Below are 54,906 nucleotides of genomic sequence, written 5' to 3' on the forward strand. Positions count from 1 at the left end.
AGCGCGCGAGCATGTCGCCGACGTTGAGCACGTAGGTGTCCGAGATCGGCGGCGCCTCGATCCAGTCGCCGCCGCGCGGGCGCACCTGAAGGCCGCCCGCGTCGTCCTGCGCCAGCAGCGTGATGACGCCATAGTCGGTGTGCGGGGCCGAACCGATCTGCTCGTCTTCCTGCGGCGGTTGCGGCGGGTAGTGCAAGAGGCGCAGGAAGGTGGTGGGATGGTCGAAGTGATGGTCGAGCGCATGCGCCGGCAGGCCGAGGCTCATCGCGATCAGCTGCACGATGTAGCGCGAGAGCGCATCGACCTCGGCGATGTAGCGCTCGATGCGCGGCTGCAAGTCCGGCACCCAGTCGGGCCACTGGTTGGGGCCCTGCAGCGGCAGGCCGGCGAGCAGCCGCGGGTCGTCCGGCGGCAGCTCGTGCATCAGCATCAGCGACTCGCTCATGTTCGGCCGCGTGACCTTGGCCACCGAGGAGGTGACGATGGTGGAGGTGGCCATGCCCATGTAACCGCGATGAAAGCCGTTGATCGCGATCGACTGCTTGCGTTCGAGCGGCGAGGCATGGAACTCGCGCGAGGCCTCGAAGGCCGCGTCGCGCGAGGCGGGCGCGACGTTGTGGCCCGCGATGTAGGCGAAGCCGATGGTGCTGAGCGCCTCGTACAGACGCGCCGCCGATTCGCGGGCCAGCGGCACCTCCGGGTCGATGTTGCCGTGCAGATCGATGAGGGGAATGGATGTCATTGGATAGCCTTCGCGCTGCGCGCTACGGTATTCGCCTTGGGAACGGCCCGGCGGCTCATGGATGAACTTCGAAGGAAAAGTACTGCTGCCAATGCGCCAGCAGATCCGCGGCCTCGACCACCAGCCCGAGGTGCAGCGACACCATGCTGAGTGCCGCGGCCTCGAGGTGCGCGTCGGTGCCGCGCACCAGGTCGCGCAGCACGATCACGCGGTAGTTGTGGTTGTTGGCGTCGAAGGCGGTGTTGAGCACGCAGCAGTCGGTGAAGCCGCCGTTGAGCACCACGGTGCGGATGCCCTGATTGCGCAGCAGGAAGTCGAGGTCGGTCGGGTAGAAGGCCGAGAGCCGGCGCTTGTTTTCCACGCGCAAATCGCCGGGCTCGACGCGCGTGACCCACTCGGTCCAGCGGCTGCCCTCGATCGCGTGCGCAGCGGCGTTCGGAATCTCGCCCACATGCAGCGGGAAGGTGCGCCGCCATGCGGCTGGAATGCCGCGCAGGTCGTCGGCGCCATCGGGTCTGAGCACCGATTTGACGTGCACGATGGGCACGCCCAGCGCACGGGCCTGGTCGTGGAAGGCGTCGATCGGCGCCACCAGCTCGCGGGCGCGCGGCGCCGGGCAAGGGCAGTCGGGGCCTTCGTCGAGATGGCCGCGGTGCATGTCGATCGAAATCACGGCGGTGGCGGCCGGGTCGAGGTAGTCGTCGAAGCCTGCGCCCAACTCGCGCGGCTGTTCGTAGACGTAGGCCTTCATCGCCTTTCCTCCCGCACATAGGGCACGCCCAGGGCGCCGGGCTCGCCGTCGCCGCCGCGCCGGGCCAGCGCCACCCAGACCATCACGCCCAGCGTCACCGCATAGGGCGTCATCAGCACGAAGTACTGCGGCAGCTGCACGCCGGCCGCGGCCAGCTGCGGGATCAGCGCCTCGATGCAGCCGAAGAGCATCGCGCCGACGAGCGCCTTCCACGGCGACCAGCGCGCGAAGATCACGAGGCCGACGGCGATCCAGCCGCGCCCGCCGGTCATGCCGGCGATCCACAGCTTGGTGCTGACCACCGAGATGTAGGCGCCGGCCAGGCCGACCAGCGCAGAGCCGGCCAGCACCGCCGCGAAGCGCCAGGCCGAAACCGAGAGGCCGGCCGCATCGGCGGCCTGCGGGTTCTCGCCCACGGCGCGCAGCCTGAGGCCCGCATCGGTGCGCAGCAGGAACCAGGTGACGGCGGCGAAGACCGGCAGCGTGAGCCAGACCATCGCGTTCTGCTGGACCAAGCGCCCGACGACGGGCAGCGAGGAGAAGGGCCACAGCGCCATCGTGCCGATGCCGGGCGTGGCCTGGTTGGTCCATTGGGCCAGCGTGCCGACCAGTGCCGTGAGCCCCTGGCAAAAGAACACGAGCGCGAGACCCGCGATCACCTGGTTGACGCGCAGCCAGATCACCATCACCGCGAACAGCAGCGAGACGACGGTAGCCGCGAGCATGGCCAGCAGCAGCGACACCGCCGGCTCGCCGAAGGCCAGCTGCGCGCCGATGCCGGCCAGCGCGCCGACCAGCATCAGCCCTTCGGCGCCGAGGGAAAGCACGCCCGCGCGCTCGCAGACGATCAGGCCCAGCGCGGCCAGCGCATAGGGCACTGCGAAATCCGGCGTGTTGGCGAGCCAGTTGAGGACGATGTCCATCACGCTGCTCCGGTGCCCACGCGGCGCAGGCGATGCCTGATGAAGAAGTCGCTCGACGCCACGCACACCACGATCACGGCCTGGATCAGCTGCACCATCGAGAAGGGCACCTGGTAGAACACCTGCAGGCTGCGCCCGGTCACGAACAGCGCCGCGACCATCAGCGCCACCACGCTGGCGGCCAGCGGGTTGTTGCGCGCGAGGAAGGCGATCAGGATGCCGGAGAAGCCATAGCCCTGGTAGAAGGCCTGCGTGAGCCGGCCCTCCTGGCCCGCAGCGACGGCGAAGCCCGCGAGGCCGGCCATCGCGCCCGAGAGCAGCACCGCGCCGTAGACGACGCGCGCCACCGGCACGCCGGCTGCATGCGCCATGCGCGGGTTGGCGTCGACGAAGCGCAGGTACAGCCCGGCGCGGCTCACGCCGACCAGCCACCATCCCAGCAACGCGACGATGGCGGCCAGCAGGATCGCGCTGTTCACGCCCGAGAAGAGATCGGGCAAGCGCTCGAAGGCGCGGAACTGCGGCGAATAGGGAAAGTTGTCCTTCGGGTCCTTCCAGCTGCCGTACACCAGGTGCAGCAGGAAGTTGGCCGCCATGTAGTTGAGCATCAAGGTCGAGATGATCTCGTTGACGCCCAGCCTGAGCTTGAGCAGCGCCGGGCCCAGCACCCACAGCAATCCGGCGGCCAGCGCGGCGACGAACATCAGCGGCAGGCGCAAGGAAGGCGGGCCGATCTCGAAGAAGGAAACGGCCGTGGCGCCGATCGCACCCCAGATCATCTGGCCCTCGAGGCCGAGGTTCCAGAAGCGTGCGCGAAAGGCCATCGCACCGGCCAGCCCGACCAGGATCATCGGCGCCGCCTGGAACAGCACGGCGCGGAAGTTCTGGCCATCGAGGAAAGTCTGGACGATGAACTCGTTCGCCAGCTCGCCGGCCGGCACGCCCGCGGCCACCAGGATGGCGGCCGAGAGCAGGAGCCCCACGCCGATGGCGGCGGCGAGGATCAGCGCCTGCCAATGCCAGGCCATGTGCTGGCGGATCTCGAGCGCATAGCGGCGCGCGGCCCAGGGTTGGCGCGCGGATGCCGCCGCCGGTGTGTCCGCGAGGTGCGTAATGGGCATCGCGAGCGAAGGCTCAGCCATGGTCCACCATCGCCTGGCCGATGGCCTGCCGGTCCGCCGGCTGCGCGAACTCGGCCACGATGCGGCCGCGCGTCATCACGCCCACGCGGTCGGCCAGTGCGAGCACCTCGTCGAGGTCCTCGCTGATCAGGAGCACGGCCGCGCCGGCATCGCGCGCGGCGCGCAGCCGTGCATGCACTTCGGCGCCGGCGCGCACGTCCAGCCCGCGGCTCGGGCTGTGGGCCAGCACCAGCGGCGGCGACTTGCCGAACTCGCGCGCCAGCACCAGCTTCTGCGCATTGCCGCCCGACAGCAGCGCAGCCTTCTGCGCGATCGAGCGCACGCCCTGCACGTCGAAGGCGGCGACGGCGGCTTGCGCGTCCTGGTCCATCTCGCGGCGCTTCAGGCGCCAGGCCGAGCCGTAGCGCCCGCTGTGGACCTGTCCGATGCCGTAGTTCTCGGAAACCGAGAGGCCGCCTGCGAGCGCGAGGCCGTAGCGGTCGGCGGGAATGGTCGCCAGCCCCAGTGCACGGCGCGCCGTCGTCGGCGTCGCCTTGAGATCGCCATGGCGATCGAGCGCGATCTCGCCTTCGGTCCGGCCCGGCAGGCCCATGATCGCGCCCGCCAGTTCCCCCTGGCCGTTGCCGCCGACGCCGGCCAGCCCGTAGATCTCGCCCGCGCGCAGGTCGAGGTCGATGCCGTCGAGCACGCGGCGGCCTTGCACTTCGGGCGAACGCAATCCGCGCACCGTGAGCCGCACCGGGCCCGGCCTCGCGCGCGTCGACCCGGCGGCGGGCGCGGTGATCGATTCGCCGACCGTGAGCCGGACCAGCTCGCCCACCGGCATCTGCTGCGGGTCGACCGTCGCGACCGTGCGGCCGCCGCGCATCACGGTCACGCGGTCGGCATGGCGCTTGACGTCGGCCATCTTGTGCGTGACCAGCACCACCGCCGCGCCGCGGCGCGCGAGCCCATGCACGGTCGAGAGCAGGCGCTCGGCCTCCTGGTCGGTCAGCACGGCGGTGGGCTCGTCGAGGATCAGGATGCGCGTGCCGGCCAAGAGCACCTTGAGGATCTCGACGCGCTGCTGCTCGGCCACCGACAGCCGGTCCACGCGCTGCGCCGGGTCGATGTCGAAGCCGAGTTCTCGCGCCTTGTCGTGGATCGCCTCTTCGACGCGGCGCAGGCGCTTGCCATGGCTTTCGAAGCGCTCGGACCGCGGCGCGGTCAGGAGGATGTTCTGCGCCACCGTGAAGGGCTGCACCAGCCGGAAGTGCTGGTGGACCATGCCGATGCGCGCCTTCGCCGCATCGCGCGGCCCGCTGAAGCGCACCGGGTTGTCGTCGACCGACATCGTGCCGGCCTCGGCCGCATAAAGGCCGGCCGCGATGTTCATCAGCGAGGACTTGCCCGCGCCGTTCTCGCCCAAGAGCGCATGCACCTCGCCCCAGCGCGCCGAGAAGTGCGCGTCGGTCAGCGCCGCAAATCCGTCGAAGGACTTGTGGATGCCCTGGAGCTGCAGCGCCGTGGTCATTTCTGCGTGACGACGCCCTTGACGAACCAGTCCATCTTCCAGAGATCGGCATCGGACAGCACGGCGCCCTTGGCGACGCGTTCCTTGCCGTCGCGGTCGGCCAGCGGGCCGGCATAGATCTGCTTGCCCTTGAGCAGCGCGTCGCGTTCTGCTGTGATCGCGGCGGCCTTGTCCTTCGGCACCCCGGGGCCGAAGCCCGCGATGTCGGTGCCGCCCGCGCTCATCGGAATGAAGGCTCCGTATTGCGCCGGCTTCCAGTTGCCGGCCATGATCTTCTTCAGCTCCGGCGTGAGGAACTTGTCCCACACCCAGACCGAGGAGCACAGCGTGGCCTTGGGCGCGAACTGCCGCAGGTCGCGGTGATGGCCGGTGCCGTAGACGCCGCGCTCCTGCGCCACGATCTGCGGCGTCGGGCTGTCGACGTGCTGGCCGATCACGTCGGCGCCCTGGTCGATCAGCGCGGCCGCGGCGGCGCGTTCCTTGACCGGGTCGTTCCACGAGCCGGTGTAGATCACGTTCACCGTGGCATTCGGGTTCATCTTCTGCGCGCCGAGCGCGAAGGCGTTGATGGTCCAGTTGACGACGCCGAAGGGGTTGGCCGCGACGAAGCCGAGCTTGCCGGTCTTCGAGGCTGCGCCTGCAGCCATGCCGCAGAGGTACTGGCTCTCGTAGGTGCGGCCGTAGAAGGATTCGAGGTTGGCGCCGTTGCTGGTGCCCGAGCCGTTGAGGAAGGCCACCTCGGGGTACTTGGCCGCGAGCTCCTTGAAGCTGTCGGAATAGCCGAAGGCGGTGCCGATGATGATGTTGGCGCCGCGCTGGATGAACTTCTCGGCTGCGGGCTTGATGGCGGATGCGTCTTCCGGCACGTTCTCGACGAACTGGATCTTCTCGCCCGTTTCCTTCTCGACCTTGATGCGCGCCTCGTCGAAGGCCTGCGTCCAGCCGCCGTCGTTCTTGGGGCCGAAGTACAGCATCGCGATCTTCGGCTTGCCCTTCAGGGTGAAGCCGTCGGCGGCCACCGCCGGGCCGATCAGCGCGGCGCCCGCGACAAGCGCGGCGACCGCGCAAGGAATCGATTTACGCAACATCACTCGGACCTTTCATCATGAAATTGATACGGAACACATTGCCCTCGGGGTCGAGCAGCACCGACTGGTACCAGTGGTAGTAGGTGACGTAGGGCGCCTTGACGAGCGTGGCGCCGGCGGCGACGGCGACCGGCACCATGCGGTCGACTTCCTCCTGCGAATCGACATCGATGTTCAGCAGGAACTTGACCCCGCGCGTGTCGGAGAACTCGGCCAGCTGCAAGAGCTCGTACGCATCGAAGGCGTTGAAGCCCAGCTTGGCCTTGCCCGCGTCGAGGCCGCGGAAGATCGGCGAGCGGATGGCCTCGATCTCGGGGAAGCCGAACACGCGCTGGTAGAAGCCGCTGAGCGCGACGACGTCTTTCGAGAAGACGTTGACGTAGGAAAGATGAGGCATGTTCAGGCTGTCACTTTGGTGCCACCGAAGGTCGTCTGTTTCAGGAACTTCGACTTCAAGTGGTCGCCGGAAGAGATCGGCGCGTACTTGGGCGCTTCGCCCGGCGCGAGGCAGCTCGGCAGGCACTCGACCATCGCGTCGTAGTTGGGCTGGTGGAAGAACACCAGCGACTGCCGGCGGTTGGTGGCGGCCGCATCCGGCGGCGGGTTGACCACGCGGTGCAAGGTCGAGACCCACAGGTCGTTGGTCCACTGCATCATGAGGTCGGCGATGTTCACCGCCAGGCCGCCTTCGACCATCGGCACGTCGACCCATTGGCCGGCCTTGTTGAAGACCTGCAGCCCCTTGTCGTCAGGCAGCACGACGGTGAGGCTGCCGTAGTCGCTGTGCGCGCCGGCGCGCAGCTGGCCGGGCAATGCAGCCTCGGTCTGCGGCGGGTAGCTCAGCACGCGGAACATGCTGATGTGCTTGTCGATCTTGTCGTCGAAGAAGGTCTCGGGAAGTTCCAGCGCGAGCGCGAAGATGCGCATCAGCGAACGCGAGAGATCGCTCATCGCCTCGAAGTACTCGTCGAAGGCCGGCTGGAAGCCCGGCAGATCGGGCCAGACATTGGGCTCGAAGTGCGGGCCGGCCGCAACGCCCCGGTGGTAGTCGTCGGCCGGCACATTGGAGGGACCGATGGAGAAGGACTCCTTCAGGTCGCCCGGCGCCGCTTCTTCGAGGCTGTACGACAACCCTTCCTCGCCCACCGCGCTGTAGCCGCGCACCGCGTCGTCGCGCGGGCGATCGACCTTGCGCTTGTCGGCCAGCGGCAAGGCGAAGAATCCACGCGAGACCGCGGAGACGCGCGCGATGAGTTCGGGGGCGATGCCGTGGTTGGTGATGACCAGGAAGCCGATGCTGCGGCAGGCCTCGTCGACCTTGCGCGCCACCTCGGCCTTGCCTTCGGGCGTTCCGGAAAAGAAGGGCGCCAGATCGATGATCGGTACGGACAGCAGGGTCATGCTTTCAATCCTTCGGTGTGACGGTGGCGGCGCTTCGACATGCAACGTCCATGCCAGTTGGACCAAATGGACAAATGCGCTTTGCTGCATCGGCGTGGTGCGCGGGCAGCGGTGCGGCACGGCGAATGCGTGCGCCGGGTGTTGCCATGGTGCGTACCATGGGCGGTATGGCTCGTGCATGCGGGCTGCATCGCAGACAACGAGAATCCCGGGTGGAGAAAGAAGCAAAGCAACACATGCCGAAAACTCGCAGCAGCATCAAGCCGCCGTCCGTGCTGGCCGTCGAAGCGCCGCCATCCAAGCGCGTGCATCCGAAGCGCGCGCCCGTGGCGCGCAGCGTCACGTCGGTGAACCGGCGGCTGCGCCAGATCGAGGACAAGCGCGCGGCGATCCTGCGCGCGGCGCTCGGGCTCTTCTCGCGCTTCGGCCTGCACGGCACCAGCGTCGACCAGGTCGCAGCGCGTGCGGATGTCTCGAAAAGCAACCTGCTCTACTACTTCGCCAACAAGGAGGAGCTCTACGTCTCGGTGCTGCGCGAGTTGCTCGCCGTGTGGCTGGAGCCGCTGCGCGGCTTCAGCGCCGAGCAGGACCCGCGGCAGGCGATTGGCGACTACATCCGGCGCAAGCTGGTGATCTCGCGCGACCAGCCCGATGCCTCGCGCCTGTTCTGCCTCGAGATGATCCAGGGCGCGCCGCTCTTGCGCGACGAGCTCGATCGCGAGCTGCGCGACCTGGTGACGCGCAAATCCGAAGTGATCCGCGCCTGGGTGGCCGCCGGCAAGCTCGCGCCGGTCGATCCGCATCACCTGATCTTCGCCTTGTGGGCCACCACGCAGCACTACGCCGACTTCGGCGTGCAGGTGCAGGCCATCACGGGCCGCACGCTGGACGACCCGGAGTTCTTCGAAGAGACGGTGGACAACGTGCAGCGCATCGTCTTGGGCGGCATCACCACGCGCTGAGCGCGCCGCGCGCTCAGTGCGGCGCGGCGACGATGTCGTGGTAGCGGCGGTCGAAGTAGATCAGGCCGTGCGCGGTGCCGCCGATCGAGATCGCAACGGCCTCGCAGAACAGCACGTCGTGGGTGCCCACCCGCGTCACCTGCGACACGCGGCAGTCGAAGGACACGGCCGCGTCCTCGAGCACCGGCGCACCGGTGCGCTTGCGGCTCCAGCGGCCCGCGGCGAAGCGCTCGTCCATCGGCGTCTTGCCGCCGAACAGGCCCGACAGCGCCTGCTGCCCCGCGGCCAGCGCATTCACGCAGAGCACGCCGTTGGCCTGGAAGGCCGGGTAGACCGAGGCCGAGCGATTGAGGCAGACCAGCAGCGTCGGCGGCTCGTCGGTCACGCTGCACACGGCCGATGCGGTGAAGCCGGCGCGGCCGCCGGGGCCGTCGGTGGTGATGACATGCACGGCCGCGCCGAGGCGGGCCATCGCATCGCGGTAGTCGCTCTTGGGCAAGGCGTTCATGGCGGCGGTGCTTTCCTCAGGCGAGCGCGCAGGCTTCTGCGAAGTCCAGGCGCGGCAGGCGGCCGAACAGCTTCGAAGGGTCGCCGTGGCCCAGGTTGATCAGGAAGTTGGTGGTCCAGGGCGTGCCGGTGAAGAAGGCGGCGTCGATCTTCGCCCTGTCGAAGCCGGACAGCGGCCCCGCATCCAGCCCCAGCGCGCGCGCGGCGAGCAGCAGGTAGGCGGCTTGCAGCGTGGCATTGCGAAAGGCGGTTTCGCGGGCGGCCTCGACGCTGCCGGTGAACCAGCTTCTGGCGTCGGCATGCGGGAACAGCGTGGGCAGCTTGTCGTAGAAGGCGCTGTCCCAGGCCGCGATCACGGTGACCGGCGCGCTCATCGTCTTCGCCAGATTGCCCTTCGACAAGGCCGGCGCCAGGCGCGCCTTGCCCTCGGGCGTGCGCACGAAGACGAAGCGGCCCGGTGAACAGTTGGCCGAGGTCGGCCCGGTGCGCGCCAGCGCGTAGACCTGTTCGAGCAAGGCGTCGGAGACCGGCTCGGAGCGCCAGCCGTTGTGCGAGCGGGCCTCGGTGAAAAGAAGTGCCAGGGCGGCGTCGTCCAGGGAGGGTTTCATGCGGGGACTCCAGGTGCGCCCACGCGCGCCAGGAAGGCGAGCAGGCTGCGGTTGAAGAGCTCGGCCTCGGTCACGCTGTGTGCATGGCCGCCATGGGGCACGCACTCGAGGCTCCCGTGAGGCAGGCCCTCGGCGAGGCGCTGCGAGCAGGTCCAGGGGACCAGCACGTCGTCGGTGGCGGCTGCCACCAGCGCGGGCGCAGCGATCTCGGCCAGCCGCGCGTCGACATCGAAGGCGCGCAGCGCGCCGATGCGCGCGCGCATGTTGGCCTCGCCGGGGAAATGCGCGAGCGCATGCTCGACTTCGTCGGCCACGCGCTGCGCGTGGGCGGCGCACCAGGCGGCGGGGTAGAGAAAGATGGGCTGCGCCTCGACATAGGCGCGTGGGCCGCAGGCGCCGAGCAGCGCCAGCCGCGCGTCGAAGCAGCGGGCCGAATGCGGATTGGGCTTCGACCACGCGTTGACGAGCACGAGGCTGGCCACGCGCGAGGGTGCGTCGAGCGCGAGCTGCAGGCCGACCAGGCCGCCGAGCGCGTGGCCCATCAGGTGGCAGCGTGGCGTCGAGGTGGCGTCGAGGATCTCGATCAGGTCGCGCGCCATGTCGGCGATCGCATAGTCGGCCTGCAGGTCGGCAGGGCTGCGGCCGGTGCCGCGCTGGTCGTAGGCGATCACGCGGTGGCCGGCCCCGATCAATGCAGCGAGCTGCGGCTGCCAGAAGCCCGCCGAGCCGCCGAGGCCCGAGGACAGCAGCACGGCCTCGCCCTCGGCCGGCCCGTGCACCTCGTAGTGCAGCGGCATGCTCAGGCCTTCTTGCCCACGTGCGCGATCGAGGCGATCTCGATCAAGGCGTCGGGCTTCACCAGGCCGCACTGGATGCAGTAGCGCGCCGGCTTGGTGCCGGGGAAGAACTCGGCATAGACCGCATTGATCTTCGCGTAGTCGGCCCAGTCCTTGATCATGATCATGTTGAAGGTCACATCGTCCATGCTGCCGCCGGCGGCCTCGACCACGCCCTGGATGGTGGTGAGCACATGGCGCGCCTGCGCGCTCGCGTCGCCGACATGGACCACGTTGTTGTCCTTGTCGAAGGGCAGGGTGCCCGACACGTAGAGCACGCCGTCGGCGAGCGTGCCGGGAACGTAGGGTGCGAGCGGCACGCCGGTGCCGGGCGGGATGATGGCTTGCTTGGGCATGGTTCGTTGCTCCTTTCGGGAAAGTGAAATCAGGCAGTAGCCGCTTCGGCCGCTGCAGGTTGGGTGGCGGCCTCGGGCGCGAAGGTGCTGCAGAAATCGTCGACCTTCGAGACCCAGCCGAAGAAGGTCTCGACGTTGTAGACCGCGGCCCGCTGGATAGCGGGCCCGCCGAGCTCGTGCGTTGCGTCTTCGAGCATCACGGCGAAGTACTCGAGGTGGAAGGCGTCGCGCAGCGTGGACTCCACGCACACGTTGGTGGCAATGCCGGTGAAGACCAGGTTGCGGATGCCGCGCGCGCGCAAGCTGCTGTCGAGCGTGCTGTTGAAGAAGCCGCTGTAGCGGGTCTTGGGGATGACGATGTCGCCGGCTTGCGGCCGGAGCGAATCGACCAGCGCGTAGTCCCAGCCGCCCTTGGCGAGGAACTTGCCTTGCAGCTCGGGCTTCTTGCGCATGGTCTTGAGCGCGTTGGACTTGTACCAGTTGGGCGAGCCGGGGCCGCCGGCTTCCACGTAATCGGGGTCCCAGCCGTTCTGCAGGAACACGACCAGCATGCCGGCCGCGCGCGCGGCGGCGATGGTGCGCGCGATGTTGGCGATCACGCCCTGCGCGCCCGAGATGTCGAAGCCGGCGGTATCCACATAGCCGCCAATCGAGGCGTAGGCGTTCTGCATGTCGACGACGATCAGCGCCGAGTTGGCGGCATGCAGCGCCAGCGGTTCGGGCCGGGCGGGCAGCACCAGCGGCGCGGGCGCGCCCGGTGCGTTCGGCACGCCCGCCGGCGTGCTGGAGGCGATGGTGGTGTTCTTCATGGCGGGGTCACTTCGAATCAGGCGGCCAGGCGCTCGACGGCGACGCGCGAAGGCACGGGGCTCGCGATGTGCGTGCGGCTTTTCATCAGCGGCTGGATGTGCTCGCCGAAAGCCTCCACGCCGAGCACGAAGTCGTCGAAGGTCAGCAGCACGCCTTCGGTGCCGGGCACCTCGGCGACTTCGTCGAGCAGGCGCGCCACCGTCGCATAGGAGCCGACCAGGGTGCCCATGTTGATATTGACCGCCGAGGTCGGGTCGGCCATCTGGCGCACGTTGGTGTCGGCGCCCGACTTGGTGTCGGCCGCGCTCTGCTGCGTGAGCCAGGCCAGCGCTTCCTGGTCGGCGCCGGCCTTGTAATGCGCCCACTTGGCGCGCGCGGCTTCGTCGGTGGCATCGGCGATCACCATGAAGAGCACGTAGGAGGTCACGTGGCGGCCGGTCTTCTTCGTCGCCTCGATGAGCTTCTCGGCCGCCGGCGCAAAGGCCTTGGGCGTGTTGACGCCCTTGCCGAAGCAGAAGTTGTAGTCGGCGTACTTCGCGGAGAAGTCCATGCCGGCGTCGCTCTGGCCGGCGCAGATCACCTTCATGTCGGCCTGCGGCTTCGGGCTCACGCGGCAGTCGTCCATCTTGAAGTGCTCGCCCTTGAAGTCGGACTGCCCGGTGGTCCACAGCTCGCGCAGCACCTGCACGTATTCCGACAGGTACCGGTAGCGGGTCGCAAAGAATTCGTCGCCGGGCCACATGCCCATCTGCGAGTACTCGGGCTTCTGCCAGCCGGTGATGAGGTTGAGCCCGAAGCGGCCGTTGGAGATCGAGTCGATGGTGGAGGTCATGCGCGCCACGATGGCCGGCGGCATGACCAGCGAGGCCGCCGTGGCGAAGAGCTTGATCTTCGAGGTGACGGCGGCCAGCCCGGCCATCAGCGTGAAGCTTTCTAGGTTGTGATCCCAAAACTCGGTCTTGCCACCGAAGCCGCGCAGCTTGATCATCGAGAGCGCGAAGTCCACGCCGTAGTGCTCGGCCTTCTGCGTGATCTGCTTGTTGAGTTCGAAGCTCGGCTTGTACTGGGGGGCGTTCTCCGAGATCAGCCAGCCGTTGTTGCCGATGGGGATGAAGATGCCGACGTTCATGCGTTGCGCTCCTGGACCGAAGGTGAGGGATGGGCTGTGGGCGCAACGCCGAAGGACGCGCGCCGACGGTCTTATGCATAGGCCGTGCCATTTGGCTAAGTCTTTTAAAATCAACCACTTACAGGTTTCCGTCGATCGAAATTGGACCAAATGGTCCAAAATGGAGCGTTTGGTCTGTGCGGTCGTGGCCGGCTTTGGTGCAAGGTCCCCGCACAATCACCGTCAGTTGCCTGTTTCCTCTGCCATGCCCAAGACCAAACTCCGCGCCGCTGCCGCCGGCGGCACCGCCGACGACGTCGAGGCCGCCTTCTACGAAGCGCTGCAGCGCGGCGATATCGATGCATTGATGGTCTGCTGGGCCGACGAGGACGAGGTGTTCTGCGTCCATCCCGGCGGCCCGCGGCTGGTGGGCACCGAGGCGATCCGCGCCGCCTTCGAGCACATGTTCGCCAATGGCGCGATCCACGCCACGCCGGCACGCGTGCGCCGGGTCGAATCGCTCGCGAGCGCGGTGCACAACGTGCTGGAGCGCATCGAGGTGCTTACCGCCGAGGGGCCGCGCCATGCCTTCGTGCTGGCCACCAACGTCTATCACAAGACCGCCCAGGGCTGGCGCATGGTGGCGCACCATGCAAGCCCGGGCAGCGTGCACGCGCCCGAAGACGAGGACGACGCTGCCCCCCAGACGCTTCACTGACATGCAATACGTCGCGCCCCTCTGGCTGCCCGGCGGCAACCTCCAAACCATCTGGCCCGCGCTCTATGCACGGCGCGTGGAGGCCCCTTTGCCGGCCTATCGGCGCGAGCGCTGGGGCACGCCGGACGGCGACTTCATCGACGTGGACTTTCTCGATGCGGCCGGTTCCGGGGCGAAGCCGCTGCTGATCCTGTTCCACGGCCTCGAGGGCTCGTCGAAGAGCCACTACGCCGAGGCTTTCGCGGCCTTTGCGATGGTCCGCGGATGGGACTATGCGGTGCCGCATTTCCGCGGCTGCAGCGGCGAACTCAATCTCGCGCCGCGCGCCTACCACTCGGGCGACTATGAGGAGGTCGGCTGGATCCTCGGGCGCTTGCACGCGCAGCATGGCGGGCCGATGCTGGCGGCAGGTGTCTCGCTTGGCGGCAATGCGCTCTTGCGCTGGACCGAAGAGGCGGGTGACGAGGCCTCGAAGCTGGTCAGCGCCGTGGCCTCGATCTCGGCGCCGCTCGACCTGGCCGCCGGCGGCTCGGCGATCGGCCGCGGCTTCAACCGGCTGGTCTACACGCGCATGTTCCTGTCGACCATGAAGCCCAAGGCGCTGGCCAAGCTGGCCCAGCATCCGGGCCTGTTCGACCGCGACAAGCTCCTCGCGGCGCAGGATCTCTACGCCTTCGACAACGTGTTCACCGCGCCGCTGCACGGCTTTCGCGACACCGACGACTACTGGACGCGGGGCTCGGCCAAGCCCCATCTGCACGCGATCCGCATTCCCGCGCTGGCGGTGAATGCCACCAACGACCCCTTCGTGCCGGCGGCCAGCCTGCCGCGCCAGGACGAGGTCGGCCGCCACGTCACGTTGTGGCAGCCGGCCCATGGCGGCCATGTGGGCTTTCCGCTGGGCGCGCCGCCCGGCCATGTGCGCGGCATGCCGGAGCGCGTCGGCGGCTGGCTTGCACAGCATTTGAGCGCTTGAACTACAGCCGCGCGGCCCGATCCGCGCCAGAATGAGCGCCATGGACGACATCGTCAAACAGGCGCTCGCCAAGTGGCCCAACGTGCCGCACTGCTACGGCTGGCTCGGCCTGGACGCGCGCGGCAACTGGTACATGCGTGACGACCGCACCCAGGCCATGGGGCCTTTTCCGGTGGCCAAGGGCTCGCTGCTCAAGCACGACAAGCTGATCGATTTCATCCAGCGCAACTACGAACACGACGAGCGCGGCCAGTGGTTCTTCCAGAACGGCCCGCAGCGCGTGTACGTCGAGCTCGAAGCCGCGCCGTGGATCTGGCGCGTGGCCGAGGACTTCTCGGTGCGTTCGCACAGCGGCTTGGGCGTAGAGCCCTCGGCCTGCCTGCTCGACGAGGAGGGCAAGCTCTACCTGGTGGCGCCGCTCGGCCTCGGGCTGGTCCATACGCAGGACGTGGGCGTGGCGGCCGAGGCGGTCGAAGCGGGGCGCTGGGCGCCGGAGAACGTGCGCGCCGCGGAACTGCCTGCGCGCTTCGGCCATGTCATGAGCCCGGCCGCGGGCCAGCCGGTCAAGCCGCCGGCGCCCTGAATCCATCTCGCGCGCCAATGAAAAAGAGCCCGCATGCGGGCTCTTTGTTCGAGGGGGTGCAGGCCTTCTTACTTGGCCGCTGTTGCAGCCGCCGGCGCGGCAGCGGCATTGGACGCCGCGCCCTCGGGTGCCGCCGCCGCGGGACGGTCCGGCACCGGGAACTTGGCGCCGCCCGAATTGGCCAGGTAGACCACCGCACGGCCGATCTCCACATCCTCGAAGTCGCCGCCGCCCTGCGGGGGCATGGCGCCCTTGCCCTTGAGCGCATGCTCGAGCAGCGTGGCGTAGCCCTGGCCGATGCGCGGGCCCCAGGCCGCGGCATCGTTGAGGTGCGGAGCGGTCGGGATGCCGGGCGCGCCGTGGCAGGCCACGCATTGCGCCTTGAACACGGCTTCGCCGGCGGCGAGCGGCCGGTTGGCATCGCGGATCTCGATCGAGCCGACCTTCTTGAGGCGTTCGGCAATCTCGCGATCGCGCGCTTCCTTCGACACGCCGTAGAGAGACATGTTGTCGCCTTGCGCATCGCCCGAGGGATGGGTGCCGGAGACCACGTAGGAGACGAGGCCCGCGATGATCAGGATGGGAGCGATGAACGAGAAGAAGACCGCGAGGAGCAGCTGTTTCGGGTTCTTGATCGGGCCGGTGTGGGCGTCTTCTGTGGCCTGGTAGTGCGGGTCGTCGCTCATTGGCGTCCTCAATATCGGGGGCTCTTCGGGGGCGTTTTCGAAATCAACCGGCGATTATAGAGAGGCGCCCCGGGGGCGCCTCTCTGACCCTCTCATCGTGTAGCCCAGCCGCCGCCCAGTGTCTTGTAGAGCGCAACCTGGCTCTGCAACTGCAGCAGCCGGGTCTGCACCGCCGCCTGCTGCACGCTGTAGAGCGAGCGCTGCGAATCGAGCAGGTCGAGTGCGCTCGCGATGCCGTTGCGGTAGCGCAAATCGGAGAGCTTGAAGCGGACCTCCTCGGCGTTCGATTGCGCGCGCAGGGCCCGCAGCTGCTCGCCGAGCGTGGCGCGGCCGGCCAGCGCGTCGGCGACCTCGCGGAAGGCCGTCTGGATCGACTTCTCGTACTGCGCCACCGCGATCTCGCGGCCGGCCCGTGCCGAATCCAGCCCGGCCTGGTTGCGGCCCGCATCGAAGATCGGCAACGTGATCTGCGGTGCGAAGGACCACGCCTTGGAGCCCTTGTCGAAGAGGCCCGAGAACTCGCTGCTCGCGGTGCCGATCGACGAGGTCAGCGTGACGCGCGGGAAGAAGGCCGCGCGCGCCGCGCCGATGTTGGCATTGGCCGCGATCAGCTGCTGCTCGGCGGCGCGGATGTCGGGCCGCTCGCCCAGCAGGTCGGAGGGCAGGCCGGCCGGCAGGTCCGGCATCGGCGCGATCGCATCGAGACCGCGGCCGCCTTCGGTGGCCGCGGCCGGCACCGGCGCGCCGAGCAGCAGGGCCAGCGCGTTCTCGTCCTGCATGCGCAGGCGCTGCTGCTCGGCGTAGGACGCACGCGCGGACTCGGCCAGCGTGTCGGCAAGGCGGAGGTCGATCTCCGAGACCACGCCGCTGTCGAAGCGCATGCGCGTGAGCTTCTGCGACTCCTCGCGCGTTGCCAGGGTCTGGCGCGTGAGCTCGAGCAGCTGGTCATCCGCGATCAGCGTGAGCCAGCCGCTGGCGACCGCGCCGATCAGGCTGATCTGCGCCGCCTTGCGCGATTCCTCGGTGGCGAGGTACTGCGCCAGCGCCTGCTCCTTGAGGCTGGCGACGCGGCCGAAGAAGTCGAGTTCCCAGGCGGTGATGCCTAGGTTGACCGAATAGCTCGATGCCACGCTGCCGCCCACGCCTATCGCCTGGAGCGCGTTCGGGCTCGAACGCGAGCCGCTGGCCGTGAGATCGAGCGCGGGAAACTGGGCCGCGCGCTGGATCTGGAACTGCGCGCGCGCCTGCTCGATGTTGAGCACGGACACGCGCAGGTCGCGGTTGTTGGCCAGCGCGGTCTCGATCAGCTTGGCGAGGCGCGCGTCGGTGAAGAAGTCCTGCCAGGCGAGCGTGGAGGCGGGCGATTGCGCGCTGCTGGCGGGCTGCGCACCCGGGTAGACGGCCGGCACGGGCGCGGCAGGGCGCTCGTACGCCGGGATGAGCGAGCAGCCGGCCAGCACCATGGCTGCGGCGCCGGCCAGCGCGGTGGAGACGAATTTCTTTTTAGTCATGGGCTGGGGCCTCCTCGATGCCTGCGGCTTGCGCGTGGCGCTTGTCGACCTCGTGCTGGCGCTCGCTGCCCTTGAACAGGCTGCGCACGACCACGAAGAACACCGGCACGAAAATCACCGCGAGCGCGGTGCCGGTCACCATGCCGCCGATCACGCCGGTGCCGATCGCGCGCTGGCTCGCCGAGCCCGCGCCCGTGGCCAGCACCAGCGGCAGCACGCCGAGGCCGAAGGCCAGCGAGGTCATGATGATCGGGCGGAACCGCAGATGGGCGGCGGCCAGCGCCGACTCGACCACGCCCTTGCCCTGCGCCTGCAGGTCCTTGGCGAATTCGATGATCAGAATCGCGTTCTTCGCCGACAGGCCGATGATGGTGATCAGGCCGACCTGGAAGTACACGTCGTTCGAATAGGCGCGCAGCAAGGTCGCGAGCAGCACGCCCAGCACGCCCAGCGGCACCACCATGATCACGGACAGCGGAATCGTCCAGCTCTCGTAGAGCGCGGCCAGGCACAGGAACACGGCCAGGATCGAGAAGGCGTAGAGGATGATCGCCTGCGCGCCGGCGAGCTTCTCTTCGCGCGACTGGCCGGTCCATTCGTAGCCGAAGCCCGGCGGCAGCTGCGCGGCGAGCTTTTCGATCTCGGCCATCGCCGCGCCCGAGCTGGAGCCCGGCGCGGCCGAGCCCGAGATGCGCACCGCGGGGTAGCCGTTGTAGCGCACCGTCTGCTGCGCGCCGGTGATCCAGCGCGTGCTCGCGAAGGCCGACAGCGGCACCGGCTCGCCCTTGGTGTTGCTGGCGTTGAGCCTGAGCAGGTCGTCAGGTTGCATGCGCGCCGGCGCGTCGGCCTGCACCACCACCCGCTGCAGGCGCCCCTGGTTCGGGAAGTCGTTCACGTAGGTCGAGCCCAGCGCCGTCGACATCGTGCTGTTGATGGCGTCGAAGCTCACGCCCAGCGCGTTCGCCTTGTCGCGGTCGATCTCGATCTGCAGTTGCGGCGCGTCTTCCAGGCCGTCCGGGCGCACCTGCGTCAGGATCGGGCTCTTGCCGGCCATGCCGAGCAGCTGGTTGCGCGCGTTGACCAGCGCCTCGTGGCCGGCGCCGCCGCGGTCCTGCAGGCGGAAGCTGAAGCCGCTGGCGTTGCCGAGCTCGGGGATGGGCGGCGGCGACAGCGGGTAGATGAAGGCGTCGCGGATGCCCGACAGCGCCCCGAAGGCGCGGCCGGCCACCGCCTCGGCCGAATGGCTCGGGTCGTGCCGTTGCTCCCAGTCCTTGAGCGTCACGAAGGCGAGGCCGGCGTTCTGGCCCTGGCCCGAGAAGCTGAAGCCCAGCACCCCGACCATGCTCTCCACCTCGGGCTGCTTCAGGATGTACTTCTCCACATCCTGCATCACCGACAGCATGCGCTCCTTCGTCGCACCCGGCGGCAGCTGCACGTTGACGATGATGTAGCCCTGGTCTTCCTGCGGCAGGAAGGAGGTGGGCAGCTGGCGGTAGACCAGCACCACGGCGCCGATGATGGCCACGTAGATAACCAGGTAGCGCGCCGCGCGCTTGAGGATGCGCGCCACCAGGCTCTCGTAGCCCTTGGCGGTACGGGCGAAGCTGCGGTTGAACCAGCCGAAGAAGCCGCGCTTCTCGTGGTGGTGGCCGGCCTCCACGGGCTTGAGCAGCGTGGCGCACAGAGCCGGCGTGAGCGACAGCGCCATGAAGGCCGAGAAGGCGATCGAGGCCACCATCACCGCCGAGAACTGGCGATAGATGTTGCCGGTGGAGCCGGCGAAGAAGGCCAGCGGCACGAACACCGAGATCAGCACCACCGTCACGCCGATGATGGCGCCGGAGATCTGGCGCATCGCCTTGCGCGTGGCTTCCAGCGGCGAGAGCCCCTCCTCGCTCATGATGCGCTCGACGTTCTCCACCACCACGATCGCGTCGTCCACCACGATGCCGATCACCAGCACCATGCCGAACATGGTCAGCACGTTGATCGAGAAGCCCAGCGCCAGCAGGATGCCGAAGGTGCCCAGCAGCGCGATCGGCACCACCATTGTCGGGATGAGCGTGTAGCGCCAGTTCTGCAGGAACAGGAACATCACCAGGAACACCAGCGCCACCGCCTCGAACAGCGTCTTCACCACCTCGGTGATGGAGATGTTCACGAAGCGCGAGCTGTCGTAGGGGATGGTCCACTTCACGCCTTGCGGGAAGTAGCGTTCGAGCTCGGCCATCTTGGCGCGAATCGCCTTGGCCGACTGCAGCGCGTTGCCGCCGGGGGCGAGCTGCACGCCGATGCCCACCGCCTGCTCGCCGTTGAGCCGCGCCGAGGTCGAGTAGGCCTGGCCGCCGAGCTCGATGCGCGCCACGTCCTTGAGCCGCACGCTGGAGCCGTCGGTGTTGGCGCGCAGCACGATGTCGCCGAACTGCGAGGTCGAGGTTAGCTGGCCGTTGACCACCACGGTGGCCGCGATGGCCTGGCCCGCCACGTTGGGCAGGTCGCCGATGGTGCCCGAGGAGACCTGCGCGTTCTGGGCGCGGATCGCCGCGTTGACCTCGGCCGCCGACAGGTTGTAGCCCTGCAGCCTGGCCGGGTCGATCCAGATGCGCATCGCGCGCTCGGTGCCGAAGAGCTGGGCCTGGCCTACCCCGGCCACGCGCTGCAGCTCGGGCACCACGTTGCGCGATGCGTAGTCGCCCAGCGCCGTGGTGTCGATCGCCGGGTTGTCGGAGGACAGCATCGCGAACAGCAGGAAGTTGTTGCGCGACTTGTCCACGCGCACGCCCTGCTGCGTCACGGCCGCCGGCAGCCGCGGCGTGGCGCGCGACAGCCGGTTCTGCACGTCCACCTGGGCGAGATCGGCGTTGGTGCCAGTCTCGAAGGTGATGGTGATGGTGCCGGTGCCGTCCGCCTGCGCCACCGATTCCATGTAGATGAGGCCCGGCGAGCCGTTCATCTCGCGCTCGATGACCGAGAGCACGCTGTCCTCCAGCGTCTGGGCCGAGGCGCCGGGATAGGCGACGTTGACGACGATGGCCGGCGGTGCCACCGGCGGGTACTGCGCGATCGGCAGCTGCGTGATGGACACGGCGCCCACCACGATGACGAACAGCGCGATCACCCACGCGAAGATCGGGCGGTCGATGAAGAATTTGGCCATGCGGGGACGCTCCTTACTGCTTCGCGGCGGGAGCCGAAGCGGCTGCCGCGGCAGCAGGAGCAGCGTTCGCAGAGCCGGCGGAAGCCGGCGTCGGCGCCTTCCAGGGCACTGCCTTCACCGGCGCGCCGGGCGGCATCATCATCAGCTTCTGGAAGCCGTCGACCATGACTTGCTCGCCGGCCTTCAGGCCATCGAGCACGATCCACTGGTTGTTCTGGGCCGCGCTGATCTTCACCGTGCGCTTGTGCATCTTGCCCTCGGCATCGACCACCGTCAGCGTGTCGCCCTGCTGGGTGCGCGTGACCGCCTGCTGCGGCACGGTGATCGCGTTGCTGACCTGGGCCTGCTCCACCTTCACGCGCACGTAAAGGCCGGGCAGCAGCTCGCCCTTCGGATTCGGGACTTCGGCGCGCAGCGTGACTTGGCCGGTGGTGGAATCGACCGTCAGGTCGGAGAACAGCAGCTTGCCCGGCAGCGCGTACTCGCTGCCGTCTTCCAGCAGGATGCGCACGCTGGCCGCGTCGGCGCCGCTGGCGCGTTTGAACTGGCCGGCCTCCATCGCGCGGCGCAGTCTGAGCACGTCGCTGGCCGATTGGGTGAAGTTCACGTACATCGGGTCGATCTGCTGGACCACGGCCAGCGCGGTCGCATCGCCCTGGCCCACCAGTGCGCCTTCGGTCACCAGCGCGCGGCCGATGCGGCCGGAAATCGGCGCCGTCACGCTCGCGTAGCCGAGATTGATTCTGGCGGTCTGCACCGAGGCGCGGCCCACCGCAACATCCGCTTCGGCGGTCTTGGCCGCGGCCACGGCATTGAGATATTCCTGCTTGCTGACCGCGTTGGCTTCCACCAGCGGCTTGTAGCGCTCGGCCAGTGCCTTGGCCTGCACCGCATTGGCTTCGGCGCGCGCCAGGCTCGCCTCGGCGCTCTGCGCGGCAGCGGCGTAGGGCGCGGGGTCGATGCGGAACAGCGGCTGGCCCGCCTTCACGTCGCTGCCTTCGCGGAACTGCCGCTGCTGCAGGATGCCGGCGGCACGGGCGCGCACTTCAGCCACGCGCGACGCTTCGAGCCGGCCGGGCAGCTCGGTCACCAGTCCGACATCGGTCGGCGTGGCGACCACCACGCCGACTTCGGGCGGCGGCGGTGCGCCGCCGCCACCCTGGGCGGCGGCCGGTGCTCCGCTCTTGCCGCAGGCCGCGAGCGCAAGCACCGCAGCGACCGCGGCCGCGACGGCCGCGCGGCGCGGCGAAAACAACGAATGACGCGAGACATGCAGTACAGGCATGCGATTCCTTTGAGCAAAGAAGGGGGACGGTACGTCGCGGCGCGGGTGCCTAAAGCATCACGGCGAGTCAGGCCATCGGGAGGCCCTCTAGTTTACATACATTCATGCATGTATAGTCATTAACCTCATATCCATAAGGGGGCATAGTGGTCCGACGTACCAAGGAAGAGGCGCAGGCGACACGGCACCGGCTGCTCGATGCTGCCGAAGTGCTGTTTCAAAGCCAAGGCGTTTCGCAGACCTCGCTGCAGCAGATCGCGCAGCAGGCCGGCGCCACGCGTGGGGCGATCTACTGGCACTTCAAGGACAAGGCGGACCTCTTCAACGCGATGATGGAGCGCGTCACGCTGCCGCTGGAGGCGGCGACGCGTGAGGCGAGCACGACAGGCGAGGATCCGCTGGTGGCGATCGAGCGGGTGATGGTCCAGGCCCTGAGCCTGATGGTCAGCGATCCGCAGGTGCGGCGCGTGTTCGAGGTCGCCACGCTCAAGGTCGAATACACCAGCGACATGGACGCGGTGCTGCAGCGCCATCGCAGCGCGCGTAACGAATGCGTGGTCGATTTCGGCAATGCGCTGCAGCACGCGGCGCGCCAGGCGGACATTCAGCTGCCGATTCCGGTCAAGACCGCGGCCTACGGCCTGCATGCGGTGATCAGCGGGCTGATCCAGGACTGGCTGCTGGAACCCGAGGCCTTCGATCTCGTGCCGGCCGGCCGCCACATCTTCCGCGTCTACCTGGCTGGCCTGGGGTTCGAGCGCCCGTCGATGGTTGTCGACGCAGCCTGCAAGGCCGCCGCCTGATGGGCGATAATGACCGGCTCCGGTCGCTGGCCGGAGCCCCATCTCGCTGTATTTCAACGGATAGAATTCGGCCCTCCGAAGGCTGAGATCCAGGTTCGATTCCTGGCGGCGTCTCAAACCAGCTCAGAACCCGCATGCTTCCTGGCATTGCGGGTTTTTTGTTGCCTCACGCAGTCGCACTACGTAGCATGACATACCGTCACATGGGGACAGCGATGGCACTCGGAGACACGTTCGTTCGACAGGTTAAACACACTGGCAAGCCCAGCGGGGACAAGTACTCCGACGGAGGTGGCATGTACTTGCTGGTCAGCGCTGCCGGCAAGTACTGGAGGATGGATTACCGCCTCGACGGCAAGCGACGGACCTTGGTGTGGGCCCGCGCGTCAGGCCGTCAGGCGGCTCGCGGCGTGACCGAATGCGCATCAGCAGAAGGGGCTACACAGCTTATGTGGCCTGCCCCGCTGTGCTAAGGCGCCATGTCAGCGTAAACTAACCAGTATAGGAAGTTGCTCTTCTATCTTATAGAAGAGTCCGAGCAAAGAAACGGTGCGGCATATGCCGCCAAAGGCGAACCTGCCATGGCAGACCAAGCGCAACTTACGACGGGTCGTCTACCTGTGGGTTTTACGACGCAGCAATACCCGAACCAATCTGGCGTCTCCACAACGGAAGACGTGCGACTGGTCAACCGCAACCCTGCGCCAAACGCAACGCAGCCGCTCGTTCCGAACTCGCCTACCGTGATCGTCAAGATCAGTAGCTGAGGCTCAATCTTCGGTGGTGACGTGGTCAGCCCAACTGACGTGGATGGTGCGGGTAAAAATCTTCAACTGAACGTCATAGGCGCGACCTTGCCCGAAATGCGCTAGGGTCGGCGGATCGCCCGACTCCAGGACCGCGCCATCAAAAGTCTTGTTGGGCATGAGCCCAACGGCACCGAAATCCGCAACGTCTCTGAAGACGCATGGGGCGTGCGTCACACCTCTGGTCAACAGGCCTACGCCTCGGTGAAAACCGTTGTGAAGATAGCAGCGTCCGTTGTACCGTACAACGTGCATAAGTGGGACCGTTACACCGACCTGCACCCCAATGAAATTGCCCGAGGCGTTCTGCATCAACCCCTGTGCCATTGGGTAGAAATTCAAACCACGAGACGTGACCAGCAAAGCGTTTGGATTCTGCGCGTTGGGCACAGCACTCGTGCGGACGTTCTCTATCATTGGAACCAATGGCAGGCACATGCTGAACAAGTCGTCGACGTTCGGGGCCGGGGCGCTCACTCCTCCGTTGTGATGGTCGGAGCGTGCGATGTCAACATTGAATTGCATTGCGAGCAATGGCGCCAGTTCAATCAACTGGAACGTAGCGCCTACCATGTCGCCCTGCAGGTGCGCTTGAATCCATGGACGTTGCACTAGTTGCGCCATGTGCGCTTGCCCTGCCGCAGGTACGTTGCTGATTCCAGGGCGTCCAGCATTCGGTACTGGAGGGCCCAATTTCGCTCTTGCCGCCTGCCACTCGGCCGTCAACGCCGCGTCTGACGGATCGGCAACAACGCAAGTACTTCGCAGCAGATTGATGGCGTCTTGCTGCTGAAGGAAGCCGACAAGCGATAGTCCGGGAGTAGGCATTCTTATTCTCCGACCGCGGCAGCAAAATCATGATGCACCCGGCGGGGACTCGAACCCGCACGCGTCTCGCGGCCTCGGTTTCAAATACACACAGGCTAGCGGCAACGCTTGCCCGCCTCTTTGTTCCCCCTCAAGTATCGGGCTATGAAGGTTGACACGCAAGACGCGGTTGGCCGCCGCCCTCATCCACCATTTGGTGGATGCGGAAGGTGCCTCCCGTTGTTAAGCTGAGTCTGTTGCAGTCGCGCAGGATCAATCTATATTTGCCAATAGGCTTCTGCAGCGTGGAGGAGGAGATATGGCGTGCAACGTGGATTCCGCGGGGCGAAAGCCTTGCGTGCAGCGAATCGGTCATTGGGCGTTTCGCGGCGCGGTGACGCGCGCTACCACTGTGCTTTGCCGAGGCAGCGTTAGCGATTCGCACGTTGCAAGAGACTTCGCCAACAGCGACATAAGGTCAGCAGTGCGGACCGGCGTCCGTGAGCAGCTCTACCTTGGGCCAGCTCGCGGAACTCACCCAGCGACCAAGGCAGGTCGCGTCTGACAGATGGAGGCGAGATATGCCCGTTCTCTTCCTGCATGGGGTCAACGTTCGCGACGGAGAGATGTACCGACAGGATCTCGTTGCAAGAGACGAGCTGATCAGGAGACTCCTGCTCGAGCCGCTGGCGAAGCGTAACTCTCAGTACGCTGGCCTCGAGATCATCAGCCCTTATTGGGGCGGCCTTGGCGTCACGCACTACTGGAACCAGACGACGCTTCCGGACGTCCGGCTCCTTCAGGACCTGGGTCCGGCGAGTGGCACTCCAGCTTCGGATCTGGAGCAGATGCTCCTGGTCAGGCCGCCCCGACCTGCAACTGCGAGCGCGAGTGCGCTCGAGGGCCTTGGTGGCGGAGATCCTCTCTTGGAGGCTGGCAAGCGCGACCTTGATGCGCTGCTCGAGTCGGTCCTGGCACCCCTGATCCACTCTGAATCAACCCTGGCAGATTCAGCAATCGCAATGACGCCGGGTGCACAGAACGCCGAGGGCATGCTGCAGGGACTGCTCCTGGTGGCCGCGCATGAGGTCTCACGGGACGCAACGGTCGCCACTGAGGTCCGCAACGCCTCATCCGACGATGCTGTGCTTGAACTGCTGAAGAGGCGGGTACAGAAGCGCTTCGAGGAACTGGTTGCGCAAAGTTCTGCTGTGCCATCTCCAGCCGAACCAGCCCCTGGCGGACTGGAAAGCCTCGGCCCAGGCTGGTGGGACGCGATGAAGGATCGTGTGGGAGAGCTCTTCGATCGCACCAAGGAGACCGGGGGAAGGGTCGCCTCCATTGCCGCTCTGGATGCCTACCGAGAGCAGCTCCACAAGAACATCACCCGCTTTCTGGGGGATGTCTTCGTCTATCTGCTGCGCCGCGGCAATGCCGCGGGCCCAGGCCCTATCCCGAAGCTCGTGCTCGAGGCCTTGTCTGCGCGCAAGCCGGGCGAGCCGTTGGTGATCATCACCCACTCGATGGGCGGCAACATCGTCTATGACCTGCTTACCGAGTTCGACCCTTCGCTGAAGGTCGACGTCTGGATCTCAGCGGGCGGACAGGTGGGCCAGTTCGAAGAGATGAAGCTCTTCGCCATCAGCGACATCGGCATCAGGAGCCCGCAGTCGGTCGCGCCCTTCGCTGGGAGAGTACGGACCTGGCTGAACATCTACGATCCTGCAGACGTCCTCAGCTTCCTCGTCGAACCCGTGTTCCGTGATCCGGATTCGCAGGTGCTCATCAAGGACCTCAAGTTCAAGTCTGGCGCCGCAACCCTTGATGCCCACGGAGCCTATTTTAAGAGGCCAAGCTTCTACGAACTCGTGCGTGAAGAGCTGGAGGCGCGGCTATGAGCGTCGTTCTGGCGGCGAACCGCCCGCCTGCCGAACCCTGGCTCGTGTACGACGCACGTCAGCAGCTCGCGGCGCAGGGCAAGGTGGGCCTGCACGCTCTGATCGCCGGCGTCAGCGCCTACCGCAACCTCCCCAGCGATGCCGGGCTGGGCATGCTTCCGCTTACCTCCACGTCGCTCACGGCCTACCTGATGTTCGTGTGGCTGCTCCAGGCACATGAACAAGGGCGGCTGCCGCGGCCGCTGGCCACATGCCGGATGCTGCTCACGCCGACCCCGGGCGAGGCGACGGAGAGTGTGCGCTTTGAACCTGGTATTCAAGACCTGGGGGTGCCTGGGTGCACGGTCTCCGCGTTGCAAGACGCGGCGGAAAAATGGCGCGCAGACGCGTCCCGCGGCGCAGGCGATGGCACCCTGTTCTATTTTGCTGGACACGGCATTCAGAAAAGTCGCAACAACCAGGTGCTTCTGCTGGAGAGTTTCGGCGGGCCTGGACCGCTGGCAAGGCACAGCGTAGACGTCAGCTCTCTGCGCAACGGAATGGCGCCCTCTGCCGCATATCCGAACATCGCCCGAACCCAGTTTTACTTCATCGACGCCTGCCGGAGCCTGCCTACGCGCATCCTTTCGATGGCGGACCTCCAAGTGGCGCCCGTTTTCGACGTCCTGGAAACCGGTCTTGACGATCGGCGGGCTCCCATTTTTTTTGCCTCTCTCCCGGATGGAAAGGCGCAGGCCGTGCCGGGGCAGCAGACGCTTTTCAGCAAGGCGCTGCTGCGTTGCCTGGCAGGACGTGCCGCCTTCCCGCCTGATCGCACGGCCGCAGATCGGGCGCAAAACGAATGGTATGTGTCCACGCAATCGCTGACGCAGGGGCTGCCGATCGTGCTCGAGGAGGTGAACCGCGAGCATGGTGGCGATCAGAGGTGGACGATGGACGGCAGCGGCGATGACGCGGTCCTCTGCTACATGCGTGGCCCCCCCACCGTACCCCTTCAAATCGAGGTCGATCCTCCCGGAGCGCTGCCGTGCACTGCAGTGAGTCTGACGAGTTTCGACAACCCGGCGACCGACCCGCTGAACTTCCGCTACCCAACGGACGAACACCCATTCCGGCGGGATTTGGCCCCAGGGGTCTATCGGATCAGTGCCACTCAGCATACGGCGGACCCTCGGTTCCGGGCGCAGGATGCGTTCAGCCACTCCGTCGAGCCGCTGCGTTGCCGCACGAGAGTGAGGATGCTCTTATGACTCTCCCTGCGACAGGCTCCATCCATTTCCGCACGGCGTTTCACTCCAGCGATCTCCAACAGTTGGAAATTCCGGTGGAAGTGCGGACGCAGAACCTGACGGTCGTGGCGCGCACCACGAGCACGCAGTCGGTCGGTGGCTTGGCACCGGGGCGCTACTTTGCCCTGGCACGCCTTCCCGCTGGCCAGGAACTGACGTGTTCCGTCGATATACCGGACGCGCCCGGGCCGTCGGTCGAAGCAGTCCTCGAGCCTCGTGAACAGGAACGATCGCCGCACGAGACGGAGGAGCTATCTCGCTACCTCGGTCTCCCCGTGCAGGCGGCTTTGCCGGCATCACGGCTGTTCCAGCAGGCGAGTTGGAATTCGCCCATGCCCGCGGCGTTCGGAACAGGGCCGCAAGTTCCGGCCGGTGGACTCGCCGCCGTTCCAGGTCAGTTGCTCGAGCCTGCCGTCTTGCGCGATGTCGGAGGGTTTGAGTCGCTCGGGCCGGCGCCGGCAGGGACGGGCGACGCGGACATTGCGAGCCTGCTGGACGAGTTTGCGCAACTCCAACTCGAGACTCCTGCGCCTGTGCGAGCGAACGTCACTGGCAGCCCCGCCTCCCAGGTCCTGGAGTCTCTGGGGCCGGTCATCGTGGCAAGTACTTCGCAGCAGCCTGCAGCGCGCCTGCCATCGACCGACGCACTGGACGTACAACTCGCCGTCTACCGTGGGAATGCGCTCGCGCTGAAGTCGTCGCCGGTCCGAGACGATGGCATCTGGCGAGACATCAAGGAAGACAAAGGCATACGGCTGCGTATCGAAGGGATGGCGGCGGTGTCCGTGCTTCAGGTCAGGCAGGCGGGCCGCCCACCTCTCCACATTGCACTACCGATCTCTGGGCAACGAGGGTGCACCGTCGAGCTCTCGCGCCTGCCGGCGCCGCTCAATCCCTCCGCCGATGTGGACGTGATATCGATCGACTTGCACATTGACAACGTGGAAGCGGATTCCCTGCTGCGCTATCGTGCCACCGGGACGTTGCGACAGGCCGAGGCTACCCTCGCCGGAGAGCAGACACGGACGGCCGAACAACTCCTTTCCGACAAGTTCGACGATCCCATCGCGGCAGTGGTCGGTGGCTATGCGCTTCTCAGATTCAACCGCTTGGAGCGGCTGAGCCGCAGCAACTGGACGCGCAATCTGTGCGACAAATTGCCATGGCTGCCTGACGCTGCTGTCATTTGCGGGGAACATATGGCGCGCCAGGGTCAACATCAGGAAGCGCTCGACGCGTTCCTGCTGATGGCGCAGCGCGGTCTACCCCTATTCGCAGAAGGCCTCAGCTACACCCTCGATCGGCTCGACCTCTATCTGCGCACGAAGGCAAGCCGCTTGAACCCGGAGAAGCTGCAGCGCGCACGTAGCCTGGTAGCGCTGCTGCAGACATTCTGCCCGTACACCGACTATCGTCGCCAACTTCTGAGTTATATCGGCAGCTCTCCCAATACGCCGGGCAACGAGAGCCCTCCCGCTGTGCGAGCCAGCGGGGCCGCCGCCGTCGGCACCCTCACGCTGCACTTCGATGGCCAGCTCGGCGGCTCCGCCCAAGTCATTCGCACCCCGGCCGCACAACCTGCCGGCTCGGTGGGGGCGCTGGAGGTGCTGGGTGCAGCCGAAACGACGCCCGGGAGCTCCGCCCAGTCGGGTGGCGCCCTGCGATTGCCTCCGCACGTCATGGCTAGCACGCAGCAGCGCTTCGACAGCCGGGCCGTAGCGCGCGAGGAGCAAGTCGAAAAGATCAAAGATGTGAAGCAGGGAAAGAGCAGCCTGCTTGAGGTGGACGCTCCGCAATCGATTGCGCTGCGCAGCCAGCGCGTGCTCTCGCAGCCCCTCGTACAGGACGCCTTGGCCGCTTCCCTGGGTGGCTCTCAACTGGAGTCGCTTGGCAGCGTCGATACCTTGGTGCTCGAGCGCATCCTCGGAGGAAACAACTTGCTCGGGACGGTGTTCCTCAAGATTGGAACAAAAGTCTCGCGCACGGTTGCCCGAATCCGCGTGAATGATCAGTCCTCAAGCACGTTGGGCTTTGGAACCGGCTCGCTGGTTTCGCCACGCCTATTGATGACGAACCATCACGTGCTGACGGACGCCCAGTCCGCGCGTTTCTCAGAGGCAGAGTTCGACTTCGAGAAAGGGGAGGACGGTCGGCCGCTACCGGTCAGCACGTTTGCCTTACTGCCGGAGCTGTTCTTTCACGCGGATCCGGAACTAGATTTTTCGCTTGTAGCGGTAGCGGAACGCTCGGAAGACGGTAAGACGCCTCTGTCCCAGTTCGGCTTCAACCGCTTGAGCCAGGAACTCGGAAAGATCATCCTCGGCGAAAGCGTGAACATCATTCAGCACCCGGATGGACGGTCGAAGCAGATCGCGCTGCAGCAGAACGAGCTCATCGACCGACTGGACAACTTCCTCCACTACCAAACAGACACCGCCCCAGGCTCGTCCGGTTCTCCTCTCTACAACAATCAGTGGGAAATGATCGGCCTGCACCATTCCGGCGTCCCGGCAAGGAACGAAGCCGGCCAGATCCTCGCCCTGGACGGGCGCGTGTGGAATGAGGATATGGGGGAAACCAGCATCAAGTGGGTGGCCAACGAAGGTGCCAGGATCAGCAGCATCCTCACGCGGCTCCAGAGCCTGACCAATCTCGGTTCGGTCCAGCAGCAGTTGGTGGATCAGGTCTTGAGTCCCCCTCTGGTCACGGTCGAGGAACAAGCAATCCCGGCCCCCGTCGCAGTTCCGCCTGCCCTCCCGCCTCAGTCCCCGATCATCGAGCCCCCGCCCATGTCGCCCCAAACTTCAGTTTCAAGTACCCGGCTCGCCGATAGTGCCGGTGCCATGGTGACGGCAGGCGAAGTGAACTTCGCCCTTCCGATCACGATCACGGTCAGCGTAGGAACGCCGGGCAGCATGGTCCATCAAGCCGCCCGCAGCGCCACTCCAGCAGCCTCTGCGGGCCTGCTTGAGCGCCTGACGCCCAAACAACCCATCATCGATCGGAACTACGCTTCGCGTTCCGGCTATGACCCGAAGTTCCTCGGGCCTGATTTCCTTGTGCCCGTTCCCGAGGTAACTGACCTCGGCATCGTTTCGCGCATGCTCGGCAATGACGGCGGCTACGTTATTCCGTACGAGCACTTTTCCGTCGTCATGCACAAGGAGCGTCGCCTGGCCCTGTTCACCGCCTCCAACGTGGACGGACGCAAGTCCAACCGCCAGCCCGAGCCGGGCAGGGACTACACCCGGAAAGGACTCACTGGCCTTGGCGACAACAACCTCGAGGAATGGATTACAGATCAGCGGATCGCCGAGGCTGACCAGCTTTCCGACAGGTTCTACAGCAACGACCGCGGAGCTTTCGACAAGGGTCACATCGTCCGACGCGACGATGTCTGCTGGGGCAACTCGTACGCCCAAGTGCAGCGTGCCAATGGCGATACCTACCACACGACGAACTGCTCACCCCAGGTTGCCGGCTACAACCAGTCGGCCCGAGGCGTGGACAACTGGGGCGACCTGGAGAACTTCGTTCTAATGCAGGCGAAGTCGGAGACGTACTGTGTGTTTGCGGGCCCGGTGTTTCGCAGCACGGACAAGCAATTTCGCGGTGTAGACAACCAGGGGCCGGTCAGCATCAAGATTCCCCGCAGTTTCTGGAAGCTGATCGTCGCCCGAAAGGGCGATCGGCTCCAGGCTTTCGCATTCGTTTTGGAGCAGGATCTCACCCAGGTTCCGCTGGAAGCCTTGCGCACAGGCGAGGTCCTGGATCCGCGCTCACTCGAGTTCCTGCCCACGTCGGAATGGAAGAAGAGGATGGTGTCGATTGCGGCGTTGGAGGGGCGCCTCGGAAACATCCTTCGGTTCCCGGCCACGGTGCGGCAAGCGGACCAGGTTGCCAGTCCGGACGGCCAGGAAGTGGCGAGGTTTGCTCGGCTTGAGCTATGAGGCCGATTTTGTCTGGTCCGTGGGCTCAGCTACCTGTTGCACAAGATCCCAGCAAGCATCGGAAACCGTACTTACCGGTACTTTCGTAGTTCGAAGATGGACCAGATGCGCGCCTACTTGGCAGCAAGCCACCCAAACAGGAGTTACCTGCAGCACTGGAGTCAGATTCCGTTCTCGCCAGTGGGAGGGTGCCATGGAGTTGACAAGAGCGCCTCTTGGGGCCGTGTTGCCTCTCGTTTGCGGCCGCTGTACTTCTCGGGTCAGTAGGCCACATGATTTGCGCGCGCTGGGCAGCGCCGATTAGAAGGACCGACATGAGACTACCTTTGCTTGTGGGCGCGTTCTTGCTGAGCGGGTCAGCTTGCGCAGGCCCAGCCGCCGAGTTGGCCGTACGCTGGTCGCCAGGGGCAGGCGGTCCCAAGTCAGCGAAGCAAGTGTCCGTACTTCTGCAGCAACAGTTCAAGAAGCCAACGGAGTTCGGCGTGCGGTACTTCGACGTGACCAAGCCCGCAGACGCACCTGTCGGGTTCGATGCCTCACTTCGAGAGCGAGTGCGCGGCCATAAGCCGGAGATCACTTGGAAGTATCGAGTGCCGCTGGCTCACTCCCCTGGTGTCGAAGTGGCCTGGTCGTGTCCGTTGCGCAAGGAGAGCGAACGAAAGGACGAAATTGACATCTCCGTTCTTGCCGGCGGGGAGGTGCGCCGGGCGTTCTCCTGGAGTTGCACCGCCAAAGCTACGCTTGACGCCGCGGTACCCACCTCGCTGCAGCCTCGTCAGCGGGGGTGCTCGAGCAAGATGGTCCGCTACAAGACCGGCGACGATTCGCTCACGCTCGAGATATGGCGGCTTTCCAATGGCGATGTGATCCTGGAAGTCTCGAGCAAGGGAGAAGACACGCCCGAACGCTTGGCGGCATTTCGTCAAGACGTTGTCGCCAACCTGGTGGCCGCCGGCGCGTCACCGCTGGATCGAAGCAAGACAGAGATCGGCACGCAGTGCAGCACGCCGTGACTGAGTGACGCCCTATCCACAGGTGGCAGCATCAAAGGAGACCAGCATTGACACTGAAGAAGTACGGCGTACTGAAGGGTACGGTGACCGGGCATCTGCGCGATGCTGATGACGACCACTACCAGATCCTCGCCACGGCGGGGAACACTGTTCATCGTATCGCTGTAAACGTGAAGTCCTCCGCGCCCAACGCACCGTCCACTCTGCTGTTCCTCGCTCAATCCAAGCTACCTGAGGCCTTCGCGCAGGGCTTGCAGAGGCTCAAGCCGGGCTACACGAAGCTCGCCTCACGGCCGGGCGGGCTGGTGCTGGACTATGTGCGCAACAAGTGGTTCAAGCCGTCGGCGATTAAGGAGGTACGGCCGGACGCGCCTGTCGTGAACAATGACTTGAAGGACAAGGTTGAGGATGCTGTCGTTCAGCCGTGGGCCAAGTCGGTTCACTCATTTGTGCCTTTGGTGAGAAGTGGGGCTCGCAGCAAGGGAAGAAGGACCAGTAGTACTTCAAGTTCCTGCCCGGCAACGGGATCCTCGATATTCACATGAACCAAGGGAACAGCGGTAAGTACAGAAGGACAATGGTGTCTACCAGGACGGTGGATTGGTCTTTCAGGTTCGGAACGGTAAGTGGCTGGCCTTCCTCTTCGCCTTTTAGTCGCAGACGTTCAAGACTGACGGAAACGGGAACCCGGCGAAGTAGGGCCTCGATCACTGGGATCGGTCGCATGCGAACCTCTAATGCAACTCTCCGTAGCTTGGCTGTTCTTCTGAGCTTGTTCTGCATACTGCTGGCGCCCCACATTTCCGCGCACTCGGCTCCTTCTGAGAAAACGCCTGAGGCGAAGAAGCGCTGGGTAGGCGCAGCTCAGATTGTTCAGGCAGCGAAAGCGGTCAAGTTCATTCAGGACTGTCGCGTCAAGTCAGCCGAGCTCGAAGATGCCTTTCTGAGCCTCGCATCGCTGCCGCAGCCCAAAAAAGATAACGACGACGGCCGAAGGCCTTCAGTCATTCTGTTCAACTGTGTTATCTATGTCGGCGACTCGGGCACCGCGCTGATGGATAGGCGCCTGAATGCCAAAGCGCCCATCAAGCTGCCGCTCTCGATCGCCATCAAAGACTCGCGCTTTAAGCAGACGCCCTTTGATGACACTCCATCGGTTGACGACCTCCCGTTTGAGGACATCATCAGCTTGGACTGGTCCGATCTCGAATTTGAGGGCCGCCTGGACCTTTCCGGCTCCGTCTTCGAGGAGCGTGCGCAGTTTTCTGGTTCGCGATTTCGGGCTGGGCTGGACCTAACCCAAACCGTCTTCAAGCGATCGGCGCGCTTCGACAAGACGCAAATTGATTTTCGATTGCTAACCTATCTGACGTCGTTCGAAGCGGATGCGAGCTTTTCGGGCGCTCAGTTCCCGAGCGAACCAACCGGTTTCATCGATGTCAAATTTGGGGCGCGAGCGGACTTCTCCAAGGCGAAATTTCAAGGAGCGACAACGTTCAGGTCCGCCTTCAGTGACGAGGTGACCTTCGACGATGCTTTTTTCGACCGACGTATCGCCTTCATACGCTCCACGTTTCCCAGACCTGTCTACTTCCGAAATCTCCAAGACACCCGGATTTCAGACCACGAAGACCACGGCCTGTGGTTTGCGTCAGCCACGTTCAAGGACACGGCCTTCTTCGATGGGGCCAAAGTGCGAAGACTGTCGTTGAAGCAACCTCCCCGTGTAGGCCGCGACGGCAAAGCGACTTCACGCAAGGGACCCGTTTACGATGGCCTGCCTACCGTCTTCGAGAAGGACGTTTCGCTAGTTGCCGCCAGTTGCGACCACTGCGACCTTGCGAGCTCGGTTTTTCGTGGACGAACTCTGTTCGCGCGTGCCGAAGTGAAGCAGGTCCTGGACCTATCGGGCAGCACATTCAGCGGTCCATTGGTACTCGCGAGAACGATTCTGCCCGCCAGCCAATCTCCACTCGACGCCGATGACGGATGCAAACCGCCCGGTGGTGTGCCCAGGCGCGGTGTCGCTGCCGATGGCGCCAGCTTTGAAAAGGGCATCTTCGGTCAGGTCCCGCTGCTAAGTACGGCCATACGCAGCGCCGATGCAGACACCTGGAACACCTTCGCAGAAGCGTTCAAAGGCCTAGGAGACCACGATGGTGAACTGCACGCAAGATACTGTGCCCAACTTGTAAAGAGTGGAACTGGCACCCCCTGGGATGTGTTCACTGACCGGTTGAGTTACCAGTTCTGGGGATACCAGACCAAGCCCGACAGGGTGCTGTTATGGGTCTTCGCTTGGTGGCTGATGTTTGTTCCCATCTATTTCACCCAGACGGCCCCTCTGGGTACCATGAGCAGGCGCGTGAAGTTCGCAATGCGCTTCAGCGCTGAGCGGTGCTGGAAGGTGGACCTCAAGGGAACAGCTGCGACTACCCCCTTGTTCAAGGCGCTGACGGTCGCGCAGTCAATCGGAGCAAAGGTGATGGCGATACTGTTTCTGAAAGCCGTGACCAGCAGGTTTCCTCTGCTCGACGGGGTCCTGTCGAAGATAGTTTCCATCTAGAGTTGTCCTCGGAATTCACCCAGTCTCACGGACCATTGGATGGCGCGACACTGATTCCGCATATGTTGAGGGTATCTATCCAGCCCGATCCTGGTTGCAGGATCGGGCGCGCTTATGCGAAGAAGGCCTCGCGGCGATCTGGCGTACCCGCGCCTCCTGAGCAAAGCGGACCTAAACGATGAAGGCGACAGTCTTGAGGACCATCTTCATCAGACGGCTCTCGTAGGCTGGGGCGACTACGATCGGCGTGAAATGCCGGCTACGTTCGTCTGAAACGCCGACTACGCACGCTCGTCTGAAACAGCGGCTACGTTCGCCTGAAATGGCCGGCTACGATGGCCTGAAATACGCAGCCGTAGAGCCGACGCCGTCGATTCGTGCCTCTACGGTCTTGCGGAAATGCGTGAGGTCGGGTTAGCGGTTCTCTCGGTTTCAGCAGATGCGTTTCCGAGTTCCGCGGAAATACGTGTGTCTCCCGACGATGCCGGATGCCGGGGCGCGCTGTCGTGCTTGCGCATCGAGCCACCGATGGCGCCTCGCCCCTGCGGGCATTCATCGCTGACGCCTCCGCGCCTGATGGCGCTGCGCGCTCAACTTGCCATCAAGCCGGACCGTGCGTGGGTGCTGGCCGAACGACTGCAGTCTGCCGGCGTCCATGAAGACGCCACTCCTGCTGCGCATAGCCGCATCCTTGATCGGACAGACCGCGCAGCGTGGCGCCCGCCGCCCGCCCGTCAACCCCCGGCCCGCGCCGGCTTCGCCCGTTTTGGGGGTGTGACGGCCGCGCTTTGCGCGTGCGCCCGGATCGCAGCGCTCCGATCGGAGCGTCCATTCAAGGAGTTGCGATCATGAACACGAACCTCATCACCGACGAACTGCGAGCCCAGCTGTTGGCCAATGGCCGGCGGTCCATTGAAGTCGATGGATTCGACCCACCGCCTGTGGTCAAGCTCTTCACGCCTACCGCGGGTGCGACCTGGCTGCTGACGGAGATCGACCCGGACGACCATGACCATGCATTCGGTCTGTGTGACCTCGGGCAAGGCCTTCCCGAACTGGGATATGTGAGCCTGCAGGAACTGGCGAACCTGCGGGGCCCGTGGGGCGTTCCCATAGAGCGGGACTTGCACTTCAGTGCTGATAAGCCAATTAGCGCCTATGCGCGCGAAGCCCGGATGACGGGGCGTATCGTGGCGTAGCGCCGAAGGCATCAGCCCCCTGAGGGCTGATGCCATTGCTTCGGAAGCCTGGCCTCCGTCTCCAGCATCAGCTCGCCGGCGCTGCGCTCCAGCGCGCGGGCGATCTTGAAAATGAGGGCCAGTGTCGGCATGTGCTCGCCGCGTTCGATCTTGCCCATGTGAGAGCGTTCAATGCCGGCCATGTGGGCGAGCGTTTCCTGGGCGATGCCGTCCTCGGTCCTCAGTTCGCGAACAACAGCGCCAAAGGCCAACGACATTACTAATCGGCTCCTACAGGCCAAATTTATACAATAATGGTTATGTCATATAACTAGCGGCGCCGCGGTGTGTAGCATATTCAGAACCGGCTTGCGAGGAGCCACACGGCCGCTGTGGACGCTACCAACTCGTGGCACGCTGGAGCTAGCCACACGGCGGCCGCTGCCGGCCACTTAGAAACGATCCCCTACGCCCCAGCCTTGATCAGGTCTGCGATGGTGTTCTCTGGCTTGAGCTTGCAAGCGCGACTCCAGTCCAGATAGAACAGGACGTCCATGTACCGCTCTCCGCGCTCAACCTTGGAAACATGCGACTGATCCACCTTGAGTCGAGCCCCTAATTCCGCTTGCGTAAGCCCTGCTGCACGCCGCATGGCGCGCAAGTGCTTGCGCAGCGCCTGATAGCGACGGTGATGAATGGGAGGCAGCATCCTTCGATGCTTGCGGCCAATTCAGAAAAGGCCATTTCGACCTTTTTTGAGTATGATCAAACAAAAGAAGAAATGTCAATTTGGCCTTTTCGGATTGGGTGGAGTCTGAATGAAGAGAGTTTCAAGGAGATTGACGAAGCGATCAGCGGCGTGTGCGGTGACTGCGAACCGTCATTTCGCTGGAGTTGTTTGTTGCGGCAGCTCGGCCGGCGGCCCTAAGGTGCTGCGGCGCGTTTGGAGAGTCGAGCCATGAGCAAACCCCTTCCGGCCTCGCCGTTCCCGACGGCAAGAAGACCCAAGATCCCCGCCGCGCTGTCGCACCCGCGCGGCCGTCCCGCGCCGGCCCGCAGCGAGTCCACCTCGCGCCTGGGCGAGCAGATCAAGGCCCTGCGCGTCGCCTGCGGCGCCTCTGGCGGCGAACTCGCCCGCCGCTGCGGCATCTCCAGCTCGCTGCTCTCGCGCGTCGAGCGCGGCCTGGTGTCCCCGTCGGTGGAGACGCTCAACCGCATTGCCCAGGGGCTGGATGTTCCGCTCTCGCGCTTCTTCTCGGACCAGAGAAGCCGCACGGACCTGTCGTACGTTCCGGCTGGCCAGGGCATCGTGGTCGAACGCATCGGCGCCGTGGCGGACTACCGCTATGAGCTGCTGGGCCACCTGCTGTCGGGCAACCTGTTCGTGGAACCCTATCTGGTCATGCTGCAGCCTCAGGCGCAGCCCTACACCAGCTTCCAGCATCCGGGGCTGAAGTTCCTGTACCTGATGTCCGGCAGCGTGAGCTACCGCTACGGCAGCAAGCTGCTCAACCTCAGGCGCGGCGACGCGCTGCTCTTCGACGCGAGCGCGCTGCATGGGGTCGAGGCGATCATCGAAGCGCCTGTGAGCTACCTGTCGATTGTCTTCACGCTGCGCGACTGAGCCCCTCAGCCCTGGGCTTCAGCGAGGTCCCAGGCGATGCGCCACGCAACGCTCAGGACGCTCCAAGCGGTGGCACGCCAAGCGGTCAACTCCCAGAACTGGTAGGTGAGGGGGTGAGGGAGGGCGCGAGGCCGGTTAGCCTTTTTCCAGGGGCGAAGAATGGTCCTGCTTCGGTGCGCGGCGGCGGACCAGATACCTATTTCGTAGCGTTCCACTAAGCATCAAAAACCCGCACGCTCCCTGGCGTAGCGGGTTTTTCTTTGCCTCACACCATCTCGCCGCGTAGCATCTCATGTCGGTACTTCTGCAGGTATCTGATAGGGGCCGGAAATCGAAGTACCGACACACAAGGATGATCGATGCGATCAATCCGAGCATCCCCCTATCGTAGGCCAGCCGGCGCTGGCGACAAGCGACAGGATCTCGCAGCGGAGGCACAAGCGCGGATCGGTCACGTTCGGCAACCATCTTCACAGAGCAGACGTGACTTCGCTCCCGGGGCGCGCGTTGTGTACTGCAGGGGGCAGTTTCGCCCTTTCAGGAGTCTCTGTGAACCTCAATCGTTCAGCCTTCTTCAAGTGGTCCGCGGCCGGTGCTGTGGCCGTTGGTGCACTCTTCGCCGCCGCGTCAGCGAATGCCCAGGTGAACTGGTCCGTCGGCATCAGTGCTCCGGGCGTGGCGATCGGCGTTGCCGAGCCTGGCCCCGTGTACTACGAGCCGGCACCTGTCTATTCGCGTCCTGCACCAACCTACTATCAGCCGGCTCCTCCCGTGTACTACCGGCCGCCGCCAGCTTATTACCGCCCGGCACCGGTGTACTACGGGCCGCCGGCGCAGGTCTATGACGGGCCGGGCGAGCGTTGGCGCCATCGCCATCACCACCGTCGGGATTGGGACGATTGATCCGAGTGCGCCCCGGAGGGGACGTCAGTACCCCTGTACGCCCCAACATTTGGGCCTGAGTCAAACGCTGCGTGCTCTCGATCGCTCAGCTGCCGAGCCGGGAAGCGAGCAGTTTTCAGCGACGCTTAAGGATCGACGAAGAGACTGATTCTCAGCAAAAGAACAGTCCCGAGCCCCACCGAAAAGGATCGAACGCCATGATGTCTTCCGTTGTCCCCGAGCCCCTCACCCCATCGCAGATCAAGCTCGTGCTCGAGTTGCTCGAGCTGCGCCAGCTGGCGCCGCAGCAGACGGCTGCGAAGTTCAACCGCTTGACCCAGGTCGGCACCTTCTCCGAAGCCCAGCAAGGGGCCATCGAGATCCTCTTCGCGCTTGAGGAGGACGATATCCCCGATGCCCTCTTCGAATTCGCAGACGACGATGCCCGAAACATCGTTCGCGATGGGCTGGCGCACGAGGTGCGGCTCACCTTCGTGAGAGCCTAAAGCATCAATGTTGCCTGCGGCGACCGGGCCCCTGAGCAACAGCTGTCCTCAGATCTCTATCGAGCAAGGAATTCGAGCGCCTTGGGCACGAAGTCGGCATGGAACTGGAATACGCCACCGTGACCGGCATCGGGGTAGATGATCAGGGTGCTGTTCGGAAGTCGCCGCGCCAGGTCGCGCGAGTTCGACGTGGGGACCATCCGGTCATCGTCACCGTTGACGATGAGCACGCGATGCTTGACCACTGAAAGATCGGCAGGTTCTTTCTGGCCCCAGGCGCTCAGCGCCCGCAACTGCGCCACGTACGCGGTGATGGTGATCTCTTTGTCACGGTTCTCCGAACGTTCCTTCAAACGCTGCAGAAACGCCTTGCCAGCCTCGATGCCATTGGGCGTGCGAGTGAAGAACAGGAATTGCCTCGGATCCTGGCCGGTGAAGAAACCCCGGAGAAGGTCGTAGTTCGCGACTCTGGCCACGGTGCTGATGCCCTCACCACCAGCGGGACCTGTGCCCGCGAGAATCATCTTGCGGACGAGTCGCGGCTCCTTCAGCACGATTTCCTGGGCGATCATTCCACCCATCGAGAGGCCGAAGAGATCAACCTGCTCGAACCCCTTCGCCTTGATGAAGGTGATGGCATCGTCGGCCATCTGCTCCATCGAACTGGACGGCGAGCCGCTGGATGCCCCGACGCCGCGGTTGTCGAAGGCGATCACGTGATGCTTCGCCGCAATGCCGTCCATGATCCGGGGGTCCCAGTTGTCCAGCACGGCGGCCAGATGGACGAGAAACACCACCGGCGTTCCGCCATTTTTCTTTCCCAACTCGCGGTATGCGAAATCGACTCCGCCTGCGGAGACGGATTTCGTTGGAACGTTTGTCCAGTGGATGCTCGCCGCCTGTTCCATTGGCGATGGACTGGTCTTCGCGCCGTCGGGCGGACCATCGCTTGCCCCAGCCTCCGGTGAAATGAATGGTGCGGCCAGGGCGATAGCCAGGACGCCTGCTTTGGGTAAACGAAGCATTGCATGATCTCCAGGGTTGGAAACTTGTCGGTCAGCTCATGCCGGCACACTGGATTGCTGCGCAAGGGTCGGGTAGTCGGTGTAGCCCCTTGGGCCTGGGGTGTAGAAGGTCCCCATGTCCACGGCATTCAGCGCTGCTTCGGCCCGCATGCGCTCCACTAGGTCGGGGTTGGCGAGGAACGGGCGGGCGAAGGCGATGAGGTCTGCCTGGCCTGCCTCGAGCGCACTTTCCGCACCTGCACGATCGAAGCCGCCGGCAAGGATGAACAAGCCCTGGAACGCAGCGCGAAGCCGAAGCTTCAATTCGGCAGGCACCGGCGGCGCGCCCATCGCCGAGTGATCCAGCAGGTGGACGTACAGCATGCCCAGCTGCGAGAGTTCCTCGGTGAGCGCCAGGTACTGAGCCTCGACGTCGGGATAGGCGCCCGTGCTGTTGAACACGCCCTGGGGCGAGAGCCGGACCCCGACGCGATGGGCACCGATGGCGGCTGCCGTGGCGCGGGCGACCTCGAGCGCAAAGCGATTGCGGCCTTCGATACTGCCGCCGTAGGCGTCGGTGCGCTGGTTCACATTGGCGTTCAGGAACTGCTCGATCAGATAGCCGTTCGCGGCATGCAACTCAACGCCGTCGAATCCCGCTTCGATGGCGAGCTGCGCCGAATTGGCGTACTCCTCCACGGCGTGGGCAATGTCGGTCGCGGTCATCGGCCGAGGGGCGCTGTGCGACTGCATGCCCTGTGAGTCGGTGTACATCTCGCCGGGGCAGGCATCGCCCGTCGGCCCGACCACCTCCGCGCCCGCTGGCAGGTTGGCCGCATGGGTCACGCGGCCGGTGTGCATGACTTGCACGAAGATCTTGCCGCCCTTGGCGTGGACCGCATCGGTCACCGCCTTCCATCCGCGTACCTGCGCGTCATTGAAGAGCCCCGGGATGCGCGGGTAGCCCAGGCCGTTGGGCGAGGGCGAGGTGCCCTCGGTGATGATCAGGCCGGCCGTTGCGCGCTGGCCGTAGTACTCGGCGATCAGTGCGTTGGGTGTGTTGGCATCGACAGCGCGGCTGCGCGTCATGGGCGCCATGACGGCGCGGTTGGCGAGTTGAATCTGGGGTGTGACGAGAGGTTCGAAGAGCATGGTGATCCCTGGTTGAATGCGGGCTCGCTCGAGCCCCTGTTGTCGGCTGGCAATCCGGTCAGGTTTGGATTCAGGACGCCTGCGGGAGGTAGCTGGGCCTCGGCGCCGTCATCCCGCGCTTGACCTGCAGCGTGAGCTCATCGGCCAGCACCTCGTCGAAGCCCGATTCGAGTCCGTCGAGCGCGCGCTTGACGATGTCCTCAGGGCTCGACTTCGGGACATCGAACCCGCGCGTGAGATCGGTATCGACGTAGGCCATGTGCAGTGCCAGCACTTGAGTCTTCTGCGCCGCCAGTTCGTTGCGCAAGGCATTGGTGAGCGACCAAGCTGCGGACTTGCTTGCCGAATAGGCTGCCAACTCGCCGCCGTTCACCCATGAGGCGACCGACAAGACGTTGAGCAACGCGCCGCCGCCGTTGGCTTTGAGAATCGGCGCGAAGGCCTTGCTCATGCGCAACACGGCGAAGAAGTTGGTCTCGAAGATGCGCCGTGCGGCGTCTTCGCTGTCGGCTGCGAGAAAACCTCCCGGCTGGGCAATGCCGGCGTTGTTGATCACCAGCGTCACATCCGACGCCAGCGCTGCGGCGGCCGCCACGTCTTCCGCTTTGGTGACGTCGAGTCGTAGCGCCTGAACGCCGGATTGGGTAGGTTGGGTAACGGCCGCGGGGTCGCGTGCACCCACGTAGACCTTGCGGGCACCGCGGTCGAGCAGCTCGCGTGCGAACGCCAGGCCGATGCCGCGATTGGCGCCCGTGACAAGGGCAACAGCATTTTCAATTTTCATGGGAATCTTCAACAGGGGAACAAACAGATTCAGCTGCCGGCTTTCAGGCCTTCCAGCAACACTGAAATGAACAAGCTCACTGGACCTTGATGACGACCTTGCCCTTTGCGCGGCCGGCTTCGACATAGGCCAAGGCTTCATTCGTGGACTCGAACGGGAACACCCGGTCCATCACGGGGCGGATGACGCCAGCATCGAAGAGACGGGTGATCTCGCGCAGTTGGCTCCCGTTCGCCTTCATGAAGAGGAACGAGAAGCTGACGCCGCGGCTCTTTGCCTTTCGTCTGATTGCTGAGCTCAGCAGCCGCATGACCAGTTTCACGAACCCCGGTGCCCCGATTTCCTTGCCGAATTCGGGATCAGGCGGTCCGGAGATGGAGATGAGCTTCCCGCCGCGCTTGAGCACACGAAGGGATTTTTCGAGCGTCTTGCCGTCCTGGCTGTTCAGGACCACGTCGTAGTCGCGCAAGACGTCTTCGAAGTCCTGCGTCTTGTAGTCGATGACGACATCTGCGCCCAGACTCTTCACGAGCGCGACATTTGTCGTGCTCGTCGTCGTGGCAACGGTTGCGCCCAGATGCTTGGCCAACTGAATCGCAAAAGTGCCCACGCCGCCGGAGCCCGCCTGAATGAAGACCTTCTGGCCCCTCTTCAGATCGGCCTTCTCGATCAGTGCCTGCCAGACCGTCAGGGCCACCAAGGGGATGGAAGCGGCTTCTTCCATCGTGAGGCCCTGGGGCTTGAGTGCGAGGGAAGCCTCCTTGACCGGCACGAATTCAGCGAACGTGCCGATCCGAAAATCATCCGCCCGCGCATAGACCTCATCGCCCAGCTTGAACTGCCGCACGCGCGGGCCGACCTTGACCACCACCCCAGCTACGTCGTGGCCCAGGATGAGGGGCAGGCGATAGGGCAGGATGAGCTTGAACTCACCATCCCTGATCTTGGAGTCCAGCAGGTTGACGCCAGCGGCATGGACCTGGACCAAGACCTCGTCATCGCGCAATTCCGGATTCGGCATGTCTGCCAACCGCAATGCGCGCTTCTTTCCATATCGCTCGAGAACAAATGCCTTCACGGTTCTTCCTTATTCCTGGCGTACCCAGGTCTGTGAACGGCCCAGCATTGGCACACCGATGTAGCCGCGCACGCTGAGCTTCTTGCCGTTGTCGGTCAGGCGCACATTGCTGCGGTAGACCTTGCCGTTGTCCGGATCGAGAATCTGGCCGCCGGCATATTCGTCGCCGTCCTTCGTCAGGCCATTCAGAATCACCAGCCCGACGACCGGTGCGTTCTTGTTTGCGCCTTCGCACTTGTCGCACTTCGGATTCGGGTCTTCATTCGGAGCCGGGAACACTTTCTCGATCTTGCCCAGCAGGGCTCCATTCGATTCCGTGATTCGGACCAGTGCCCTCGGCTTGCCGCTGACGTCGTCGACGTTCTTCCACAGGCCAATGGGCGACGCCTCGTTTGCCCAGACTGGCGGCATCGTGAGCGCTGCGGCCGCGGTGAAGGCTTTGAACGCGAGCGCGGGCAGGAGCGGGAGGGCAAGAGAGCGAGGGTTGCCAGAGGATTTATATTTATGTCGCATGATGCTCATCATATTTGTGGTCGAACGAAAAGCGTCGTTTCTCGGTGGATTTAGGCGGGAGGCAGGTGCTTCAGTGCGGCCTCGCACAGGCTGGCCGATAGTGCGGGCTCGTCGACTGCACGAGCCAACAGCAATGTGCCCACCATGGTGGCGACGGTCACGAGTGCTCGTTCGTGAGCACCGGGCTGCCCCCAGTCAGGCGACTGACGGGCGACAAGATCGATCATTTCCTTGATGTGCCGGGTGGTCACTCGGCGTACTTCGGGTGCCTGGCGCGGCGTCTCCGAGCCCAGGGCGGCCAGGGGACATCCCATTTCAACCTGCTCCAGGTGCTCCCGCGAGAGATAGGTGCGAAGCATGGATGCCAAAGCCTGCTCGGAGGGCACGCTGGCAACAACGTCCGCCGCTACGGCGGCTGACTCGGCGCACGCCCGATTCGCTGCTTCCGCCAGCATGGCCTCGCGCGACTCGAAATGGGCGTAGAAAGCGCCATGGGTCAGGCCGGCCTCCTTCATGATGTCGGCGACTCCGGTGCCGTCATAGCCGCTACGACGGATCGCCCGTGCAGCTGCGCACACGATGCGCTCGTGTGAAGCTTCCTTGGCTGCCGTTCTGACGTTGTGCTTTGCGTTTCGCATGATGCGCATCATACATGCTTTCGCAAAGCACGTAGCCCTCGGACTCACTCCGACGGGATGCCCGCCTCCTTGACGACCTTGCCCCACTTTGCAAGGTCGGACTTGATCAGCGCGGCGTACTCCTGCGGCGTCCCGCCCTGGATCTCGATGCCCGCGGCCTCCAGCTTGGCCCGCACGTCAGGCAGCTTCAGCGCCGCGTTGATCTCGGCATTGAGCTTGGTGACAATCGCCTTGGGCGTGCCGGCAGGCGCCAGGAACCCGCCATTCGTGTTGGCGTCGTAGCCCTTGAGCCCCTGTTCGTCCGCGGTCGGCACGTCCGGCAGAGACGTTGTTCGCTTGCGGGTCGACACCGCAATGGCGCGTACGTTGCCGGCCTTCACCTGCGACTGGATGGCACTGATCGTGTCGATGTAGAGCGCAGTGCGCCCGGCCAGCAGATCCGGGTGGGCAGCGGCAGATCCCTTGTAAGGGACCAGCAGCATCTGCGCGCCGCTCGCCATGCGGAACATCTCTGCCGCCATTTCCTGAGCACTGCCGCGGCCCGAGGTGGCGACCTTGGACTGGTCCGGATTGGCCTTCATCCAAGCCACGAACTCGGGCAGTGTCTTGGCGGGAATCTGCGGGTAGATCGCGAACACCAGCGGAACCTCGTGGGTGTAGACGATGGGCTCGAAGCTTTTCTCCGGATCCCAGCCCAGGTTCTTGAACAGGAACTTGTTGATGTTGTGGCTGCCGCCCACGATGCCGATCGTGTAGCCATCGGGCGCGGCTTTGGCGAGGACATCCGTGCCGAGGTTGTTGGATGCGCCAGGCCTGTTGTCGACGACCACCGGCTGACCCATCGACACCGCGAGCTTGTCTCCGACGACGCGGGCAATGGTGTCGATAGCGCCGCCCGGCGGGGCGGGCACGATGATCTTGATAGCGCGGGTCGGGTAGGCCTGGGCCGATGCCAAGGTCGGCACCACGGCCAGGGACGCCGAGGCGGCAAGGATCTTGAACAGGGCTCTGAGTTGCATAGGAGACTCTCTTGTGGGTGGGTAAGTCGGGGCTCGCTCTGGGGCTCAGGTGGTCAGGCTCATCGTCGGGCGTTCGCCTGCCAGGGCCTGAGCGAGGCTGTCAAGCACCATCTCGCCCATGGCGGTTCTGGTCTCCCAGGTGGCACTGGCGCGGTGGGCCTGGAGGGTCACGCTGTCGCACTGGCGCAGCGTCAGGGGAACGCGGGGTTCGTCGACGAACACGTCCAAGCCCGCACCGGCAATGCGACCGGCGGCCAGCGCCTCTGTCAGGTCAGCCTCATTGACTAGGCGGCCACGGGCGACATTGACCAGGAAGCCGCTTGGGCCGAGCGCTTCGAGCACGGCCGCGTTGACGATGCCTTCGGCCGTGTCCGCCGCCGCGCACAGTACCAGCGCGTCGGAGTCACGCGCGAGGCCCACCAGGTACGGCACGAACCGGTGGGGGATGTCGTCCATGGGGTGCAGATCGGTATAGCTGATCGGGCAGCCGAAGGCCGCCGCCCGAGCCGCGACGGCGCGGCCCACCCTTCCCATTCCGACGATTCCAACGCGCATGCCGCTGAACCGGCGGGCGAGTGGGATGGCGCTGGGTTGGGGGCTAAGTTCCCACTGGCCGCCGCGCACGAAGCGGTCGCCGGCACACAGGTTTCGGCAAGCAGCGATCAGCAACCCGATCGCCAGATCGGCCACGTCTTCGGTCAGCGCGCCCAGGGTTGCGGTGACGGGCAGGCCACGGCCTCGGCAGTACGCCAGATCCACAGCGTCGGTGCCGACTCCGTTGACGGCCACGACCTTGAGGCCAGGCAACTGCTCCAGCATCGGTCGCGAAATGCCGGTGTGCCCGCCGGTGATCACGGCGTCGACGGATGCGCCATGTTCACGCAGCCAGGCCTCGCGGCCGGTTGCCTCGAAGTATTTGTGAACCGTGTAGAGCGATGCGAGCTTGTCGTTGATCGCAGGGATCAGGATCGGATTGAGTTGGAGGACCTGGGGTTTCATGTGAATTCGTTCAACGGGGACAGACGTGTCCCATGTGTCCAAGACGGCTTCTTCAGGAGGGGAGCATGTTGTTAATGATTGATTAGTAAGTCAATATTGATGTACAAAATCAACATATAAACTTTCTCGCACCCGACCATGGTTTCCTGGATTTCGATGGACGAGGTGTGCCACCTCCTCGGGGTGCGACCCCAGACGGTTTACGCCTACGTGAGCCGCGGCAAGCTCGAAGTCATGCCCGATCCGGCCGATACGCGCCGCAGCCTGTACCGCGCCGAGGACGTGGCAGGCTTGGCCAAACGCAAACAGGCCGGCCGCAAACACGAGACCCTGGCCGCCAACACGCTGTTCGGCTCGGAGCCCAGCATCCCGACGGCCCTGTGTGCGTTCTTTCGCGGGCGCCCGTATTACCGCGGCCAGGATGCCGTGAGCCTGGCCCGGTCAGCCACCCTGGAAGATTTGGCTCAACTGTTGTGGGGCGCGGAGCAACCCGTCGACTTTTCGTCCGCTACGCTGATGCGCTCGGGCAAGCCTGGGCGAGTCGCTGCCTTCACTGCCTTGGCCAGTCTGGCAGCCGCCGGGCATTCCACCCATGGACGTCTGACGCGGGTGCTGCACAACGAGGGCCAGAGTTTGGTGGGTCAGTTGGCCAATGCGTTCGGTGCCCAGCCGGGGCGCCAGCCGCTGCACTTGCGCTTTGCGCAAGGGTGGAAACAATCGACCCAGGTGGCTGATTTGCTGCGAACTGCCATGGTGTTGCTGGTCGACCATGAGTTGACAAGTTCAGCCTTTGTCGCACGCATTTCGGCTTCGACAGGCGCCTCGTTGCCGGCATGCCTTCTGGCCGGATTGACCACGCTGTCGGGCCCGTTGCATGGTGATGCCTCAGGCCGCGTCCAGGCGCTGTTCAGCGAAGTGGAACGACTTGGAGAGGACCAGGTGGTGGCCCACTACCTGTCGACCGGTTTGCCCTTGGCAGGATTTGGTCACCACCTCTATCCCGATGGCGATCCGCGCGCAGCCGCCTTGCTGGCGTTGTTCGAGCCCCCGGAGGTGATCGCGCGCTTCATCCAGAAGGTGACGAACCTGACCGGTTTGCAGCCCAACATCGACGTGGCCCTGGCCGCCCTGGTTGCGCACCATCGACTGCCCGCCGACGCGGCATTTGGCCTGTTTGCAACGGCGCGCAGTGTCGGGTTGCTGGCGCACAGCTTGGAACAACTGGGCGTGGCGCAAGTGATCCGCCCACGCGGGCGCTATGTGGGCCCGATACCCAACATGCCGCAGGGCGCCCGAACTTAGGCGGCCTCTGCCGTTCGAGCTTCTGCCGGCGACCAGGGCCCTTCGAGCGTGTATCGGATCCACCGAATGGTGCCGGCGTGTTGCGAGACCGAGATCGTGGAATTCAGCCCGACCGACGTCCTGCAGGAGACGATCAAGGTCGTGATGTCGAACCTGCAACGGGGCGGCGCCTCATGAACTACCGGCTGGCTTACGCCATCGGCTTCCATCCGTGGGAGGATGCCGCCGCCGATCCGCCATTCGTCGCAAAGGCAGCGCAGATGTTCGATCGCGAAGAGCTGGGCCGCCAGCCGCCTTACGGACGTGCGCTCGATCTCGGCACCGGGAGCGGCATCTGGGGCATCGAGCTCGCGAAGCGTGGCTGGCAGGTGACTGGCGTGGATCTCGTCGAGAAAGCATTGCGTCGTGCACATGATCGAGTGCGCAGCGCAAGCGTGGAGATGAAGCTCGTCCGGGGTGACGTGACTGCGCTGGGCCGCGCAGGCATCGGCGACGGTTTCCGTTTGATCCTCGATACGGGAGCATTCCATGGCCTTCAACCGGAAGAGCAGATCGCGATGGGGCAGGAAGTCACAGCCGTCTCCGCACCTGACGCAACGGTGCTGCTGTTCGTGTGGCCAAGACGGATTCGGCCCTTGATTCGTGGCGCCTACCGCAGCGACGTCGAAGCCGCGTTTCCCGCCTGGGAGATCACCGACGTGGAGCCTTCGCATTTCAGTTTGCCGATCCTGCTGGAAGTGATCCTGAGGCCCGACGAGAAGTGGTACCGGCTCCGGAGAAAACTGTCGTTTGAACTGATCAACCGCTGATAGACCGCCTGAAAGAAGCCACTCCCGAGCATCCGGAGATGGGCCGACCTCGGTCATTTTCTCCGTGACAACACATCATCAGCTTCGTGCCAAGGAGCCTTGGACGCCAGGTGAATATGCTGCTGCTTCAATGGGGTAAATGGCGTGTCGAGCGTACCCAACGAGAACGACATCCAGGAAGCTGCGTCGTCGTGAATACTGTGCCACGCCAAGACCCCAGGCGACGAACTGCGGCCACTATCGCCGCCCCGAGGGCTGACTTCGAACGATCGCATCGTCGGCCTACGCGCGCTCGCCCGAGCTCCTGCTGCTCGGCAATGTGATCCTCGAAGACCACCAATTGCTCGAAGGAGAAGTAGGGGACGCCTTCGAGCGCTTCGTGCTTCAGCTCCTGAACGACCAAGGCGTCGAAGTAGGCGAGTTCGCGGCGGCGCTCAAGGCGCTCGGCAAGCTACGAGAAACTTCGGCCGAACTGCAGAAACTGCTCGTCCAGGCCGCTCGCGCTGCGAGCTGAGGGGTGTCCTTGCCAGTCGAGGCCGAGTGCCTGCGGGCGATCACGCGTTCTCACCAAAGTCCAGCAGCACCTTGCAGCTGTAGCGTGGATTGCGCTCGGCAATGTCGAACGCTCCGGCCACGTCACGGAAGTCCACCTTGTGACTGATGATGCGTCCGGGGTCGACCAGCCCACTCTGGATCCAGTCGATCACGGTCGGGAACATCGCGCAGTTCAGGCGCGAGGCGTAGAGCGAGAGCTCCTTCTTTGTCAGTTCCTGCTGCGGAATGGCAGAAGGCGTGGCGGAGAAGCCCAGCACACCGATTCGGCCCGCAGGCGCCGCAATGCGCACCGCCTCTTCGACAATCGTCGGATGGCATACAGCATCGTAGATGAGGGTCGGTCCGCCAACGACCCCGCGTTTGGACAGAGCCTCCGGCAGCGATTCGCGCGCGGTATTGATGATCTCGTCCTCCGCCGCGCCGCAGTCGAGCGCCAAGGCGAGCCGCTCGTCGAAGTGATCGGTGATGAACGCGCGAATGCCGTAGACGCGCTTGAGCACCTGCATCAGGTTGAGGCCGATCGGCCCGGCACCGTAGATCAGCGCGACATCGCTGGGAAAGACGCCAGTACGTTGGGTGACGTTCGCGGCCACGGCAAAGGGCTCGATCACCGATGCGCTGGCATCGGCCAAGCCCTTGGGCACCACGTAGGCATTCTTCTCCGGCACGCAGGCGTACTGGCTGAAGCCGCCGTCGCGATGCACGCCGATCACCTGCAGGCGGCTGCAAACGTTCTGCCGCCCGATCAGGCAGGCATGGCACTCCCCACAACTGATGACCGGGTCCACGACCACCGTCTCGCCGATGCGCGCGGCGCTGACGCCGGCGCCCACCGATTCGATGCGACCGACGAACTCGTGGCCGATGACGCGCGGGTAGGAGACGAACGGGTTGTGGCCGTGAAAGATGTGCAGGTCAGAGCCGCAGATGCCCGCGTAGCGCACGCGCACGCGCACCTCGCCGGCCTGGGGCTCGGGCATGGGCCGTTCGCGCACGGCCATGCTGTTGGGTTGATCGACGACGACGCTCAGCATGATGAAATTTCCTGTTGGTTTGAGATGCCGTGGGGCGTGAGTCACCAGTTCCACATCGAGCCATCGGCGAGCCGCGCCACGGGCAGATAAGCGCGCTCGTAGGGATACCTGGCCGCCAGCGCCTCGTCGATGTCGACGCCCAGTCCGGGCACTTCGTCCATCACCAGGTAGCCATCCTCGAAGCGATAGTTGTGCGGAAAGACTTCGTCGGTGAGCGCCGTGTGCGGCATCAACTCCTGGATGCCGAAATTGGGAACCCACAGGCCGAAGTTGACGGCTGCCGCCATGCAAACCGGCGACAGGTCGGTCGCACCGTGAAACCCGGTGCGCACCTGATACATCGCCGCATAGTCCGCGATGCGGCGCACATGCGTGATGCCACCGGCATGCGTGATGGTCGAGCGGATGTAGTCGATCAGCTGCTCGCTGATCAGGTTCTTGCAGTCCCAGATCGAGTTGAAGACCTCGCCCACGGCCAGCGGGGTGGTGGTGTGCTGGCGGATCAGGCGGAAGGCCTCCTGGTTCTCGGCCGGCGTTGCGTCCTCGATCCAGAACAGGCCGTAGGGCTCGAGTTCCTTGCCGAGCCGGCCGGCCTCGATCGGCGTCAGGCGATGGTGGGCGTCATGCAGCAGATGCGTTTCGAAGCCCACCGCCTCGCGCACCTTGCGAAACAGCTCGGGCGTGTGACGCAGGTAGAGCGAGGTGTCCCACGGCTCTTCCGGCGGCAGGCCTTTTTCGGCCGGCTCGTAGAAGCCCTTGGTCTTGCCAACGCCATAGGTCTTCGCCAGACCCGGCACACCGGACTGCACGCGGATCGCCTTGAAGCCCTCTTGCGCGTGCTTGTGCACCGCCTCGATCGCTTCGGCGTGGTCGCGACCATTGGCGTGGCCGTACACCATCAGGCCGTGCCGGCTCTTGCCGCCGAGCAGCTGGTACACCGGCATGCCCGCGAGCTTGCCCTTGATGTCCCACAGCGCCATGTCGATGGCGGCGATCGCTGTCATCGTGACCGGCCCGCGCCGCCAGTAGGCGCCGCGGTAGAGGTACTGCCAGATGTCCTCGATGTTGCGGGGGTCGCGCCCGATCAGGCAGGGAAACACGTGTTCGTCCAGGTAGGACTTGACGGCCAACTCGCGGCCATTGAGCGTTGCGTCGCCCAGGCCGTGAATGCCCTCGTCCGTGACGATTTTCACCGTCACGAAGTTGCGGCCGGGGCAGGTAACGATCGTCTGGATGCGTTCGATCTTCAATTCAGTCTCCAGGAAGTACGACGATGCTCAGAGGAATCCGACCGAGAACCAGGGCACGAACACCAGCAGCAGGAGCGCGAGGAACAGCGCCGCCATGTGGGGCCAGACACGCGGCATCGCGACGTCCGGCGGCACCCGGCCGATCGCACAGGCCGCATAGAAGCCGACCCCGAACGGCGGCGCGAAGAGGCCGAGGCCCATCGCGAAGATCACGACCATCGCGTAGTGCACCTCGTTGACGCCGACGAGCTTGGCGATGGGGAACAGCAGCGGCCCGAACAGCACGATCGCGGGGATGCCCTCGAGCAGGCTGCCCAGCACCACGAACGCCAGAGCGGACACCAGCAGGAAGCCCACCTTGCCGCCCGGCACCGCGGTCATGATCTTGACCAGGTCCTGCGCAAAGCCCGACTGCGTCAGCGCCCACGCCATGGCGGTGGCGCAACCGACGATCAGCAGGATCGCCCCCGACAGGCACGCCGTGTCGAGCAGCATGGGGTAGATTCGGCGCCAGTCGAACTGACGGTAGATGCAGATGCCCGCGAGCACGGTGTAGAAGATGCCGATCGTCGACACCTCGGTCGCGGTGGCCACGCCCTCGACCACCGCGGTGCGGATGATCACAGGCAGCGCGAGCGCCGGCAGCGCCACCAGCAGCAGTTTGCCGACCTGCTGGCGCGTCGCCTTGGTGACGCCCGACATGTCTTCGCGGCGCGTCTGCCACCAGACGACGCATGCCATCAGCACCAGACCGACGACGGCCGGCATCAGGCCGCCGATGAACAGTGAGGTGATCGACACGCCGGTCACCGAGCCGACCGTGATGAGCACGATGCTCGGCGGGATGGTTTCCGACATGGCGCCCGAGGCCGACAGCAGGCCGATCAGGTCGCCATCCTTGCTGCCGCGCTTCTTCATCTCGGGGAACAGCGCCGGGGCAACCGCAGCCATGTCGGCCGCCTTGGCACCCGAGATGCCGGACACGATGTACATCGCGCCCAGCAGCACGTACTGCAGGCCGCCGCGTACGTGGCCGATCAGGCTCACGAGGAAATTGATCATCGCGCGGGCCAGGCCGGTCATCTCGATCAGCGAGCCCAGGAAGACGAAGAGCGGCACGGCCAGAAGGATCAGGTGCGACATGCCTTCCTGCATGCGGTTGGGCATGATCGACATCGGCGTGCTGGTGGAGAACGCCAGGTACGACATCGTTGCCAGGCCGAACGCGAAGGCGATGGGAACGCCGATCACGATCGCGCCGACCAGCATGACCAGAAAGAAGATCACCAGGTTGATGTTTCCCAAACCGGCCAGCGTCGGCGACAGCAGCCACAGCGCCGCGCCGCCCAGCGCCACAGCACCACCGGTGAGCGCAATCTGCTTCCAGCTCGCCTGCTCGAAGAGCCGCGTCACGGCGGTTACCAGCATCAGCGCTGTGCCTGCGAACACAGCCCCTGCGCGCCATCCCTCGCTGATACCGAGCACCGGCGTCGAGACCTCGATCTCTCCGTGCCAATGCTCCCAGGCCGGACCGACCAACATGACCAGGAACGCGACCACCAGGCACATGCCGAGCGCATCGAGCCAGGCGCGCCTTGCGGGCGGCAGATCCTTGATGAAGGTCGTCAGGTGCATGTGGGCGGTGCGCCGCAATGCAATGCACGACCCGAGCACCGCCAGCCACAGGAACAGGATGCTGGCGAGTTCGTCGGTCCAGGTGATCGGGTCATGCAACGCGTAGCGCGCGAAGGCGCCGCCACCCAGGATCAGAACTTCGGCCACCACGATGGCGGCAGCGGGAATATCGGTCACCCAAGCCAGCAACCGGTCGAACCAGCGCGAAGTGGCAGGCGTGGCAATAGCGAGCGGATCGACAGTGGACTGCATGGGGCGCTCCTGATCGGGATGGTTGGCCGCGCGGGCGTCAGACGAGCTTGCCCGAATACTTCTCGAGCTTGGCCCAGGCCTCGTCGCCGTACTTGCCCTTCCACTCGGTATAGAAGCCCGCGGTCTTGAGCATGTCGCGGAACGGTCCCGGATCGGGTTTGTTGAAGGTCACGCCCAGCTTGGTCAGTTGGGCCTGCGCGTCGGCGTTCAGCCTCGCGATGTCCTCGCGCTGCTTGAGGGCGGCAGCGTTGAGATTCTTCGACAGCGACTCCTGAACCTCCTTCGGCAAGGCCTGCAGCTTCTTCGCGTTGCCGAAGATGAAGTGGCCGTCCCAGGTATGAGCCGTCAGCGAACAGTACTTCTGAACTTCATAGAGCTTGGCACTCTGGATCAGCGCGAGCGGATTCTCCTGCCCGTCGACCACCTTGGTCTGCAGCGACGAGTAGAGCTCGCCGAACGGAATCGCGGTCGGCGATGCGCCCATGGCCTTGAACATCGAGATCCACAGCGGGATGCCCGGCACGCGGATCTTGAAACCTTTCAGGTCGGCCGGCGAGACGATGGGCTTGCTGGCCGACGTGATATTGCGGTAGCCGTTGTCGAGGCACTTTTCGTAGGCATGCAGGTTCGCCTTGGCCAGCGCGGATCGGACATGGGCGCCCAGATCACCGTCCATCGCGGCCCACACCGCGTCATAGTCCTTGAACGCGAAGGCCACGCCGTTGATGCCAGCGGTTGCCACCAGCGTCTGCAGATTGGTGCCGGCGGTGGACATGATGTCGATCGCGCCGGCGCGCGTCTGCGAAATCATGTCCGGCTCGCTGCCGAGCTGGCTGGTCGGGTAGACCTGCAAGTCGACCCGGCCGCCGGTGTCCTTGCGTATCGCTTCGGCCGCTTCCTTGATGCGCAAGGTGCCGGGATGGTCGGCCGGGAAGGCGGTGCCGTACTTGAGCTTGATCTCGCTTTGCGCAAAAGCGAAGCGGGCTGGGAGCGTGGCGGCCACGCCGGCGACGGCGGTGGCGAACTGGCGGCGAGTGGGCGCGAAGGTCATGACAAGGTCTCCGTTAGGTCTTCTGGGTCGGTGGTGCGGGATGCGCGATTCAGGTGGACAGCAACGCCGTCATGCCGCCTTGGCGCAGCGTGGACAGGTGCCGCGCCAGACGGCCGGCAAAGACCGGCGGCCAAGGCCCCGTGCCGAAGACGGCGCTGTGCGCCAACGCGGCGTTCGCCGCGTCGGTGTCGTTGGCGGCCCGCCGCAGGCGCGCAGCGAGCGCCTCGGCGCCCGGGTCGCTGATGACCAGTGCTGCGCCGTTGTCGCTGTGCCCGGCGGCCAGGTAGTGCAGCCAGATCGCCAATGCGCGCTCGAGTTGCGGGCGCTCCACCCCCGCCACGAGGCTCTCGCGCAAGGCTGGCAGCCAGCGCACCGGTACCTTCTGGGTCCCGTCCATGGCGATCTGCTGCGTGCGGTGGGCCAGCGCCGGATTCTCGAAACGCCTGAGCAATTCGTGGCAATAGGCCAGTACGTCATAACCCGATGGGGCCGCCACGCTCGCGCGCAGATCCTCCAGCATCAACCGACGCGCGAAGCCGCCGACCAGAGGATGCGCCATGGCGTCGGACACCGTCTCCAGTCCGCCCATCTGGCCGGCGTAGGCGAGCGCCGAGTGCGTGCCATTGAGCAGGCGCAGCTTCATCGCCTGATAGGGACGCACGTCGCTGGTGAGCAGGGCGCCAGCGTCCTCCCAGGCCGGTCGAATGCCGGCGAAGCGGTCTTCGATCACCCACTGGGTGAACGGCTCGCAGACGATGGCCGCCTCGTCACGAAGGCCGAGCCGAGCGGCGGCCCATTCGAGCGAGACGGGCGTCGCCGCCGGCACGATGCGGTCGACCATGCTGT

The 54,906-nt window shown here is 65.2% G+C and carries 54 protein-coding genes and 1 tRNA gene (2 of these 55 only partly in view); 21 read left to right on the forward strand and 34 right to left on the reverse strand.

What is annotated here, in order from left to right:
- The 8 genes in view from ACSQ9I_RS02570 to ACSQ9I_RS02605 are tightly spaced (at most 55 nt apart) and all read right to left on the reverse strand, a layout consistent with a single transcriptional unit that may run on beyond the window.
- Positions 1-742: the 5' portion of an isopenicillin N synthase family dioxygenase gene (locus ACSQ9I_RS02570; RefSeq protein WP_436312177.1), read on the reverse strand. Its footprint begins 245 nt before the window's first position; the window shows 742 of its 987 coding nt (coding positions 1-742); the start codon lies at positions 740-742; the stop codon falls past the left edge of the window.
- Between the two features lie 55 nt (positions 743-797).
- A complete protein-coding gene (locus ACSQ9I_RS02575) occupies positions 798-1,493 on the reverse strand; it encodes a cysteine hydrolase family protein (protein ID WP_436312178.1) in 696 nt (231 codons plus the stop codon).
- A complete protein-coding gene (locus tag ACSQ9I_RS02580; RefSeq protein ID WP_436312179.1) occupies positions 1,490-2,416 on the reverse strand; it encodes an ABC transporter permease in 927 nt (308 codons plus the stop codon). Before ACSQ9I_RS02580 ends, ACSQ9I_RS02575 begins: the two co-directional genes overlap by 4 nt.
- Positions 2,416-3,558, reverse strand: a complete 1,143-nt coding sequence (locus tag ACSQ9I_RS02585) for an ABC transporter permease (protein ID WP_436312180.1) — start codon at positions 3,556-3,558, stop codon at positions 2,416-2,418. Before ACSQ9I_RS02585 ends, ACSQ9I_RS02580 begins: the two co-directional genes overlap by 1 nt.
- Complete coding sequence (locus ACSQ9I_RS02590; RefSeq protein WP_436312181.1) at positions 3,551-5,071, reverse strand: ABC transporter ATP-binding protein; 1,521 nt, start codon at positions 5,069-5,071, stop codon at positions 3,551-3,553. The genes ACSQ9I_RS02585 and ACSQ9I_RS02590 overlap by 8 nt, the downstream gene beginning before the upstream one ends.
- Entirely contained in the window at positions 5,068-6,159 is a 1,092-nt protein-coding gene (locus ACSQ9I_RS02595) for a BMP family ABC transporter substrate-binding protein (RefSeq protein ID WP_093104933.1), read from the reverse strand. The genes ACSQ9I_RS02590 and ACSQ9I_RS02595 overlap by 4 nt, the downstream gene beginning before the upstream one ends.
- Positions 6,149-6,556, reverse strand: a complete 408-nt coding sequence (locus ACSQ9I_RS02600; protein WP_436312182.1) for a VOC family protein — start codon at positions 6,554-6,556, stop codon at positions 6,149-6,151. Before ACSQ9I_RS02600 ends, ACSQ9I_RS02595 begins: the two co-directional genes overlap by 11 nt.
- Before the next feature lie 2 nt (positions 6,557-6,558).
- Positions 6,559-7,560: an isopenicillin N synthase family dioxygenase gene (locus ACSQ9I_RS02605; protein ID WP_436312183.1), complete on the reverse strand. Its 1,002-nt coding sequence runs from the start codon at positions 7,558-7,560 to the stop codon at positions 6,559-6,561.
- A 236-nt stretch (positions 7,561-7,796) separates the two neighbouring features.
- On the opposite strand from ACSQ9I_RS02605, the gene rutR reads away from it, so the two are divergent.
- On the forward strand, positions 7,797-8,522 hold the full coding sequence (rutR, locus tag ACSQ9I_RS02610) for an HTH-type transcriptional regulator RutR (RefSeq protein ID WP_436312184.1): 726 nt from the start codon (positions 7,797-7,799) through the stop codon (positions 8,520-8,522).
- Positions 8,523-8,535: 13 nt separating this feature from the next.
- Here rutR and rutF read toward each other — a convergent pair whose 3' ends face one another.
- From rutF to rutA, 6 genes are read right to left on the reverse strand one after another with little or no spacing between them, the layout of a single operon-like run.
- On the reverse strand, positions 8,536-9,030 hold the full coding sequence (rutF, locus tag ACSQ9I_RS02615; protein WP_436312185.1) for an NADH-dependent FMN reductase RutF: 495 nt from the start codon (positions 9,028-9,030) through the stop codon (positions 8,536-8,538).
- 16 nt (positions 9,031-9,046) lie between these two features.
- The gene (locus ACSQ9I_RS02620; protein ID WP_436312186.1) at positions 9,047-9,637 is read right to left on the reverse strand and encodes a malonic semialdehyde reductase; all 591 of its coding nucleotides are present in this window, start codon (positions 9,635-9,637) and stop codon (positions 9,047-9,049) included.
- Complete coding sequence (rutD, locus tag ACSQ9I_RS02625) at positions 9,634-10,434, reverse strand: pyrimidine utilization protein D (RefSeq protein ID WP_436312187.1); 801 nt, start codon at positions 10,432-10,434, stop codon at positions 9,634-9,636. Before rutD ends, ACSQ9I_RS02620 begins: the two co-directional genes overlap by 4 nt.
- Before the next feature lie 2 nt (positions 10,435-10,436).
- Complete coding sequence (rutC, locus tag ACSQ9I_RS02630; protein WP_436312188.1) at positions 10,437-10,829, reverse strand: pyrimidine utilization protein C; 393 nt, start codon at positions 10,827-10,829, stop codon at positions 10,437-10,439.
- 29 nt (positions 10,830-10,858) lie between these two features.
- Positions 10,859-11,638 (reverse strand): pyrimidine utilization protein B, encoded by a 780-nt coding sequence (gene rutB / locus ACSQ9I_RS02635; protein WP_436312189.1) that lies wholly within the window; start codon positions 11,636-11,638, stop codon positions 10,859-10,861.
- A gap of 17 nt (positions 11,639-11,655) precedes the next feature.
- Positions 11,656-12,768: a pyrimidine utilization protein A gene (rutA, locus tag ACSQ9I_RS02640; RefSeq protein ID WP_436312190.1), complete on the reverse strand. Its 1,113-nt coding sequence runs from the start codon at positions 12,766-12,768 to the stop codon at positions 11,656-11,658.
- 244 nt (positions 12,769-13,012) lie between these two features.
- Between rutA and ACSQ9I_RS02645 the strand changes: the two genes are divergently transcribed.
- The 3 genes from ACSQ9I_RS02645 to ACSQ9I_RS02655 are packed head-to-tail and all read left to right on the forward strand — an operon-like array spanning position 13,013 to position 15,024.
- Positions 13,013-13,465: a YybH family protein gene (locus tag ACSQ9I_RS02645; protein ID WP_436312191.1), complete on the forward strand. Its 453-nt coding sequence runs from the start codon at positions 13,013-13,015 to the stop codon at positions 13,463-13,465.
- A 1-nt stretch (position 13,466) separates the two neighbouring features.
- Positions 13,467-14,441: a YheT family hydrolase gene (locus ACSQ9I_RS02650; RefSeq protein ID WP_436312192.1), complete on the forward strand. Its 975-nt coding sequence runs from the start codon at positions 13,467-13,469 to the stop codon at positions 14,439-14,441.
- Positions 14,442-14,481: 40 nt separating this feature from the next.
- Positions 14,482-15,024 carry a DUF2946 family protein gene (locus tag ACSQ9I_RS02655; protein ID WP_436312193.1) on the forward strand — a complete coding sequence of 181 codons (543 nt, stop codon included), beginning with the start codon at positions 14,482-14,484 and terminating at the stop codon, positions 15,022-15,024.
- Between the two features lie 68 nt (positions 15,025-15,092).
- Here ACSQ9I_RS02655 and ACSQ9I_RS02660 read toward each other — a convergent pair whose 3' ends face one another.
- From ACSQ9I_RS02660 to ACSQ9I_RS02675, 4 genes are all read right to left on the reverse strand, one after another.
- The gene (locus ACSQ9I_RS02660) at positions 15,093-15,710 is read right to left on the reverse strand and encodes a c-type cytochrome (RefSeq protein ID WP_436312194.1); all 618 of its coding nucleotides are present in this window, start codon (positions 15,708-15,710) and stop codon (positions 15,093-15,095) included.
- Positions 15,711-15,802: 92 nt separating this feature from the next.
- Positions 15,803-17,221 (reverse strand): efflux transporter outer membrane subunit, encoded by a 1,419-nt coding sequence (locus tag ACSQ9I_RS02665; protein WP_436312195.1) that lies wholly within the window; start codon positions 17,219-17,221, stop codon positions 15,803-15,805.
- Positions 17,214-20,378, reverse strand: coding sequence for an efflux RND transporter permease subunit (locus tag ACSQ9I_RS02670; RefSeq protein WP_436312196.1), 3,165 nt, complete (start codon positions 20,376-20,378; stop codon positions 17,214-17,216). Before ACSQ9I_RS02670 ends, ACSQ9I_RS02665 begins: the two co-directional genes overlap by 8 nt.
- 13 nt (positions 20,379-20,391) lie before the next feature.
- The gene (locus ACSQ9I_RS02675) at positions 20,392-21,663 is read right to left on the reverse strand and encodes an efflux RND transporter periplasmic adaptor subunit (RefSeq protein ID WP_436312197.1); all 1,272 of its coding nucleotides are present in this window, start codon (positions 21,661-21,663) and stop codon (positions 20,392-20,394) included.
- A 146-nt stretch (positions 21,664-21,809) separates the two neighbouring features.
- On the opposite strand from ACSQ9I_RS02675, the gene ACSQ9I_RS02680 reads away from it, so the two are divergent.
- The 3 genes from ACSQ9I_RS02680 (at position 21,810) to ACSQ9I_RS02690 (ending at position 22,939) form a co-directional block, all read left to right on the forward strand.
- A complete protein-coding gene (locus tag ACSQ9I_RS02680) occupies positions 21,810-22,466 on the forward strand; it encodes a TetR family transcriptional regulator (protein ID WP_436312198.1) in 657 nt (218 codons plus the stop codon).
- A gap of 44 nt (positions 22,467-22,510) precedes the next feature.
- A tRNA-Arg gene (locus tag ACSQ9I_RS02685) sits at positions 22,511-22,580 on the forward strand.
- 101 nt (positions 22,581-22,681) lie between these two features.
- The gene (locus tag ACSQ9I_RS02690) at positions 22,682-22,939 is read left to right on the forward strand and encodes an Arm DNA-binding domain-containing protein (RefSeq protein WP_436312199.1); all 258 of its coding nucleotides are present in this window, start codon (positions 22,682-22,684) and stop codon (positions 22,937-22,939) included.
- 297 nt (positions 22,940-23,236) lie between these two features.
- On the opposite strand, the gene ACSQ9I_RS02695 is transcribed toward ACSQ9I_RS02690, so the two are convergent.
- Positions 23,237-24,100, reverse strand: a complete 864-nt coding sequence (locus ACSQ9I_RS02695) for a hypothetical protein (protein ID WP_436312200.1) — start codon at positions 24,098-24,100, stop codon at positions 23,237-23,239.
- A gap of 560 nt (positions 24,101-24,660) precedes the next feature.
- Here ACSQ9I_RS02695 and ACSQ9I_RS02700 point away from each other — a divergent pair.
- The 8 genes from ACSQ9I_RS02700 (at position 24,661) to ACSQ9I_RS02735 (ending at position 35,994) form a co-directional block, all read left to right on the forward strand.
- Positions 24,661-25,977, forward strand: a complete 1,317-nt coding sequence (locus tag ACSQ9I_RS02700; protein ID WP_436312201.1) for a hypothetical protein — start codon at positions 24,661-24,663, stop codon at positions 25,975-25,977.
- Entirely contained in the window at positions 25,974-27,227 is a 1,254-nt protein-coding gene (locus ACSQ9I_RS02705; protein WP_436312202.1) for a caspase family protein, read from the forward strand. The genes ACSQ9I_RS02700 and ACSQ9I_RS02705 overlap by 4 nt, the downstream gene beginning before the upstream one ends.
- A complete protein-coding gene (locus ACSQ9I_RS02710) occupies positions 27,224-31,216 on the forward strand; it encodes a DNA/RNA non-specific endonuclease (RefSeq protein WP_436312203.1) in 3,993 nt (1,330 codons plus the stop codon). The genes ACSQ9I_RS02705 and ACSQ9I_RS02710 overlap by 4 nt, the downstream gene beginning before the upstream one ends.
- A gap of 434 nt (positions 31,217-31,650) precedes the next feature.
- Entirely contained in the window at positions 31,651-32,229 is a 579-nt protein-coding gene (locus ACSQ9I_RS02715; RefSeq protein WP_436312204.1) for a hypothetical protein, read from the forward strand.
- A 47-nt stretch (positions 32,230-32,276) separates the two neighbouring features.
- Positions 32,277-32,774 (forward strand): DUF2278 family protein, encoded by a 498-nt coding sequence (locus ACSQ9I_RS02720; protein ID WP_436312205.1) that lies wholly within the window; start codon positions 32,277-32,279, stop codon positions 32,772-32,774.
- A 55-nt stretch (positions 32,775-32,829) separates the two neighbouring features.
- A complete protein-coding gene (locus ACSQ9I_RS02725) occupies positions 32,830-32,883 on the forward strand; it encodes a hypothetical protein (protein ID WP_436315700.1) in 54 nt (17 codons plus the stop codon).
- Positions 32,884-32,983: 100 nt separating this feature from the next.
- Complete coding sequence (locus tag ACSQ9I_RS02730; RefSeq protein ID WP_436312206.1) at positions 32,984-34,795, forward strand: pentapeptide repeat-containing protein; 1,812 nt, start codon at positions 32,984-32,986, stop codon at positions 34,793-34,795.
- An 848-nt stretch (positions 34,796-35,643) separates the two neighbouring features.
- A complete protein-coding gene (locus ACSQ9I_RS02735) occupies positions 35,644-35,994 on the forward strand; it encodes a DUF2958 domain-containing protein (protein WP_436312207.1) in 351 nt (116 codons plus the stop codon).
- A gap of 11 nt (positions 35,995-36,005) precedes the next feature.
- Here the strand turns inward: ACSQ9I_RS02735 and ACSQ9I_RS02740 are convergent, their stop codons facing one another.
- A complete protein-coding gene (locus ACSQ9I_RS02740) occupies positions 36,006-36,251 on the reverse strand; it encodes a helix-turn-helix domain-containing protein (RefSeq protein ID WP_436312208.1) in 246 nt (81 codons plus the stop codon).
- A 188-nt stretch (positions 36,252-36,439) separates the two neighbouring features.
- Positions 36,440-36,682, reverse strand: coding sequence for a helix-turn-helix domain-containing protein (locus ACSQ9I_RS02745; RefSeq protein ID WP_436312209.1), 243 nt, complete (start codon positions 36,680-36,682; stop codon positions 36,440-36,442).
- Between the two features lie 366 nt (positions 36,683-37,048).
- On the opposite strand from ACSQ9I_RS02745, the gene ACSQ9I_RS02750 reads away from it, so the two are divergent.
- The 3 genes from ACSQ9I_RS02750 to ACSQ9I_RS02760 all read left to right on the forward strand — a co-directional run bounded on the left by ACSQ9I_RS02750 (position 37,049) and on the right by ACSQ9I_RS02760 (position 38,985).
- Complete coding sequence (locus tag ACSQ9I_RS02750) at positions 37,049-37,597, forward strand: helix-turn-helix domain-containing protein (RefSeq protein WP_436315701.1); 549 nt, start codon at positions 37,049-37,051, stop codon at positions 37,595-37,597.
- Positions 37,598-38,146: 549 nt separating this feature from the next.
- A complete protein-coding gene (locus ACSQ9I_RS02755; RefSeq protein ID WP_436312210.1) occupies positions 38,147-38,500 on the forward strand; it encodes a hypothetical protein in 354 nt (117 codons plus the stop codon).
- Between the two features lie 197 nt (positions 38,501-38,697).
- Positions 38,698-38,985 (forward strand): hypothetical protein, encoded by a 288-nt coding sequence (locus ACSQ9I_RS02760; protein WP_436312211.1) that lies wholly within the window; start codon positions 38,698-38,700, stop codon positions 38,983-38,985.
- 56 nt (positions 38,986-39,041) lie between these two features.
- On the opposite strand, the gene ACSQ9I_RS02765 is transcribed toward ACSQ9I_RS02760, so the two are convergent.
- The 8 genes from ACSQ9I_RS02765 to ACSQ9I_RS02800 form a co-directional block, all read right to left on the reverse strand.
- Positions 39,042-39,893, reverse strand: a complete 852-nt coding sequence (locus tag ACSQ9I_RS02765; protein ID WP_436315702.1) for an alpha/beta fold hydrolase — start codon at positions 39,891-39,893, stop codon at positions 39,042-39,044.
- 153 nt (positions 39,894-40,046) lie between these two features.
- Entirely contained in the window at positions 40,047-41,141 is a 1,095-nt protein-coding gene (locus ACSQ9I_RS02770; protein WP_436312212.1) for an alkene reductase, read from the reverse strand.
- A gap of 70 nt (positions 41,142-41,211) precedes the next feature.
- Positions 41,212-41,925, reverse strand: coding sequence for an SDR family oxidoreductase (locus tag ACSQ9I_RS02775; RefSeq protein WP_436315703.1), 714 nt, complete (start codon positions 41,923-41,925; stop codon positions 41,212-41,214).
- Positions 41,926-42,001: 76 nt separating this feature from the next.
- Positions 42,002-43,003, reverse strand: a complete 1,002-nt coding sequence (locus tag ACSQ9I_RS02780) for an NADP-dependent oxidoreductase (RefSeq protein ID WP_436312213.1) — start codon at positions 43,001-43,003, stop codon at positions 42,002-42,004.
- Between the two features lie 9 nt (positions 43,004-43,012).
- Positions 43,013-43,528 (reverse strand): DUF2147 domain-containing protein, encoded by a 516-nt coding sequence (locus tag ACSQ9I_RS02785; protein ID WP_436312214.1) that lies wholly within the window; start codon positions 43,526-43,528, stop codon positions 43,013-43,015.
- A 38-nt stretch (positions 43,529-43,566) separates the two neighbouring features.
- The gene (locus ACSQ9I_RS02790; RefSeq protein ID WP_436312215.1) at positions 43,567-44,166 is read right to left on the reverse strand and encodes a TetR/AcrR family transcriptional regulator; all 600 of its coding nucleotides are present in this window, start codon (positions 44,164-44,166) and stop codon (positions 43,567-43,569) included.
- A 32-nt stretch (positions 44,167-44,198) separates the two neighbouring features.
- A complete protein-coding gene (locus tag ACSQ9I_RS02795; protein WP_436312216.1) occupies positions 44,199-45,173 on the reverse strand; it encodes a Bug family tripartite tricarboxylate transporter substrate binding protein in 975 nt (324 codons plus the stop codon).
- Positions 45,174-45,218: 45 nt separating this feature from the next.
- On the reverse strand, positions 45,219-46,172 hold the full coding sequence (locus ACSQ9I_RS02800) for a 2-hydroxyacid dehydrogenase (protein ID WP_436312217.1): 954 nt from the start codon (positions 46,170-46,172) through the stop codon (positions 45,219-45,221).
- Between the two features lie 138 nt (positions 46,173-46,310).
- Between ACSQ9I_RS02800 and ACSQ9I_RS02805 the strand changes: the two genes are divergently transcribed.
- The 3 genes from ACSQ9I_RS02805 to ACSQ9I_RS02815 all read left to right on the forward strand — a co-directional run bounded on the left by ACSQ9I_RS02805 (position 46,311) and on the right by ACSQ9I_RS02815 (position 48,797).
- On the forward strand, positions 46,311-47,474 hold the full coding sequence (locus tag ACSQ9I_RS02805; RefSeq protein ID WP_436312218.1) for a citrate/2-methylcitrate synthase: 1,164 nt from the start codon (positions 46,311-46,313) through the stop codon (positions 47,472-47,474).
- Positions 47,475-47,647: 173 nt separating this feature from the next.
- Positions 47,648-48,283: a class I SAM-dependent methyltransferase gene (locus ACSQ9I_RS02810; RefSeq protein ID WP_436312219.1), complete on the forward strand. Its 636-nt coding sequence runs from the start codon at positions 47,648-47,650 to the stop codon at positions 48,281-48,283.
- A gap of 340 nt (positions 48,284-48,623) precedes the next feature.
- The gene (locus ACSQ9I_RS02815) at positions 48,624-48,797 is read left to right on the forward strand and encodes a hypothetical protein (protein ID WP_436312220.1); all 174 of its coding nucleotides are present in this window, start codon (positions 48,624-48,626) and stop codon (positions 48,795-48,797) included.
- Positions 48,798-48,837: 40 nt separating this feature from the next.
- Here the strand turns inward: ACSQ9I_RS02815 and ACSQ9I_RS02820 are convergent, their stop codons facing one another.
- The 5 genes in view from ACSQ9I_RS02820 to ACSQ9I_RS02840 are tightly spaced (at most 49 nt apart) and all read right to left on the reverse strand, a layout consistent with a single transcriptional unit that may run on beyond the window.
- Positions 48,838-49,872 (reverse strand): Zn-dependent oxidoreductase, encoded by a 1,035-nt coding sequence (locus ACSQ9I_RS02820; protein ID WP_436312221.1) that lies wholly within the window; start codon positions 49,870-49,872, stop codon positions 48,838-48,840.
- A 41-nt stretch (positions 49,873-49,913) separates the two neighbouring features.
- A complete protein-coding gene (manD, locus tag ACSQ9I_RS02825; protein ID WP_093105041.1) occupies positions 49,914-51,122 on the reverse strand; it encodes a D-mannonate dehydratase ManD in 1,209 nt (402 codons plus the stop codon).
- Positions 51,123-51,149: 27 nt separating this feature from the next.
- Positions 51,150-53,009, reverse strand: coding sequence for a TRAP transporter large permease (locus ACSQ9I_RS02830; RefSeq protein ID WP_436312222.1), 1,860 nt, complete (start codon positions 53,007-53,009; stop codon positions 51,150-51,152).
- 37 nt (positions 53,010-53,046) lie between these two features.
- A complete protein-coding gene (locus ACSQ9I_RS02835; RefSeq protein WP_436312223.1) occupies positions 53,047-54,060 on the reverse strand; it encodes a TRAP transporter substrate-binding protein in 1,014 nt (337 codons plus the stop codon).
- Positions 54,061-54,109: 49 nt separating this feature from the next.
- Positions 54,110-54,906 carry the 3' portion of a mannitol dehydrogenase family protein gene (locus ACSQ9I_RS02840; protein ID WP_436312224.1) on the reverse strand. 682 nt of this gene lie beyond the right edge of the window, so only the last 797 of its 1,479 coding nucleotides appear in the window; its start codon lies beyond the right edge, outside the window; it ends in the stop codon at positions 54,110-54,112.

Source organism: Variovorax sp. LjRoot84, from assembly GCF_964254305.1.
In the GTDB taxonomy this organism is placed as follows: domain Bacteria; phylum Pseudomonadota; class Gammaproteobacteria; order Burkholderiales; family Burkholderiaceae_C; genus Variovorax.

What these genes read in the sequence shown, in the direction of transcription:
- ACSQ9I_RS02575 (WP_436312178.1), bottom strand. Translation starts at nt 1,493, where the DNA reads ATGAAGGCCTACGTCTACGAACAGCCGCGCGAGTTGGGCGCAGGCTTC.
- ACSQ9I_RS02580 (WP_436312179.1), bottom strand. Translation starts at nt 2,416, where the DNA reads ATGGACATCGTCCTCAACTGGCTCGCCAACACGCCGGATTTCGCAGTG.
- ACSQ9I_RS02585 (WP_436312180.1), bottom strand. Translation starts at nt 3,558, where the DNA reads ATGGCTGAGCCTTCGCTCGCGATGCCCATTACGCACCTCGCGGACACA.
- ACSQ9I_RS02590 (WP_436312181.1), bottom strand. Translation starts at nt 5,071, where the DNA reads ATGACCACGGCGCTGCAGCTCCAGGGCATCCACAAGTCCTTCGACGGA.
- ACSQ9I_RS02595 (WP_093104933.1), bottom strand. Translation starts at nt 6,159, where the DNA reads ATGTTGCGTAAATCGATTCCTTGCGCGGTCGCCGCGCTTGTCGCGGGC.
- ACSQ9I_RS02600 (WP_436312182.1), bottom strand. Translation starts at nt 6,556, where the DNA reads ATGCCTCATCTTTCCTACGTCAACGTCTTCTCGAAAGACGTCGTCGCG.
- ACSQ9I_RS02605 (WP_436312183.1), bottom strand. Translation starts at nt 7,560, where the DNA reads ATGACCCTGCTGTCCGTACCGATCATCGATCTGGCGCCCTTCTTTTCC.
- rutR (WP_436312184.1), top strand. Translation starts at nt 7,797, where the DNA reads ATGCCGAAAACTCGCAGCAGCATCAAGCCGCCGTCCGTGCTGGCCGTC.
- rutF (WP_436312185.1), bottom strand. Translation starts at nt 9,030, where the DNA reads ATGAACGCCTTGCCCAAGAGCGACTACCGCGATGCGATGGCCCGCCTC.
- ACSQ9I_RS02620 (WP_436312186.1), bottom strand. Translation starts at nt 9,637, where the DNA reads ATGAAACCCTCCCTGGACGACGCCGCCCTGGCACTTCTTTTCACCGAG.
- rutD (WP_436312187.1), bottom strand. Translation starts at nt 10,434, where the DNA reads ATGCCGCTGCACTACGAGGTGCACGGGCCGGCCGAGGGCGAGGCCGTG.
- rutC (WP_436312188.1), bottom strand. Translation starts at nt 10,829, where the DNA reads ATGCCCAAGCAAGCCATCATCCCGCCCGGCACCGGCGTGCCGCTCGCA.
- rutB (WP_436312189.1), bottom strand. Translation starts at nt 11,638, where the DNA reads ATGAAGAACACCACCATCGCCTCCAGCACGCCGGCGGGCGTGCCGAAC.
- rutA (WP_436312190.1), bottom strand. Translation starts at nt 12,768, where the DNA reads ATGAACGTCGGCATCTTCATCCCCATCGGCAACAACGGCTGGCTGATC.
- ACSQ9I_RS02645 (WP_436312191.1), top strand. Translation starts at nt 13,013, where the DNA reads ATGCCCAAGACCAAACTCCGCGCCGCTGCCGCCGGCGGCACCGCCGAC.
- ACSQ9I_RS02650 (WP_436312192.1), top strand. Translation starts at nt 13,467, where the DNA reads ATGCAATACGTCGCGCCCCTCTGGCTGCCCGGCGGCAACCTCCAAACC.
- ACSQ9I_RS02655 (WP_436312193.1), top strand. Translation starts at nt 14,482, where the DNA reads ATGGACGACATCGTCAAACAGGCGCTCGCCAAGTGGCCCAACGTGCCG.
- ACSQ9I_RS02660 (WP_436312194.1), bottom strand. Translation starts at nt 15,710, where the DNA reads ATGAGCGACGACCCGCACTACCAGGCCACAGAAGACGCCCACACCGGC.
- ACSQ9I_RS02665 (WP_436312195.1), bottom strand. Translation starts at nt 17,221, where the DNA reads ATGACTAAAAAGAAATTCGTCTCCACCGCGCTGGCCGGCGCCGCAGCC.
- ACSQ9I_RS02670 (WP_436312196.1), bottom strand. Translation starts at nt 20,378, where the DNA reads ATGGCCAAATTCTTCATCGACCGCCCGATCTTCGCGTGGGTGATCGCG.
- ACSQ9I_RS02675 (WP_436312197.1), bottom strand. Translation starts at nt 21,663, where the DNA reads ATGCCTGTACTGCATGTCTCGCGTCATTCGTTGTTTTCGCCGCGCCGC.
- ACSQ9I_RS02690 (WP_436312199.1), top strand. Translation starts at nt 22,682, where the DNA reads ATGGCACTCGGAGACACGTTCGTTCGACAGGTTAAACACACTGGCAAG.
- ACSQ9I_RS02695 (WP_436312200.1), bottom strand. Translation starts at nt 24,100, where the DNA reads ATGCCTACTCCCGGACTATCGCTTGTCGGCTTCCTTCAGCAGCAAGAC.
- ACSQ9I_RS02700 (WP_436312201.1), top strand. Translation starts at nt 24,661, where the DNA reads ATGCCCGTTCTCTTCCTGCATGGGGTCAACGTTCGCGACGGAGAGATG.
- ACSQ9I_RS02705 (WP_436312202.1), top strand. Translation starts at nt 25,974, where the DNA reads ATGAGCGTCGTTCTGGCGGCGAACCGCCCGCCTGCCGAACCCTGGCTC.
- ACSQ9I_RS02710 (WP_436312203.1), top strand. Translation starts at nt 27,224, where the DNA reads ATGACTCTCCCTGCGACAGGCTCCATCCATTTCCGCACGGCGTTTCAC.
- ACSQ9I_RS02735 (WP_436312207.1), top strand. Translation starts at nt 35,644, where the DNA reads ATGAACACGAACCTCATCACCGACGAACTGCGAGCCCAGCTGTTGGCC.
- ACSQ9I_RS02740 (WP_436312208.1), bottom strand. Translation starts at nt 36,251, where the DNA reads ATGTCGTTGGCCTTTGGCGCTGTTGTTCGCGAACTGAGGACCGAGGAC.
- ACSQ9I_RS02745 (WP_436312209.1), bottom strand. Translation starts at nt 36,682, where the DNA reads ATGCTGCCTCCCATTCATCACCGTCGCTATCAGGCGCTGCGCAAGCAC.
- ACSQ9I_RS02760 (WP_436312211.1), top strand. Translation starts at nt 38,698, where the DNA reads ATGATGTCTTCCGTTGTCCCCGAGCCCCTCACCCCATCGCAGATCAAG.
- ACSQ9I_RS02765 (WP_436315702.1), bottom strand. Translation starts at nt 39,893, where the DNA reads ATGGAACAGGCGGCGAGCATCCACTGGACAAACGTTCCAACGAAATCC.
- ACSQ9I_RS02770 (WP_436312212.1), bottom strand. Translation starts at nt 41,141, where the DNA reads ATGCTCTTCGAACCTCTCGTCACACCCCAGATTCAACTCGCCAACCGC.
- ACSQ9I_RS02775 (WP_436315703.1), bottom strand. Translation starts at nt 41,925, where the DNA reads ATGAAAATTGAAAATGCTGTTGCCCTTGTCACGGGCGCCAATCGCGGC.
- ACSQ9I_RS02785 (WP_436312214.1), bottom strand. Translation starts at nt 43,528, where the DNA reads ATGATGAGCATCATGCGACATAAATATAAATCCTCTGGCAACCCTCGC.
- ACSQ9I_RS02790 (WP_436312215.1), bottom strand. Translation starts at nt 44,166, where the DNA reads ATGATGCGCATCATGCGAAACGCAAAGCACAACGTCAGAACGGCAGCC.
- ACSQ9I_RS02795 (WP_436312216.1), bottom strand. Translation starts at nt 45,173, where the DNA reads ATGCAACTCAGAGCCCTGTTCAAGATCCTTGCCGCCTCGGCGTCCCTG.
- ACSQ9I_RS02800 (WP_436312217.1), bottom strand. Translation starts at nt 46,172, where the DNA reads ATGAAACCCCAGGTCCTCCAACTCAATCCGATCCTGATCCCTGCGATC.
- ACSQ9I_RS02805 (WP_436312218.1), top strand. Translation starts at nt 46,311, where the DNA reads ATGGTTTCCTGGATTTCGATGGACGAGGTGTGCCACCTCCTCGGGGTG.
- ACSQ9I_RS02810 (WP_436312219.1), top strand. Translation starts at nt 47,648, where the DNA reads ATGAACTACCGGCTGGCTTACGCCATCGGCTTCCATCCGTGGGAGGAT.
- ACSQ9I_RS02820 (WP_436312221.1), bottom strand. Translation starts at nt 49,872, where the DNA reads ATGCTGAGCGTCGTCGTCGATCAACCCAACAGCATGGCCGTGCGCGAA.
- ACSQ9I_RS02830 (WP_436312222.1), bottom strand. Translation starts at nt 53,009, where the DNA reads ATGCAGTCCACTGTCGATCCGCTCGCTATTGCCACGCCTGCCACTTCG.
- ACSQ9I_RS02835 (WP_436312223.1), bottom strand. Translation starts at nt 54,060, where the DNA reads ATGACCTTCGCGCCCACTCGCCGCCAGTTCGCCACCGCCGTCGCCGGC.